This window comes from Acinetobacter sp. CIP 101934 (genome assembly GCF_000369585.1).
Taxonomy (GTDB): Bacteria; Pseudomonadota; Gammaproteobacteria; order Pseudomonadales; family Moraxellaceae; genus Acinetobacter; species Acinetobacter schindleri.
In genome coordinates this window covers 2,980,466-3,037,257 of the sequence record NZ_KB850094.1, presented here as the reverse complement: position 1 = coordinate 3,037,257, position 56,792 = coordinate 2,980,466, and the positions used below count along the sequence as shown (strand labels likewise).

47 protein-coding genes, 2 tRNA genes and 3 rRNA genes (1 of these 52 cut by a window edge) are annotated in these 56,792 nt (G+C 44.7%); 32 read left to right on the top strand and 20 right to left on the bottom strand.

Features of this window, described 5'->3' with window-relative positions; all coding sequences use genetic code 11:
* From F899_RS14780 to F899_RS14745, 8 genes are all read left to right on the top strand, one after another.
* Nucleotides 1–1,101, top strand: a 16S ribosomal RNA gene (locus tag F899_RS14780); the annotation flags it as partial.
* 61 nt (nucleotides 1,102–1,162) lie between these two features.
* Nucleotides 1,163–1,239: transfer RNA gene (locus F899_RS14775), tRNA-Ile, on the top strand.
* A gap of 68 nt (nucleotides 1,240–1,307) precedes the next feature.
* Nucleotides 1,308–1,383 (top strand) — tRNA-Ala (locus F899_RS14770).
* 380 nt (nucleotides 1,384–1,763) lie between these two features.
* A 23S ribosomal RNA gene (locus tag F899_RS14765) occupies nucleotides 1,764–4,657 on the top strand.
* A 182-nt stretch (nucleotides 4,658–4,839) separates the two neighbouring features.
* Nucleotides 4,840–4,954 (top strand): 5S ribosomal RNA (rrf, locus tag F899_RS14760).
* A 157-nt stretch (nucleotides 4,955–5,111) separates the two neighbouring features.
* Nucleotides 5,112–6,326: an MFS transporter gene (locus F899_RS14755; RefSeq protein WP_005223573.1), complete on the top strand. Its 1,215-nt coding sequence runs from the start codon at nucleotides 5,112–5,114 to the stop codon at nucleotides 6,324–6,326.
* 143 nt (nucleotides 6,327–6,469) lie between these two features.
* Entirely contained in the window at nucleotides 6,470–8,866 is a 2,397-nt protein-coding gene (locus F899_RS14750; protein ID WP_034434289.1) for a YgiQ family radical SAM protein, read from the top strand.
* A gap of 396 nt (nucleotides 8,867–9,262) precedes the next feature.
* Nucleotides 9,263–9,811 carry a DUF2726 domain-containing protein gene (locus F899_RS14745; protein WP_005223571.1) on the top strand — a complete coding sequence of 183 codons (549 nt, stop codon included), beginning with the start codon at nucleotides 9,263–9,265 and terminating at the stop codon, nucleotides 9,809–9,811.
* A gap of 71 nt (nucleotides 9,812–9,882) precedes the next feature.
* On the opposite strand, the gene F899_RS14740 is transcribed toward F899_RS14745, so the two are convergent.
* From F899_RS14740 to mdtD, 6 genes are all read right to left on the bottom strand, one after another.
* The gene (locus F899_RS14740) at nucleotides 9,883–10,239 is read right to left on the bottom strand and encodes a RidA family protein (protein WP_004896434.1); all 357 of its coding nucleotides are present in this window, start codon (nucleotides 10,237–10,239) and stop codon (nucleotides 9,883–9,885) included.
* A 4-nt stretch (nucleotides 10,240–10,243) separates the two neighbouring features.
* Entirely contained in the window at nucleotides 10,244–11,539 is a 1,296-nt protein-coding gene (gene shiA, locus F899_RS14735; RefSeq protein ID WP_005223570.1) for a shikimate transporter, read from the bottom strand.
* Nucleotides 11,540–11,760: 221 nt separating this feature from the next.
* Nucleotides 11,761–12,816 carry a DNA polymerase IV gene (gene dinB / locus F899_RS14730; RefSeq protein WP_005223569.1) on the bottom strand — a complete coding sequence of 352 codons (1,056 nt, stop codon included), beginning with the start codon at nucleotides 12,814–12,816 and terminating at the stop codon, nucleotides 11,761–11,763.
* An 18-nt stretch (nucleotides 12,817–12,834) separates the two neighbouring features.
* Nucleotides 12,835–13,851: an MBL fold metallo-hydrolase gene (locus tag F899_RS14725; protein ID WP_005223568.1), complete on the bottom strand. Its 1,017-nt coding sequence runs from the start codon at nucleotides 13,849–13,851 to the stop codon at nucleotides 12,835–12,837.
* Nucleotides 13,852–13,894: 43 nt separating this feature from the next.
* Complete coding sequence (locus tag F899_RS14720) at nucleotides 13,895–14,668, bottom strand: glycoside hydrolase family 25 protein (protein ID WP_005223566.1); 774 nt, start codon at nucleotides 14,666–14,668, stop codon at nucleotides 13,895–13,897.
* A 62-nt stretch (nucleotides 14,669–14,730) separates the two neighbouring features.
* Complete coding sequence (mdtD, locus tag F899_RS14715) at nucleotides 14,731–16,122, bottom strand: multidrug transporter subunit MdtD (RefSeq protein WP_005223564.1); 1,392 nt, start codon at nucleotides 16,120–16,122, stop codon at nucleotides 14,731–14,733.
* Between the two features lie 175 nt (nucleotides 16,123–16,297).
* Between mdtD and F899_RS14710 the strand changes: the two genes are divergently transcribed.
* Both F899_RS14710 and F899_RS14705 read left to right on the top strand, forming a co-directional pair.
* Nucleotides 16,298–16,729, top strand: coding sequence for a hypothetical protein (locus F899_RS14710; RefSeq protein WP_005223562.1), 432 nt, complete (start codon nucleotides 16,298–16,300; stop codon nucleotides 16,727–16,729).
* 153 nt (nucleotides 16,730–16,882) lie between these two features.
* Nucleotides 16,883–17,857 carry a hypothetical protein gene (locus tag F899_RS14705; protein WP_005223560.1) on the top strand — a complete coding sequence of 325 codons (975 nt, stop codon included), beginning with the start codon at nucleotides 16,883–16,885 and terminating at the stop codon, nucleotides 17,855–17,857.
* 57 nt (nucleotides 17,858–17,914) lie between these two features.
* On the opposite strand, the gene F899_RS14700 is transcribed toward F899_RS14705, so the two are convergent.
* Complete coding sequence (locus F899_RS14700; protein WP_005223559.1) at nucleotides 17,915–18,532, bottom strand: LOG family protein; 618 nt, start codon at nucleotides 18,530–18,532, stop codon at nucleotides 17,915–17,917.
* Nucleotides 18,533–18,852: 320 nt separating this feature from the next.
* Between F899_RS14700 and F899_RS14695 the strand changes: the two genes are divergently transcribed.
* From F899_RS14695 to F899_RS14670, 6 genes are all read left to right on the top strand, one after another.
* Nucleotides 18,853–20,433, top strand: coding sequence for a TerC family protein (locus F899_RS14695; RefSeq protein WP_004810201.1), 1,581 nt, complete (start codon nucleotides 18,853–18,855; stop codon nucleotides 20,431–20,433).
* A 74-nt stretch (nucleotides 20,434–20,507) separates the two neighbouring features.
* Nucleotides 20,508–20,984 (top strand): YchJ family protein, encoded by a 477-nt coding sequence (locus F899_RS14690; RefSeq protein ID WP_005223553.1) that lies wholly within the window; start codon nucleotides 20,508–20,510, stop codon nucleotides 20,982–20,984.
* Between the two features lie 61 nt (nucleotides 20,985–21,045).
* A complete protein-coding gene (locus tag F899_RS14685) occupies nucleotides 21,046–21,690 on the top strand; it encodes a trimeric intracellular cation channel family protein (protein ID WP_005223551.1) in 645 nt (214 codons plus the stop codon).
* A 125-nt stretch (nucleotides 21,691–21,815) separates the two neighbouring features.
* A complete protein-coding gene (locus F899_RS14680) occupies nucleotides 21,816–23,135 on the top strand; it encodes a niacin transporter NiaP (RefSeq protein WP_005223549.1) in 1,320 nt (439 codons plus the stop codon).
* Between the two features lie 165 nt (nucleotides 23,136–23,300).
* Nucleotides 23,301–25,520, top strand: coding sequence for a DNA topoisomerase IV subunit A (gene parC / locus F899_RS14675; protein WP_004810194.1), 2,220 nt, complete (start codon nucleotides 23,301–23,303; stop codon nucleotides 25,518–25,520).
* Between the two features lie 149 nt (nucleotides 25,521–25,669).
* A complete protein-coding gene (locus F899_RS14670) occupies nucleotides 25,670–27,346 on the top strand; it encodes an AMP-binding protein (protein ID WP_008305159.1) in 1,677 nt (558 codons plus the stop codon).
* A gap of 52 nt (nucleotides 27,347–27,398) precedes the next feature.
* Here F899_RS14670 and F899_RS14665 read toward each other — a convergent pair whose 3' ends face one another.
* Nucleotides 27,399–27,797, bottom strand: a complete 399-nt coding sequence (locus F899_RS14665; RefSeq protein ID WP_005223547.1) for a hypothetical protein — start codon at nucleotides 27,795–27,797, stop codon at nucleotides 27,399–27,401.
* A 99-nt stretch (nucleotides 27,798–27,896) separates the two neighbouring features.
* Here F899_RS14665 and F899_RS14660 point away from each other — a divergent pair, with 99 nt between their 5' ends.
* Together F899_RS14660 and ppa are read left to right on the top strand one after the other, a co-directional pair.
* Nucleotides 27,897–28,295 carry an MAPEG family protein gene (locus F899_RS14660; RefSeq protein ID WP_004810187.1) on the top strand — a complete coding sequence of 133 codons (399 nt, stop codon included), beginning with the start codon at nucleotides 27,897–27,899 and terminating at the stop codon, nucleotides 28,293–28,295.
* Between the two features lie 120 nt (nucleotides 28,296–28,415).
* Entirely contained in the window at nucleotides 28,416–28,952 is a 537-nt protein-coding gene (gene ppa, locus F899_RS14655; protein ID WP_005223545.1) for an inorganic diphosphatase, read from the top strand.
* A gap of 99 nt (nucleotides 28,953–29,051) precedes the next feature.
* Here the strand turns inward: ppa and F899_RS14650 are convergent, their stop codons facing one another.
* Nucleotides 29,052–30,377 carry an OprD family outer membrane porin gene (locus F899_RS14650; RefSeq protein WP_004810184.1) on the bottom strand — a complete coding sequence of 442 codons (1,326 nt, stop codon included), beginning with the start codon at nucleotides 30,375–30,377 and terminating at the stop codon, nucleotides 29,052–29,054.
* 506 nt (nucleotides 30,378–30,883) lie between these two features.
* Here F899_RS14650 and F899_RS14645 point away from each other — a divergent pair.
* Both F899_RS14645 and F899_RS14635 read left to right on the top strand, forming a co-directional pair.
* Nucleotides 30,884–31,228 (top strand): TorF family putative porin, encoded by a 345-nt coding sequence (locus tag F899_RS14645; RefSeq protein ID WP_005223543.1) that lies wholly within the window; start codon nucleotides 30,884–30,886, stop codon nucleotides 31,226–31,228.
* 792 nt (nucleotides 31,229–32,020) lie between these two features.
* Nucleotides 32,021–32,797 (top strand): TorF family putative porin, encoded by a 777-nt coding sequence (locus F899_RS14635; protein ID WP_005223541.1) that lies wholly within the window; start codon nucleotides 32,021–32,023, stop codon nucleotides 32,795–32,797.
* A gap of 58 nt (nucleotides 32,798–32,855) precedes the next feature.
* On the opposite strand, the gene F899_RS14630 is transcribed toward F899_RS14635, so the two are convergent.
* A complete protein-coding gene (locus tag F899_RS14630) occupies nucleotides 32,856–34,343 on the bottom strand; it encodes a YifB family Mg chelatase-like AAA ATPase (protein ID WP_005223537.1) in 1,488 nt (495 codons plus the stop codon).
* Nucleotides 34,344–34,407: 64 nt separating this feature from the next.
* Nucleotides 34,408–34,635, bottom strand: a complete 228-nt coding sequence (locus F899_RS14625) for an accessory factor UbiK family protein (RefSeq protein ID WP_004810171.1) — start codon at nucleotides 34,633–34,635, stop codon at nucleotides 34,408–34,410.
* Between the two features lie 276 nt (nucleotides 34,636–34,911).
* Here F899_RS14625 and glnK point away from each other — a divergent pair, with 276 nt between their 5' ends.
* The 7 genes from glnK to F899_RS14590 all read left to right on the top strand — a co-directional run bounded on the left by glnK (nucleotide 34,912) and on the right by F899_RS14590 (nucleotide 41,043).
* The gene (glnK, locus tag F899_RS14620) at nucleotides 34,912–35,250 is read left to right on the top strand and encodes a P-II family nitrogen regulator (protein WP_004281042.1); all 339 of its coding nucleotides are present in this window, start codon (nucleotides 34,912–34,914) and stop codon (nucleotides 35,248–35,250) included.
* A gap of 59 nt (nucleotides 35,251–35,309) precedes the next feature.
* Nucleotides 35,310–36,719 carry an ammonium transporter gene (locus F899_RS14615; protein ID WP_004810169.1) on the top strand — a complete coding sequence of 470 codons (1,410 nt, stop codon included), beginning with the start codon at nucleotides 35,310–35,312 and terminating at the stop codon, nucleotides 36,717–36,719.
* A gap of 139 nt (nucleotides 36,720–36,858) precedes the next feature.
* The gene (gene nrdR / locus F899_RS14610; RefSeq protein ID WP_004810168.1) at nucleotides 36,859–37,326 is read left to right on the top strand and encodes a transcriptional regulator NrdR; all 468 of its coding nucleotides are present in this window, start codon (nucleotides 36,859–36,861) and stop codon (nucleotides 37,324–37,326) included.
* 2 nt (nucleotides 37,327–37,328) lie between these two features.
* Nucleotides 37,329–38,417 carry a bifunctional diaminohydroxyphosphoribosylaminopyrimidine deaminase/5-amino-6-(5-phosphoribosylamino)uracil reductase RibD gene (ribD, locus tag F899_RS14605; RefSeq protein ID WP_005223534.1) on the top strand — a complete coding sequence of 363 codons (1,089 nt, stop codon included), beginning with the start codon at nucleotides 37,329–37,331 and terminating at the stop codon, nucleotides 38,415–38,417.
* On the top strand, nucleotides 38,414–39,706 hold the full coding sequence (locus tag F899_RS14600) for a DNA adenine methylase (protein WP_005223533.1): 1,293 nt from the start codon (nucleotides 38,414–38,416) through the stop codon (nucleotides 39,704–39,706). The genes ribD and F899_RS14600 overlap by 4 nt, the downstream gene beginning before the upstream one ends.
* A gap of 22 nt (nucleotides 39,707–39,728) precedes the next feature.
* Nucleotides 39,729–40,388, top strand: coding sequence for a riboflavin synthase (locus F899_RS14595; protein WP_005223531.1), 660 nt, complete (start codon nucleotides 39,729–39,731; stop codon nucleotides 40,386–40,388).
* A 109-nt stretch (nucleotides 40,389–40,497) separates the two neighbouring features.
* Nucleotides 40,498–41,043: a VTT domain-containing protein gene (locus tag F899_RS14590; RefSeq protein ID WP_004896401.1), complete on the top strand. Its 546-nt coding sequence runs from the start codon at nucleotides 40,498–40,500 to the stop codon at nucleotides 41,041–41,043.
* Nucleotides 41,044–41,102: 59 nt separating this feature from the next.
* Here F899_RS14590 and F899_RS14585 read toward each other — a convergent pair whose 3' ends face one another.
* The 3 genes from F899_RS14585 to F899_RS14575 are packed head-to-tail and all read right to left on the bottom strand — an operon-like array spanning nucleotide 41,103 to nucleotide 43,571.
* The gene (locus F899_RS14585) at nucleotides 41,103–41,693 is read right to left on the bottom strand and encodes a cell division protein BlhA (RefSeq protein ID WP_005223529.1); all 591 of its coding nucleotides are present in this window, start codon (nucleotides 41,691–41,693) and stop codon (nucleotides 41,103–41,105) included.
* Between the two features lie 29 nt (nucleotides 41,694–41,722).
* Nucleotides 41,723–42,130 (bottom strand): DNA polymerase III subunit chi, encoded by a 408-nt coding sequence (locus F899_RS14580; RefSeq protein ID WP_005223527.1) that lies wholly within the window; start codon nucleotides 42,128–42,130, stop codon nucleotides 41,723–41,725.
* Nucleotides 42,123–43,571 (bottom strand): leucyl aminopeptidase, encoded by a 1,449-nt coding sequence (locus tag F899_RS14575; protein ID WP_005223520.1) that lies wholly within the window; start codon nucleotides 43,569–43,571, stop codon nucleotides 42,123–42,125. The genes F899_RS14580 and F899_RS14575 overlap by 8 nt, the downstream gene beginning before the upstream one ends.
* Nucleotides 43,572–43,733: 162 nt before the next feature.
* Between F899_RS14575 and lptF the strand changes: the two genes are divergently transcribed.
* The 4 genes from lptF (at nucleotide 43,734) to F899_RS14555 (ending at nucleotide 48,775) form a co-directional block, all read left to right on the top strand.
* The gene (gene lptF / locus F899_RS14570) at nucleotides 43,734–44,834 is read left to right on the top strand and encodes an LPS export ABC transporter permease LptF (protein WP_005223518.1); all 1,101 of its coding nucleotides are present in this window, start codon (nucleotides 43,734–43,736) and stop codon (nucleotides 44,832–44,834) included.
* A gap of 2 nt (nucleotides 44,835–44,836) precedes the next feature.
* On the top strand, nucleotides 44,837–45,907 hold the full coding sequence (gene lptG / locus F899_RS14565) for an LPS export ABC transporter permease LptG (RefSeq protein WP_005223516.1): 1,071 nt from the start codon (nucleotides 44,837–44,839) through the stop codon (nucleotides 45,905–45,907).
* Nucleotides 45,908–46,031: 124 nt separating this feature from the next.
* Entirely contained in the window at nucleotides 46,032–47,582 is a 1,551-nt protein-coding gene (gene gpmI / locus F899_RS14560; RefSeq protein WP_034434140.1) for a 2,3-bisphosphoglycerate-independent phosphoglycerate mutase, read from the top strand.
* 20 nt (nucleotides 47,583–47,602) lie between these two features.
* Complete coding sequence (locus F899_RS14555) at nucleotides 47,603–48,775, top strand: S41 family peptidase (RefSeq protein ID WP_005223514.1); 1,173 nt, start codon at nucleotides 47,603–47,605, stop codon at nucleotides 48,773–48,775.
* Between the two features lie 26 nt (nucleotides 48,776–48,801).
* Here the strand turns inward: F899_RS14555 and F899_RS14550 are convergent, their stop codons facing one another.
* From F899_RS14550 to F899_RS14540, 3 genes are read right to left on the bottom strand one after another with little or no spacing between them, the layout of a single operon-like run.
* Entirely contained in the window at nucleotides 48,802–50,220 is a 1,419-nt protein-coding gene (locus F899_RS14550; protein WP_004810143.1) for a sigma-54-dependent transcriptional regulator, read from the bottom strand.
* A gap of 24 nt (nucleotides 50,221–50,244) precedes the next feature.
* Complete coding sequence (locus tag F899_RS14545; RefSeq protein ID WP_004896392.1) at nucleotides 50,245–51,810, bottom strand: two-component system sensor histidine kinase NtrB; 1,566 nt, start codon at nucleotides 51,808–51,810, stop codon at nucleotides 50,245–50,247.
* 49 nt (nucleotides 51,811–51,859) lie between these two features.
* Entirely contained in the window at nucleotides 51,860–52,495 is a 636-nt protein-coding gene (locus tag F899_RS14540; RefSeq protein WP_004810139.1) for a response regulator transcription factor GacA, read from the bottom strand.
* A gap of 223 nt (nucleotides 52,496–52,718) precedes the next feature.
* Here F899_RS14540 and F899_RS14535 point away from each other — a divergent pair, with 223 nt between their 5' ends.
* Nucleotides 52,719–53,774, top strand: a complete 1,056-nt coding sequence (locus F899_RS14535; protein ID WP_026056747.1) for a serine hydrolase — start codon at nucleotides 52,719–52,721, stop codon at nucleotides 53,772–53,774.
* Nucleotides 53,775–53,838: 64 nt separating this feature from the next.
* Here F899_RS14535 and thrC read toward each other — a convergent pair whose 3' ends face one another.
* The 3 genes from thrC to F899_RS14520 all read right to left on the bottom strand — a co-directional run.
* On the bottom strand, nucleotides 53,839–54,978 hold the full coding sequence (gene thrC, locus F899_RS14530; RefSeq protein ID WP_004896386.1) for a threonine synthase: 1,140 nt from the start codon (nucleotides 54,976–54,978) through the stop codon (nucleotides 53,839–53,841).
* Between the two features lie 56 nt (nucleotides 54,979–55,034).
* Nucleotides 55,035–56,339 carry a homoserine dehydrogenase gene (locus F899_RS14525; RefSeq protein ID WP_004810134.1) on the bottom strand — a complete coding sequence of 435 codons (1,305 nt, stop codon included), beginning with the start codon at nucleotides 56,337–56,339 and terminating at the stop codon, nucleotides 55,035–55,037.
* A 127-nt stretch (nucleotides 56,340–56,466) separates the two neighbouring features.
* Nucleotides 56,467–56,792: the end of a DsbC family protein gene (locus tag F899_RS14520; protein ID WP_004896384.1), read on the bottom strand. The gene runs 490 nt beyond the window's last position; the window shows 326 of its 816 coding nt (coding positions 491–816); its start codon lies beyond the right edge, outside the window; it ends in the stop codon at nucleotides 56,467–56,469.

Genomic DNA, 56,792 nt, shown 5'->3' with positions numbered 1-56,792 from the left:
GAGGAGGAGGCTCCTTTAGTTAATACCTAAAGTGAGTGGACGTTACTCGCAGAATAAGCACCGGCTAACTCTGTGCCAGCAGCCGCGGTAATACAGAGGGTGCGAGCGTTAATCGGATTTACTGGGCGTAAAGCGTGCGTAGGCGGCTTTTTAAGTCGGATGTGAAATCCCTGAGCTTAACTTAGGAATTGCATTCGATACTGGAAAGCTAGAGTATGGGAGAGGATGGTAGAATTCCAGGTGTAGCGGTGAAATGCGTAGAGATCTGGAGGAATACCGATGGCGAAGGCAGCCATCTGGCCTAATACTGACGCTGAGGTACGAAAGCATGGGGAGCAAACAGGATTAGATACCCTGGTAGTCCATGCCGTAAACGATGTCTACTAGCCGTTGGGGCCTTTGAGGCTTTAGTGGCGCAGCTAACGCGATAAGTAGACCGCCTGGGGAGTACGGTCGCAAGACTAAAACTCAAATGAATTGACGGGGGCCCGCACAAGCGGTGGAGCATGTGGTTTAATTCGATGCAACGCGAAGAACCTTACCTGGCCTTGACATACTAAGAACTTTCCAGAGATGGATTGGTGCCTTCGGGAACTTAGATACAGGTGCTGCATGGCTGTCGTCAGCTCGTGTCGTGAGATGTTGGGTTAAGTCCCGCAACGAGCGCAACCCTTTTCCTTATTTGCCAGCGGGTCATGCCGGGAACTTTAAGGATACTGCCAGTGACAAACTGGAGGAAGGCGGGGACGACGTCAAGTCATCATGGCCCTTACGGCCAGGGCTACACACGTGCTACAATGGTCGGTACAAAGGGTTGCTACCTCGCGAGAGGATGCTAATCTCAAAAAGCCGATCGTAGTCCGGATCGCAGTCTGCAACTCGACTGCGTGAAGTCGGAATCGCTAGTAATCGCGGATCAGAATGCCGCGGTGAATACGTTCCCGGGCCTTGTACACACCGCCCGTCACACCATGGGAGTTTGTTGCACCAGAAGTAGGTAGTCTAACCGCAAGGAGGACGCTTACCACGGTGTGGCAGATGACTGGGGTGAAGTCGTAACAAGGTAGCCGTAGGGGAACCTGCGGCTGGATCACCTCCTTAACGAAAGATTGACGATTGGTAAGAATCCACAACAAGTTGTTCTTCATGACGATGTATCTGAGGGTCTGTAGCTCAGTTGGTTAGAGCACACGCTTGATAAGCGTGGGGTCACAAGTTCAAGTCTTGTCAGACCCACCACTACTGACGAAGCAAGCAATTGCAGAGTAAAGCAGAAAATCAGAACATTGAATCCTATATGATAAGCTGGGGACTTAGCTTAGTTGGTAGAGCGCCTGCTTTGCACGCAGGAGGTCAGGAGTTCGACTCTCCTAGTCTCCACCACTCATTGCGATGCAATGAGTTAAACATTAAGCAAACGGTTTGATAGCTTATAGAGCTTAGTGATTAAGTTGCGTATAATGCGCGGCATTGTTATTAAGCTCTGTGATTTATCACAGTTGACTGTAGTCCGACGAGGATACAGTGAATCATTAACAGAATATATTTGAGTTGAAATAATTTGTTCAAACTCGTTTCAAGTAGGCAACTACAAGAAATGAGTTCTAGCGATTAAACTGAATCAAGCGTTTTGGTATATGAATCTAATTGAAGCTGTACGGTGCTTAAATGCACAAGACGCCAACTGTATGAGAGTGATGATTTATCATCATAATCTGTTGCTAACCTAACTTGTAAGGGTTAACGACTGTTTGGGGTTGTATAGTCAAGTAATTAAGTGCATGTGGTGGATGCCTTGGCAGTCAGAGGCGAAGAAAGACGTGATAGCCTGCGAAAAGCTCCGGGGAGGCGGCAAATATCCTGTGATCCGGAGATGTCTGAATGGGGAAACCCACCTGGTATAAGCCAGGTATCGTATGATGAATACATAGTCATGCGAGGCGAACGGAGGGAAGTGAAACATCTCAGTACCTCTAGGAAAAGAAATCAATTGAGATTCCCTCAGTAGCGGCGAGCGAACGGGGAACAGCCCATTAAGTCATATCAGTTTTAGTGGAATGCTCTGGGAAGTGCAACCATAGTGGGTGATAGTCCTGTACACGAAAGGGCTGATATGATGATGTCGAGTAGGGCGAGGCACGTGAAACCTTGTCTGAATATGGGGGGACCATCCTCCAAGGCTAAATACTCCTGACTGACCGATAGTGAACCAGTACCGTGAGGGAAAGGCGAAAAGAACCCCTGTGAGGGGAGTGAAATAGATCCTGAAACCGCATGCATACAAGCAGTGGGAGCCGACTTGTTCGGTGACTGCGTACCTTTTGTATAATGGGTCAGCGACTTATATTCAGTAGCAAGGTTAACCGTATAGGGGAGCCGTAGGGAAACCGAGTCTTAATAGGGCGTTTAGTTGCTGGGTATAGACCCGAAACCGGGTGATCTATCCATGAGCAGGTTGAAGGTTAGGTAACACTGACTGGAGGACCGAACCCACTGTCGTTGAAAAGCCAGGGGATGACTTGTGGATAGGGGTGAAAGGCTAATCAAACTCGGTGATAGCTGGTTCTCCCCGAAAGCTATTTAGGTAGCGCCTCGGACGAATACCATTGGGGGTAGAGCACTGTTTCGGCTAGGGGGTCATCCCGACTTACCAAACCGATGCAAACTCCGAATACCAATGAGTACTATCCGGGAGACAGACTGCGGGTGCTAACGTCCGTAGTCAAGAGGAAAACAATCCAGACCGCCAGCTAAGGCCCCTAAATTATAGTTAAGTGGGAAACGATGTGGGAAGGCATAGACAGCTAGGAGGTTGGCTTAGAAGCAGCCACCCTTTAAAGAAAGCGTAATAGCTCACTAGTCGAGTCGGCCTGCGCGGAAGATGTAACGGGGCTAAAACTATATGCCGAAGCTGCGGATTTGCAATTTATTGCAAGTGGTAGGGGAGCGTTCTGTAAGCCGATGAAGGTGGATTGAGAAGTCTGCTGGAGGTATCAGAAGTGCGAATGCTGACGTGAGTAACGACAAAGCGGGTGAAAAACCCGCTCGCTGAAAGACCAAGGGTTCCAGTCCAACGTTAATCGGGGCTGGGTGAGTCGACCCCTAAGGCGAGGCCGAGAGGCGTAGTCGATGGGAAATTGGTTAATATTCCAATACTTCTGTTTAATGCGATGAGAGGACGGAGAAGGTTAAGTCAGCCTGGCGTTGGTTGTCCAGGTGGAAGGTTGTAGGCATGTATCTTAGGCAAATCCGGGGTACTCTATGCTGAGAACTGATAGCAAGCTGTACTTGTACAGTGAAGTGGCTGATACCATACTTCCAGGAAAAGTCTCTAAGCTTCAGTTAAACAGGAATCGTACCCGAAACCGACACAGGTGGTCAGGTCGAGTAGACCAAAGCGCTTGAGAGAACTCTGCTGAAGGAACTAGGCAAAATGGTACCGTAACTTCGGGAGAAGGTACGCTGCCGGCGGTGATAGGACTTGCTCCTTGAGCTGTTGGCAGCCTCAGAAACCAGGCCCCTGCAACTGTTTATTAAAAACATAGCACTCTGCAAACACGAAAGTGGACGTATAGGGTGTGATGCCTGCCCGGTGCTGGAAGGTTAATTGATGTGGTTAGCGCAAGCGAAGCTATTGATCGAAGCCCCAGTAAACGGCGGCCGTAACTATAACGGTCCTAAGGTAGCGAAATTCCTTGTCGGGTAAGTTCCGACCTGCACGAATGGCATAATGATGGGGGCGCTGTCTCCAGCAGAGGCTCAGTGAAATCGAAATCGCCGTGAAGATGCGGTGTACCCGCGGCTAGACGGAAAGACCCCGTGAACCTTTACTGCAGCTTGACATTGAACTTTGATCTTACTTGTGTAGGATAGGTGGGAGGCTTTGAAGTGGCGACGCTAGTTGCCATGGAGCCGTCCTTGAAATACCACCCTGGTAATATTGAGGTTCTAACTCTGTCCCGTTATCCGGGACGAGGACCATGTCTGGTGGGTAGTTTGACTGGGGCGGTCTCCTCCTAAAGAGTAACGGAGGAGTACGAAGGTGCGCTCAGCGTGGTCGGAAATCACGCGTAGAGTATAAAGGCAAAAGCGCGCTTAACTGCGAGACCCACAAGTCGAGCAGGTACGAAAGTAGGTCTTAGTGATCCGGTGGTTCTGTATGGAAGGGCCATCGCTCAACGGATAAAAGGTACTCTGGGGATAACAGGCTGATACCGCCCAAGAGTTCATATCGACGGCGGTGTTTGGCACCTCGATGTCGGCTCATCTCATCCTGGGGCTGAAGCAGGTCCCAAGGGTATGGCTGTTCGCCATTTAAAGAGGTACGCGAGCTGGGTTTAGAACGTCGTGAGACAGTTCGGTCCCTATCTACCGTGGGCGCTGGAAATTTGAGAGGATCTGCTCCTAGTACGAGAGGACCAGAGTGGACGAACCTCTGGTGTACCGGTTGTGACGCCAGTCGCATCGCCGGGTAGCTATGTTCGGAAGGGATAACCGCTGAAAGCATCTAAGCGGGAAGCCTACCTCAAGATAAGATTTCCCTGTGACTTTATGTCACCTAAAGAGCCGTTGAAGACTACGACGTTGATAGGTTGGATGTGGAAGTGTAGCGATACATGAAGCTGACCAATACTAATTGCTCGTGAGGCTTGACTATACAACACCCAAACAGTTGTTGTATAAAAGCTCAATTGATTCGAAATCAAACGATCAAACTTGATTTAGTTAAAAAGCTAGATAGAATAAACAACCTAATTTAACTCAAGTATCTCTGTTAATAACTCATTTGACCAAGCATTGGCATCTAAATAAGACCAAACGCAAAGTCATACCAGTTGTGCTGGCGACCATAGCAAGAGTGAACCACCTGATCCCTTCCCGAACTCAGAAGTGAAACCTCTTAGCGCTGATGGTAGTGTGGGGTTTCCCATGTGAGAGTAAGTCATCGCCAGCTCATTATTCTAAACACCCCCTTCAATAGAAGGGGGTGTTTTTTTAGGCCTGGGAAAAAGAAAACTGTAGTAAATGATTAAAATAGAGCAGGATTTAGGCTAAAAACTCAGCTCTTAATAAAATAATAGGCATATACTAGCTGAGTCTCTGGAGCTTATATGTCCACAAATTCATCTTCAAGCCATATTGAATATGGTTCTTCTGCCTTTAAAGCGGTTTTGTTTTCCTTGTTTCTGGCTGGATTTGCAATTTTTTCATCATTGTATTGTGTACAGCCGATGATGCCGATTCTGGCAGACTATTTTCATATCTCTCCTACGCAAAGCAGTTTTCCACTTTCATTTTCTACCATTGCATTAGCTGTTGGCCTGATTTTTACTGGACTCATTTCTGACCGTTTTGGCCGTAAGCCGATTATGGTCTGGTCTTTATTTTCGGTTGCAGTATTGTTATTGCTGAGTGCTGTATTGCCAGTCTGGTCAGTGTTTCTGGCGACCCGGGTATTAATAGGCTTAACCGTAAGTGGCGTGGCCGCAGTGGCGATGACCTATATTGGGGAAGAAGTTGCCGCGAAAGATGTTGGTTTTGCCATGGGACTCTATATTTCTGGAACTGCGATTGGCGGTATGAGTGGCCGTTTGCTTGCAGGAGTATTGGTAGACTTTATTTCTTGGCAGTCAGCGACTTTAATCATTGGACTAATTAACCTCTGTATTGCGACAACCTTCTATTTCTTATTGCCTAAATCCAGGAATTTTCAAGCTTATCCTATTAAATTGAGCCGCTTCATTACTGCATTTCAGCATAATCTTAGTGATCCCAAGCTGCGAATCTTGTTCTTACAAGGTTTCATCCTGATGGGCTGTTTTGTTTCAGTCTTTAATTATCTCAGCTATCGCCTGATTCAGGCACCTTTTGAGCTGTCGCATGTCTGGATTGGGGTAATTTCGGTCACCTATCTGGCAGGAATCTATAGCTCACCTCGTGCGGCGGCATGGAGCCAGAAATTTGGACATTTCCAAGTATTGGTGGCCATGCTTGCCAGTATGTTGCTAGGACTAGTGTTGATGCTAGTCAATAGCTTGGTGCTGATCTTTATTGGTCTGCTCATTTTTACATTTGCATTTTTTGCTGCACATTCCACGGCCAGTAGTTGGGTGTCTGTGCAATCTTTACAGTATCGTGCTGTAGGATCATCACTTTATTTATTCTGCTACTATCTTGGATCCAGTGTGCTTGGCAGCTCGAGTGGTCTGGTCTGGGAAAATACCGGATGGCGCGGCCTCAGTTTATTCATCGGCATTATTTTGATAGTCGGTTTATTGGTAGCTCAACAGTTAAAACCTAAAATAAGCAGACTAGAAACAGAATAAGCATATATTCCTGATTAAAGTCCTAAAGTCTATATTGTATAAATTATAATCAAGCAACCTCAGTCGAATTCATGCTAAAATGCTCGGCTTTCATCTTTGATCTATTTTTTGATCTTCCATCTGCCAGCCGAGAATTGCTAGCCATGTCTACTGCTTATACCATGCAGACAGCGCCTACAGCGTTGTTTGATTACGACAAATATTGGGCGTCGTGTTTTGAACCTGCGCCATTTTTGCCGATGTCACGCGAGGAGATGGATCAACTCGGCTGGGACAGTTGTGACTTTATTTTAGTCTGTGGCGATGCCTATATTGATCATCCTTCATTCTGTTCAGGCATTATTGGCCGTACCCTAGAAGCACAAGGCTTCCGTGTGGGAATTATTGCACAGCCAGACTGGACCAATGTTGAAGCCTTCCGTGTATTAGGAAAACCCAATATTGCATGGGGTGTGACTGCGGGCAACATGGATTCGATGATCAACCGTTATACGGCAGATCGCAAGATTCGTTCAGATGATGCCTATTCACCAGATAATCAGCCAAACAAACGTCCAGACCGCGCTGCGACCGTGTATTGCCAACGTGTACGCGAAGCCTATCCAGATGTGCCTGTCCTGTTGGGTGGGATCGAAGCATCATTACGTCGTATTGCACATTATGATTACTGGTCAGATAAAGTGCGTCGTTCAGTATTGATGGACTCTAAAGCTGATTTATTGATGTACGGTAATGGTGAGCGTTCCATCACTGAAATCATGCATCGTCTGGCGCGTGGCGAAAAAATCCAAGACATTACCGATGTTCGTGGTACAGCATTTATTGTCAATAAACACAACCGCCCGTCGAAAGCCAAATTTGTTGAAATCGCATCGAATGATGTCGATGCGATTGGCCGTGTTGATCCAATTATTAACCCTTATGTCATGACTGAAGATATTGAAGGTTGTGAGATTGAACAAGGGAAGGACTCGAGCCAGTACCAGGGTTTCCAAAAAGAACATGTCGCTAATCCAATTGTCCGTGAAGGCGATAATTTGGACGAAAATACACAAATCGTGCAGTTACAACCGGCGTCGAAAGCGATTAAACATAAATTACCACCGCGTGAATTGGCGGTGATTCGTTTGCCTGCTTTTGAAGAAGTGGTGAATGATCCGGTGCTTTATGCACATGCTAACCGTATTTTGCATCTGGAAACCAATCCAGGGAATGCCCGTGCATTAGTACAAAAGCATGGTGAACGTGACGTATGGTTAAATCCACCGCCAATTCCGTTGACTACGGAAGAGATGGACTACGTGTTTGACCTGCCTTATGCACGTCTACCACATCCATCATACGGTAATGCACGTTTCCCAGCCTTTGACATGATCAAGTTCTCTGTGAACATCATGCGTGGCTGTTTCGGTGGTTGTACCTTCTGTTCGATTACGGAACATGAAGGTCGTATTATTCAGAACCGTTCTGAAGAATCGATTCTGCGTGAAGTGGAAAAAATTCGTGATACAGCACCAGGCTTTACTGGCATCATTTCGGACTTAGGTGGCCCAACAGCCAACATGTACCGTTTGGCCTGTAAGGATCCTGAGATCGAAAAGAACTGTCGTAAGCCTTCGTGTGTGTTCCCGGGAGTATGTCAAAACTTACATACCGACCATGCGCCATTGACACAGTTATACCGTAAAGCACGTGCATTACCAGGTATTAAAAAGATTCTGATCGGTTCAGGTTTACGTTATGACCTTGCGGTTTTAAACCCTGAATATGTCAAAGAATTGGTGACGCATCACGTGGGTGGTTACCTCAAGATTGCGCCAGAGCATACCGAAAAAGGTCCGCTCAATAAAATGATGAAGCCTGGCATTGGAACTTATGACCGATTCAAGCAAATGTTTGATCGTTATAGTAAGGAAGCAGGCAAGGAACAGTACTTGATTCCTTACTTCATTGCGGCGCATCCGGGTACAACCGATTATGACATGATGAACCTTGCAATTTGGTTGAAGAAGAATGGCTTCCGTGCTGATCAGGTACAGACCTTCTATCCATCACCAATGGCGACTGCAACCACCATGTATTACACTGGTAAAAACCCACTGGCGAAAGTGGCGCGTTACACTGAAAATGTCGACATTGTGAAAGGTGAGAAGCGTCGTCGTCTGCATAAAGCTTTCTTGCGTTACCATGATCCAAACAACTGGCCTTTACTGCGTGATGCCTTGCGCGAAATGGGCCGTCAGGACCTGATTGGTAATTCGAAACAGCATCTGATTCCGACCTATCAGCCTGCAGGTGTGGATGGCCAGTATCAGTCAGCACGTAAGAAGAACTCGACTGTTGCAGGCGATTCACAGAAACGTACCGGTCAGGCAGGCAATCGTGGACAAGGTCAAAGCCAAGGACAGAACAATCGCCCGAAGAAAGGGCAGATCTTGACCCAGCACACAGGTTTGCCACCACGCGAAACCGGTGATGCGAAAAAGCCTTTTGGCGGTTCTAAAGCTAAAGGCAAAGCCAAACCAAAAAGTCGTGCCTAAATCACTTAAAAAAGACACTTCGGTGTCTTTTTTATTTTTCTCTGATTTTTTATTAAAAGAAGTCAGATCTCAATTAAACAATAATTAAATTAAGATATTTATTAGAAAAAACTGTTTAAAAATTACACTTTATCGGAATTGTAAGACAAAAAGAGGAAAATGCTCTTGCTTAAATTTGAGTGGCTGATTTAGAGTGAGAGTGAGTAAGGAACACATTACATTTCCAGTACACGGAATTTTTTAATCTCCCGAAATGTAATGCCCTTATATAAGTTTTGATACCGGATGTTGCAGTATCTAAGCAAATTGGTTGTACCGTGATTTTCGGATGAAAATCGATCTATACTGACAACAATAAAACAAAAACGATTATAAGAATGCAAAAAGGACTAACGCATGGCCACCTATATCATAATTGGCAGTTTTCTGCTCTTGTGCACCATCCTGATGGCATATAAGAGAGTACGGAACAGCGGCAAACAGCAAGATAGTGTGTTGAAGCAGCGCGCCATTTTTAACCTGAATCAACAGTTGACTTACACCCGTCTAAAGGAAATTCTGCCAGAGAACATTATTTTGGCCCATGTCTCCTATGATGCGCTGTTGACCACCAAATTTTTTCGTACCCGTAACAAATATCGCAATCTGGTCGCGGACTTTGTGGTTCTAGATCAGGATCATCTGGTCGTTGCCATCGTGGCCGTGGACGATCCGATGATTTTGAAACGCCCACAACAATCCCAGTATCAGGATGCCTTGCTGACTATGGCAGGCTATCGGGTAATCCGTTATGAAGATATTCCGGAATATCATCACCTGCGTCGTGACTTCCTGAATGAACAGGGTGAGGAGGACAGTCTAGTCAATCCGAATAACCTGACTACACTAAAGAAGTTTCCACTTTACTCCGCTCTGGAGCGGCCTAAAGTAAAGACAGTGAGTTAATACAGCTGGCACAAATAAAAAAAGCATGCAGATCGCATGCTTTTTTTATTGGAAGATAAGTTCTATCGGCATTATTCCGGTTTTACTGCGACGACGGTCAGTTCGACCAATACCCGTGGATCATACAACTTGGCTTCTACACAGGTCCGCGGCAGGGCTTGAATATCAGCTACCCATGCATCCCACACTTCATTAAAAGCTGCATAGTCACGCTCAATATCTTTGAGATAAATGGTAACTGACATGATGTGGCTCTTATCTGTTCCCGCATCTGCGAGAAACTGATCAATAATGTCCAAAGTTTGCTGTGTCTGACCTTTAATATCCAGATCAAAATCACTGGCCAGTTGACCTGCCAGATGAACGAGATTGCCTGAAATCGCGATTTCAGAGAAGCGTTGAGACACATGCAAACGTTGAATAGTCATGAGTTTAATCCTGGGTTTTTGGCATCAGGGCGGCAACCAGTGCAGTCAGTAGACAGCCCACAGCAAGATAGATGGCTACATAATGCCATGAACCATCACCCCAAATCACTAAGGAAGCCGCAATCATTGGGGTAAAACCACCACCGATAATACTTGCCACCTGATAACCTACACCGGCGCCACTGTAACGATACTCGGTACCAAACAGTGAGGTAAAGATGGGTTGATGTACACTGACTACCATGTCATGCGCAATATTGGCCAGTAGAATTGAGCCAACAATAATCATCCAGGTATTTTGAGCATCCAGCGCCATAAAGAACGGGAAAGCCGACAAGGCACCGATTAAACCGCCCCAAATACACATGGTTTTATGGTTAATTTTGTCTGAGATCCAGGCAAAGAACGGAATACTGACACAACTAATCGCACCGACCATCAGGGTGATATTCAGGAAGAATTGCTTGTCCATGCCCAGATTATTGGTGGAATAATTCAGTGCAAAATTGGTCACCAGATACATGGTGAGCAGCTCGGTCATACGCAGGGCAATAATGTACAGGAATGCTTTAGGATGCTTGCTGATCGCCTGAAAAATTGGCAGTTTGGTTGGATGTTGCTTGGCTTTAACCACTTTTTCGACAAATTCTTGTGACTCCTCCTGATCACGCCGAATCCACATGGCAATGCCGATCAGCACAATACTGGCAATAAATGGAATACGCCATGCCCAGTCCGAAAATGCCTCTTCGCCTAGAGTCGCAATGATCAGTGATACAGCACCCGTAGCGAGAACTAAACCGACACCATAACCAACCTGAACACCACTACTATAAAAGGCCTTTTTGCCTTTTGGCGCATTTTCCACCGCCATCAGGGCAGCACCACCCCATTCGCCACCAACCGCAAAGCCTTGAATGGCACGCAGGGTGACTAACAGTACAGGCGCCCACCAGCCAATGGCTTCAAAATTCGGCAACAGGCCAATCCCGACAGTAGAAATCCCCATGAGGATGACAGTGAGTACCAGCATTTTTTTACGGCCGAGTTTGTCACCGAAGTGACCAAACACTACACCACCAAGTGGACGAAACAGAAAGCCAACACCAAAGGTTGCCAAGGCGGCTAATGTGCCCATATTGTTGCCAATACTGGGAAAAAATTGATCTTTAAAAATCAGGGCTGCGACAATGCCGTAAAGAAGAAAATCGTACCAGTCGACAACAGCACCAATAAAACTGGAAAGCGCTGCTTTACGTGCGCGTTGTTCTTGAAAAGAAATTGAATTTGCAGAAGACATGCAGGATAGGATTCCATGGGGACAACAGAGTTGCCCTGTAATATTCGGATTTGATCGTCACGCCAATCACAGGACAGCATGCTAAAAGTAAAGGTGATTTTCAGCATCTCAGCATATACATGGATAATGCATTGCGCGGATAGATTACTCTAAAAACATACAATGGTAAAAATAAAGTTGTTGGCTTTTTAAACTAATGACTACTTCTTGCTCAGTTTACTTTAAAGCAGGGATAGTTGTGCTTCTTGCTGGCGAGGTGACAGCTGATACACCCCGACACCAATCAGGCGAAATTGCAGGGCTGGATCCAGATGCATATCCTGCAGCAAGAACTGTAACGCCTGATGTAGCTCTAGCGGATTTTTAAGCACGGAACGGAAGCTGCGGCTATGTTGAATGATCTGGAAATTTTTTAGCCTGAGTTTCACGGTAATGCCACGTGCAGTCAGCTGTTTCTTTTCCAGACTGTTCCAGACCTGCTGAATCAGTTGATCCCAGTAAGGACTGCACTGGCTAAGTAGCAGGTCATCACCAAAGGTAGTTTCTTTGGAAATCTGCTGGCGTTCACGTTCGGTTTCGACCGGACGTTCATCGATGCCTTGTGCATAGAGATACAGCCGCTTGCCATATTTGCCAAAATGCTGAATCAGGACAGCTTCATCCATCTGTTGCAAATCACCCAGAGTTTCCAGATTGAGACTTTTCAATTTTTCCTGTGTAACCTTGCCGACCCCGGGGATTTTCTTAAGCGGTAAATCTTGGATAAAGGCCTTTACATGTGAAGGCTTGATCACACAAATACCATTCGGTTTATGCCAGTCTGAAGCAACTTTGGCCAGGAATTTATTTGGCGCCACACCTGCAGAAGCGGTAAGTCTAGTCAGCTGGAAAATGTCTTCACGGATACGCATCGCGACTTCTGTCGCACTGGGGATTTGCAGCAGATTATCAGTCACATCCAGATAGGCTTCATCCAGTGACAGCGGCTCAATGACAGGTGTATATTTTTGAAAAATCTGATGGATCTGTGAGGAAACCTCACGGTATTTCTGAAAATCAGGTTCAATCACAATCAGCTGCGAACAACGTTTCCGTGCCTGACTCATTGGCATGGCAGAATGCACACCAAATTCCCGGGCTGGATAGGAGGCAGCCGCAACCACAGCCCGTGGATGATGCGACGCGATCACCACAGGCAAATGTTTTAGTTCCGGACGTTCACGCAGTTCTACCGAGGCGTAGAAGGCGTCCATATCGATATGGATAATTTTACGCATATGCCATCTTAAAAGGCTTTAAGGCACTTGGGAAGATGCTGATTTCAAAAGATTATAGGGTTGACTATTACTCAGTAGCACAACCTGAATCTGTTGCGCTTCAGCCGCTTTGATCAGAATTCGCATACTCTCGGGAGCATTATCGGCAAAGCGTGGCAAAAATTGTAAGGGTTGATCTAGCGGCTGAAAGAAATCATCCCAGTGAATCGGAATGACAATCTTGGGTTTTACCATTGCCAGTGTTTGTTGCAGATAAGATTTTTGATAATCCTCAGGCTGTCGCGACAGCTGGGCTATGCCTAAAAATAAAATATCGGCCTGAACATTCTTGAACTGTCCCGGAATAAACCCTGTGCTGGCTTTAACCAGAATTCGTTGTCTGTCATGTTCAATCAGATAGTCAAAACTGCCGCCTTCTTTAAATTCGGAAAACTTGGCAGGCAGTTTCAGTGGTGCTGTAATTTCTTCACCGAGATCATCATTTACGGGCGTTGGAGGCGTATGTGCGGAAGCAAGTGGAGTGACTTTAAACTGTCCAGATTGGAACGATTGCCCTGATACAGTACGCCGTAGCTGGGATGCTTTTACCTCCAGATGACTGCGTGCAATATTCAGGGTGCTATTCGATCCGATGATCTGGGTTTGAGGTAGTAATGCAGCCAGTTCGGGAATATCCAGGGCATGATCATAATGGCTATGGGTCACTAAAATCGCCCGTGTCCGATCCAGCTCTTCCTCCTGAATAATCTTCTGAAGTAACTTAGGGTCGCTGGAAACCTTAGAACTGAGAACCTGCCAAAGACTGGGACGGCTAAAGAAGCCATCAATTAAAATCTGCTCCTCACCATTATCAAACAGCAGGGTAGACACCCCAAAGAAGCGGACATTTAAGCCTTCTGCGGATGTATTGGATCTGGCTTGCCACGCGTCAAAGTCACGCAGCTGACCTGAAGGTTGGCGTAAATAAGTGCTTATTCCCCCCAGTATGACTACCACTATCAGAATGGTAGTCACGATAATTTTTCCAAGCTTCACAGCTATTTATCCTTTTATTTTTGATTACATTGCAATTGTAGAATTATTTTGCCGATTTTTGTGCAGGTGCAGTCTTAATACCATTCTGTTTTAAAAAATTCAGCCAGTCCTTTTCCGAACCATAAAACACATTCAGGTCTACAGCCGTTGCAATACCTTTGATCTGACCCTGACTGGTATGCTGCCAGAAATGCCATTTCGGATTATCTTTGAGCTCAGGCAGACCCTTGTATTCACGTATCCAGAGAGGGACATCAGTAAATTGTCCTACCAGCACAATATTATAGAAAGCTTTAGAGGTATAGAACATCGGCTGCTTGCCGTAGTGCTGTTTGAGCAGGTCATGCATGACCTGGATTTCTTTGAGTAACTGTTCCTTGGAATAGGTATTGATACAGTTACTGTCATATTCAAGATCGATTACCGGAGGTAAGGCATCCGCTTTATTCGGTACGGTTTCGATAAAATTCTGCGCTTGAATCTTACCCTCCCGACAGAGGCGATAAAAATGATAGGCACCGACCAGCAAACCCTGTTCGCGAGCCTTAAACCAGTTTTCCTGAAATTTGCTGTCCTTAAAGTCACCGCCTTCGGTTGATTTTAAATAAACAAAGCGGTATTTATCTTTGGGAATCTGCTGCCAGTTAATCTCTTTTTGATGATGCGAAACATCAAAACCATGAATGTCATATTCGGAAGCGTTGGCAGGTAGCGGTTTCAGCAATAGCCACCAGATTGCACAGACCACAGCAAGCAGCAGAATGACACTCATGATTGCTGCCCAAAGAGGTGGATAATGCTTGGCTGGCTTTTTCATCACGTTCTTCAAAATTTGACTCTATCTAGCTTATACCGATTTGTCTTGTATCGGGATGATGATCATACTGGCGTATTCTTAGGAATATGCCAGAAAATATAGGCGGCAATAATATTCAAACAGCCCAGACAGATCAGGGCGAGATGGAATGCATTATCCAGCTGCTCAGCTCCAAAGTAGGCACTAAACATATTTACCAGCGTACCTGCCAGTGCAACCCCGATACTCATCGATAGCATCATGATCATGGACAGAAAACTGTTGCCACTGCTGGCATCCTGCTGACTTAAGTCTTTTAGGGTTAAAGTATTCATGGAAACAAACTGCAGTGAGTTCAGGATACCAAAAATAAAAAAATGAATCGCACGTAGCCAGATCGGTGTATCCGCCGTAGTCAGGGCAAAGCTGGCAATACATAGCCCCACCAGCAAAGTATTTACCAGTAATACCTGGCGATAGCCAAAGTGCTGAATGATCTTGCGAATAATGGGTTTGGAAGCCAACGAGCCTAATACAGTTGGAATCATCAGCAAACCGGTAATAAAGGGTTCAAAACCAAACGCGATCTGCAACATTAGTGGTAACAGGAAAGGAATGGAGTTACCACCAAGACGGGCAAAGAAATTGCCCAGAATCCCAATAGAATAAATCCGGTTTTTAAACAGCTTGCTGCGGAACAGGGCATTGCTATGGGTATGTGAATGATAGGCATAGATCAGCGAAAACAGGAACCCAGCTGCAACTAAGCTGAGACTCCACCACAATGGATATTGCGGATTGGCGAAGTTCTCAATACCCAGACACAGCCCGACCATCGCCACCACCAGTATAACAAAACCAGCATAGTCAAATTTCGCCACATCCGGTTCAGTAACATTCGGCATGGCTTTGAAGGTAATCAGGGTGCCAAGCAGACCGATGGGCAGGTTAATCAGAAATACCCATTGCCAGGACAGGTATTCGACCATCCAGCCACCTAGCGTCGGACCAATCAGGGGACCAATCAGGCCGGCCAGACTCATCAGGCTCATTGCAGCCAGAAACTGGGTGCGTGGAATGATCTTCAACATTGCCAGACGTCCGACTGGTAACAGCAAAGCACCACCAATACCTTGCAAAACCCGATAGAGCAGGAGTTCATTCAGGCTGTTTGAGACAGCACAACCTATTGATGCAAGCGTAAAAATAATGATGGCGCTAAAATAGGTATTACGTACACCAAAACGATCTGCCAGCCAGCCACTCAAGGGAATACAGACTGCAACCGAAAGTACATAAGCCACCACCACACTATGCATCCGCAACGGATCTTCCTGCAGGCTAAGCGCAATTGCAGGCAGGGCAGTATTGATAATCGTGGTGTCCAGACCTTGCATGAAAAAGCCGATCGATACCAATAAGACCAGCAGTCTAAATTCGGGTTGCAGCGCTTGATGGGTGGGCGTGGCATTCATAGGAGAGTTAATCGATCCAAACAATAATAGGTGCAGATTTGGGAATTTAGTATAACTCTGCTGAATTTATGTTTGATTTTTATTTACCTAGTAGCGTAAAAATACTTAAAATCCAAAAGGTTGTTTTACTTTACAGTAAATCAACTTAAATACCATAACAACCTTTGAGGGTATGATGAAAAAATATTTAGCTGCAGCGTCACTTGCATTTTTAGCAATGAATAGCTATGCCGGAACTTCGGCAGGTATTGCAGGTATGATGATTACCAATGATACGGTTCAAAATAATAATTTTACCTATCCACGCAATATTCATACGGTCTACTTTGGCAATGATCCGACTGAAAGTGGGGTGTTTTTAGCCTATGTAGCATATAAAAAAATCGGGAAACATAGCGTGACTTTAGAGATTGTCGATAAAAATGGCAAAGTCATTGATAACTGTAAATTTGACGAAACACATGTGACCAAACTGCCGTGGACACATTCAATTACCTGTAGTTGGGGCGGTCGACAGCCTTCAGATGGTCTGACATTCAATTTATATAACACCTTCCAAACCAAGAAAGAAAAAATTGGTGAGCTCTTCTTGGCTGAAAAGAAATAAGTCCAGTATTGGCTTCAGAAGACCTCTATCACGATAGAGGTTTTTTTTCGCTACAAAAAATATATGACAACAGTGTCATGAAACTGCAATAAAACCGTCATAATCTTGGCTACATCTTACAGTAATGCTGATCTCCCTCAGCAGGTATGTTTTATGTCTATCGAAATCTTGATGGTTATCGGCTTCTGTCTAGCAGCCTACTCCATTGTCGGCAATGATGTGCCTCAGACATTGGGAACCTTTATCTCATCAAATTCACATCGACCTTGGTGGCTGCTGTGGATTTATATCAGCGTCATCCTTGCTGTGGTTTTGGTCTATGGCTGGTATGCATCAGGGGTAGGAGATGCCTCTTATGGCCGTCTCGAAACAATTCCATTCCCTGAGGGTGGGATTACCTGGCTGTATATTGTACCGCCAATTCTACTCTTGTTATTAACCAAATATGGTATTCCAGTCAGTACTACATTCTTGGTGCTCACCATTTTCTCTCCAGCGAGCTTAGGTTCGATGATGGTGAAATCGATGATGGGCTATGCTGTAGCGTTCATCTCAGCTTTGGTGATTTACCGTTTTGTTGCCAACAAAATGACGGTGTACTTTAACCAAACCAAAGACCAAGAGCATTCGACCAGATGGATGATCTTACAATGGTTATCAACCGGTTTCTTATGGAGCCAATGGTTGATCCAGGATTTAGCCAACATCTTTGTGTATGTGCCACGTCAGGTTCCATTTGAATTCCTGATGTTTGCGATTGCGGTATTCGTGGTCTTGCTGGGTGTGATTCTGTACCAACGTGGTGGTGCAATCCAGAAGATCGTCGATACCAAAACCGATGTAACTGATGTTCGTGCAGCAACCATTGTTGACTTTATCTATGCCATTATCTTGTTGATCTTCAAAGAGTGGAGCAACATCCCAATGAGTACCACATGGGTGTTCTTGGGTCTATTGGCTGGTCGTGAGTTTGCCATCTCGATGATCGTCAATGGTGTGAGCAAACACCGTACTTCACGAAATGTCAGCAAAGATGCAATGAAGTTGATGTTTGGTCTGGCCATGTCTGTGATTTTGGCGACGACACTACCTTGGTTCTATAACCTGGTGACTAACTTGGCTTCTTAAGAGTTAAAAAAATAAAAAAGCGAGCTTCGGCTCGCTTTTTTATTTTTAGATCAGCATTTAAATTGCAAACTGTTTTGGACTATCCAGATTTTTCAGGGCATTAAAGATATGTGCAGAATGTTCACAGACAATTAGTTTGGCACGATGCTGGGGCGGCAAAAAGCCTTCATTCACGGCATGATCCAGCTGGGCAATGAGTGGATCATAAAAGTTATTCACGTTGTATAGCATCATTGGTTTCTGGTGCTGGTTCAACTGTCCCCAAGTCGCAATTTCCAGAATTTCCTCAAAGGTACCTAGTCCACCTGGCAGAGCAACGAAGGCACAGGCACGTTCTGCCATTAACGCTTTGCGTTCATGCATGGACCGCACAATATGCAGTTCAGTCAGCTTGCTATGCGCGATTTCATAATCCAGCATAAACTCGGGAATCACACCTACAGCTTCACCGCCATGTTCAATCATGGCATCAGCGACCTGACCCATCAGGCCGATGCTGGCACCGCCGTAGACCAGACCAAAACCTTGCTGTGCCAAACTCTTTACAAGCTGAATAGCTTTTTCCTGATAAATAGGATTATTGCCAGCACGTGAACCACAATATAGGGCAACGAGCGGGCGGGTAGTACGGGGAGATTTGTTTTTATGTTCAGTCATTTTAATTACGCTAGTCATGTCTCTCTTTCACCTTATCATTTTTTAATTTTGTTACTACAACATATATTAAAAATATGACAATTCTATGCATCATTCTTGCCAATCTTAAAGTCAAGAGTCGGGAAGCTTAAACCAAAGCATGAAAACTGGTGAATTTCATTTTGAACTTGCTATACTGAAAATCTGTCTTACTACAATAGAAATCACATGGGTAGTCGAAGTTGGCGCTTTAACCAGATAAAACGTCACCATATCAAGTGTTTAAATAAAATTGGACATAGTTCCGCGCTACGCAGCAGCATTGCATGTCTTTCCACTGATCTACAGGAGAGAATGCAATGATTTTCGAATGGATGTCAGATCCTTCTGCCTGGATTGGCCTGCTAACTCTGATTGTGCTGGAAATTGTTCTGGGTATCGATAACCTGGTCTTTATTGCAATTCTTGCTGAAAAGCTGCCGCCAGAACAACGTAATACCGCCCGAATTGTAGGTTTGACCCTGGCCTTGGTCATGCGTCTGATCCTGCTGGCTTCTATTGCCTGGGTGGTCACGCTGACTGAACCGTTCTTCTATATTTTTGATCATCCATTTTCCGGACGTGACCTGATTCTGCTGTTTGGTGGGGTATTCCTGTTATTTAAGGGCACCATGGAATTACATGAGCGCCTTGAAGCCAAGCCAGTGGTCAAAGAAGAAAATCCGGTGCATGCCGTGTTCTGGATGGTGATCGTTCAGATCGTGGTGCTGGATGCCGTGTTCTCACTCGACAGTGTGATTACTGCTGTCGGTATGGTCAAAGATCTGTCAGTAATGATGATTGCGGTGATTATCGCTGTCGGTATCATGCTGTGGGCTTCCAAGGCCTTAATGGATTTTGTAAATCGTCATCCTACTGTAGTCATCCTTTGTCTCGGCTTCCTGATGATGATCGGTTTCTCGCTGGTGGTTGAAGGTTTCGGCTTCCATATTCCAAAAGGCTACCTGTACGCAGCGATTGGTTTCTCGGTCATTGTCGAATTTATTAACCAGACCATGAAACGCAATCAGGAAAAAATGGTGACAACTACAGATCTGCGTTATCGCACTGCTTCAGCTGTGATGCGTATGCTCGGTGGTAAACCTGCTCAGGATAATGCTGCTTCTGAGCCGGTAGATGTACTGGCAACGCGTGCCTTTGCTGACGAAGTGTTTAATGATGATGAAAATGGCGTTTATCACAGTGTGATGGTGCAGGGCGTACTCGGCCTGTCTGAACGTCCGGTGAAGTCGGTGATGACCCCACGTCCTGAACTGGAATGGATTGATCTGGATGAAGATGAAGCTATCATTAAGGCCCATCTGTTGCAGATGAGTCATTCACGTCTGATCGTGGCACGTGGTGAGCTGGACAATATTGCTGGTGTAGTACTGACCCATAAAGTGCTAAACGAATATATCGAAACGGGTGTACTTGATTTCGAAAAACATCTACGTGAACCGGTGATTGTGCATGAAAATGCTCAGGTACTGATGGTGATGGACCAGTTGCGTCAGGCGCCGCTACAAATGGCGATTGTCCTGAACGAGTATGGTTCGATCGAAGGGATTGCAACACCGATTGATGTGCTTGAAGCCATTGCCGGTGAATTCCCGGATGAAGATGAAATGGAAACTGCAGCTGAAAGTCTGCATGACGGTAGTCTGTTGCTGGAAGGTTCAACCGATATTCGCCATGTATCCTTGCTGATTGGCCGTGATCTGGTGGATGAATCAGAAGAATATTCGACGCTGTCGGGCTATATTTTATTCCACCTTGGCCGTCTGCCTGAAAATGGTGAGAAGTTCGAAGCCGATGGTCATATCTTTGAAGTCGTGACAATGGATGGTCATAAGATCGAAAAAGTCCATATTATTCCGCAAGAGCAAAACAAGAATTGAGTTCTGCCTCAGGCATGCGCTGAATTTTGCTAAAATAGCCCGCATCGTCGGGCTATTTTTTTGGGAATTCATTTTTGGAACTTACCCTCTCAGAAGCATGTCCATGTGGACTGGGCATTTATGAAACCTGTTGTCAGCCACTGCATCAAGGCGAGCGAACTGCACAGACAGCCGAACAGTTGATGCGTTCACGTTATAGTGCCTTTGCCAAACAGGAAATTGACTATATCCAGCAAACGACCGCATTGGGACAGCAAAGGTTTTTAGATATGCCAGCAATTGCCGAGTGGAGCAGGACCAATCAATGGCTGAAACTGGAAATCGTACAAGCCAATGAAAAACTGGATAAATGTCATGCACTGGTCGAGTTCAAGGCACATTTTCATGATGGCACACAGGCACAAATTCATCATGAAGCGTCCCATTTCGTCAAAGTAGAAGGCTGCTGGTATTTTCTCGATCCGACCACAGATCAACAATTTACAATGAAGCAAGCCTGCATTTGCGGTTCAGGGAAAAAATTTAAGCTATGTTGTGCGCAATTTTTGTAACTTTCACATAGATTTGCCTTAGAATAGCCGCCATCTCAAAGCCTCAGGTGGAAGCAGGGCGATGTTGTTGACCGTAATCTATATTATTGCCATTACCGCAGAAGCGATGACCGGTGCTTTATCCGCTGGACGGCGCAGCATGGACTGGTTTGGGGTCCTGATCATTGCCTGTGTCACGGCACTGGGAGGTGGCTCGGTTCGCGATGTGCTGCTCGGACATTATCCACTAACCTGGGTCAAGCATCCTGAATATCTGGTGCTGACCTGCTGTGCGGCTTTTGTCACCATTCTGATCGCCAAATGGATGCGTCATTTACGTAACATCTTCCTGGTGCTGGATGCTTTGGGCCTGATTGGTTTCACCATCATCGGTTGCCAGATCGCATTAGAAATGGGACATGGTTTTGTGGTCAGTGCCGTAGCTGGTGTCCTGACGGGTGTCTCCGGCGGTATTCTGCGTGACATTCTGTGTAATGATGTGCCGCTGGTGTTCCGTCGTGAACTGTATGCCAGTATTTCATTCGTTGCGGTAATCTTCTACTGGCTGTGTAGCCACGCAGGTCTGTCGCTTGAGCTAACCATCATTTCTACCTTGATCTTCGGTTTTACCCTGCGCCTGATCGCCATTTACTTTGGCCTGGAAATGCCGAAATTTATCTATAAAGATGATGATGAACAATCCGCATCATCTAAGGATGAATCATAAAACACGATTTTCAGATGAGCGAGGCAAAATAGCCTCGTTTCTGCATTCAATCGTAGTATAAAAATAGGATGAATGCTTCTGCTTTCCGTGCAGTTTCTCCCGAATCACATATCAGAGATTTACTTATGGACCTAGTTTCCCGGATTCAGCGCTTACCTGTAGGCAGATTTCACTATATGTTGCTGGTCGTGATTGGTTTAGGCTGGATGTTCGATGCCATGGACACCGGACTGATTTCCTTCATTCTGGCTAAAATGGCAGAAGACTGGCAGATGACCCCTGACCAGAAAAGCTGGGTAGTTTCAATCGGTTTTATCGGGATGGCAATTGGGGCAATCTGTTCTGGCGGTCTGGCAGACCGTTATGGCCGCAAAACTATATTCGCTTTAACACTGGTGATCTATAGCCTGGCAACCGCGGCTTGTGCCTTTGCACCGAACCTGACCTGGCTACTGGTCTTCCGCTTTATTGTCGGCCTGGGGTTGGGTGGCCAGTTACCGGTTGCGGTAACGCTGGTCAGTGAATATATTCCGGCGCAGGTGCGTGGCCGTTTTATTGTTTTACTGGAAAGTTTCTGGGGATTGGGCTGGCTCTGTGCAGCCTTGATTTCTTATTTTGTGATTCCGGAATTTGACTGGCATACTGCCTTTTTAATCGGTGGTATTCCTGCACTGTATGCAATTGTGATCTGGAAGTTCGTTCCGGAATCGATTCCCTTCCTGATCAACCGTGGCCGTATCGATGAAGCGCATGCCTTGGTGAAAAAGATTGAAGCCAAATGTGGGGTAGAGGTACTGGAAATCTTCCAGGTTCAACCTGTGGCGGAAAAACAGACGATTTCTTTTGCTCAGCTCTGGTCAGGTATATTTGCCCGCCGTACCTTAATGCTGTGGTTGATCTGGTTCGGCATTATCTTCTCTTACTATGGTATTTTCACCTGGTTGCCAAGTCTGCTAGTGAAGGAAGGCTATACTATTGTCCAGTCTTTTGAATATGTACTGATCATGATTCTGGCGCAGTTGCCAGGCTATCTGGTTGCAGCATGGCTGGTCGAAAAACTTGGACGTAAGGCAACACTGGCCGGCTTTATTGGCATGTGTGCTGTATCTGCCTATTTCTTTGGTCAGTCCGGCAGTGTCACCGAAATCGTGATCTGGGGCTGTCTGATGTCCTTCTTTAATCTCGGTGCTTGGGGTGTGCTCTATACCTATACGCCAGAACAGTACCCAACCAATATCCGTGCCTTTGGTTCGGGCTGGGCAGGGGCAATCGGCCGGATTGGTGGTATTGTTGCGCCATTTGCAGTGACCCATCTGATGGTCATGCCGAGCGGCTTCAGCTATGTCTTTACCATGTTTACCGTGGTTCTGATTGCTGTAGCTGTGGTGATCTTGGTACTGGGTGAAGAAACCAAAGGTCGGACTTTAGAATCCTTGAGTCAATAAAGGTGGTGATTTTTTAGTTGCTTAGGGTGTTTAAAGTGGATATTTTTACGCCATAAGACACGATTTGTCGCACTGTGTACTGTACTGCCCTTGTGCAGTCAGGCAGTGCGACTTAGCATAAGAAACATTGATACAAAAACGAAATTTTTAGGATTATAGGTTGTTATGACAAGCCTTGCGCATCATGCGACAGAAAACCGTTCCGTAGCAGAATTTACCGAACAGGCCTACCTCAACTACGCCATGTACGTCATCATGGACCGTGCACTGCCACACATCAGTGACGGTCTGAAACCGGTACAGCGCCGTATTGTTTATGCCATGAGTGAGCTGGGGCTCAAGTGGACCAGCAAACCAAAGAAATCTGCACGTACTGTGGGTGATGTACTGGGCAAATACCATCCACATGGCGACTCAGCCTGCTATGAAGCGATGGTGCTGATGGCACAGCCGTTCAGTTACCGTTATCCGTTTATTGAGGGGCAGGGCAACTGGGGTTCACCAGATGATCCAAAGTCTTTCGCGGCGATGCGATATACCGAAGCCAAACTGTCACAATATAGTGAATTACTGCTTTCCGAGTTGGGTCAAGGCACCTGTGACTGGCAGGACAACTTCGACGGTTCGATGAAAGAGCCAGTCAATCTGCCGGCACGCGTACCGAACATCTTATTGAACGGTACCACGGGTATTGCTGTAGGTATGGCAACCGATATTCCACCACATAACCTGCGTGAAGTGGTCAAAGGTACAATTGCACTGATTCGCAATCCGAACCTGACCGATGTCAAAGTAGCTGAATATATTCCGGGACCGGACTTACCAACCAAAGCAGAAATTATTACTCCACCGGCTGAATTGCTGAAAATGCAAACGACAGGTCGTGGTAGTTACCGTATGCGTGCCGTATATACGGTTGAAAAAAACGAGATCGTGATTACTGAATTGCCCTATCAGGTGTCTGGTTCCAAAATCATTACCCAGATTGCAGACCAGATGCAGGCGAAGAAACTGCCTTTAGTCACAGATGTGCGTGATGAATCCGATCATGAAAATCCGACCCGTCTGGTCATTGTGTTGCGTTCAAATCGTATCGATGCTGAATCGGTAATGAGTCATCTGTTCGCAACCACCGATCTTGAATCCAGCTATCGCGTCAATATGAATATGATTGGTGCGGATGGTCGCCCGCAGGTGAAATCGATCCGTCGTATTTTGCTGGAATGGATTGAAATCCGTAAGACCACTGTGACCCGTCGTCTGCAATTCCATCTGAATAAAATCGAGAAACGCTTACATATTTTGGGTGGCTTGATCATTGCCTACCTGAATATTGATGAAGTGATTCAGATCATCCGTGAAGAAGATCAGCCTAAACCGGTGCTGATGCAACGGTTCGGTATTGATGAAATTCAGGCAGAAGCCATTTTAGAACTCAAGTTGCGTCATTTGGCCAAGCTTGAAGAAATGGAAATGCGCCGTGAGCAGGAAGAGTTAGAAGCCAAGGCAGCTGAAATCCGTGAGCAACTGGCCAATCCAGAATCTTTAAAGAATTTGATCATCAATGAACTTAAAGATGATGCCAAGAAATTTGGTGATGATCGCCGTTCTCCAATCGTAGAGCGTGCCGAAGCTGCGGCAATTGATGAAACTGAAATGCTGCCTGCTGATCCGGTGACCGTGGTCTTATCTGAAGCTGGCTGGATCCGCTGTGCCAAAGGCCATGAAGTGGATGCCGAAAACCTGAACTTCCGTGCAGGGGATCAGTACTTGAGTCATGCCCAAGGCAAATCTAATCAGCGTGTTTATGTACTGGATGATACGGGGCGCAGTTATGCCTTGGCCATCAACAGTCTGCCGTCTGCGCGAGGATTAGGTGAACCACTGAGTTCAAAACTTTCTCCTGCAAGTGGCGTCGGCTTTAAACAGGTTCTGGTTGCCGAAGATGAGGCAGAAATCCTCGCAATCAGCAGCAAAGGTTATGGTTTCAAGACCCAAGCCAAGCAGCTGGATACCAATGCCAAGGCGGGCAAGGCATTCCTGACTGTGCCGGAAGGTGCGCAGGCAATGAATCTGCAGCCACTTGAAGACAAAACTCATCTGGCATTGCTCAGCTCTGCAGGTCGTCTATTAATTGTTGATTTGACTGAATTACCTGTGTTGAATAGAGGCAAAGGTAATAAATTGATACAACTTGAAGATAAAGATCAGATTTTGTCCATGACAGCCTTGAGTTTAGATGAAATAATTCAAGTGCTTGCAGGACAACAGCAAATAAAATTAAAAGGGGATGATCTGCAAAAGTACATCGGCAAACGCGGTTCGAAAGGACAGCTTTTACCACGCGGATATCAAAAAGCAAATAAACTGTTGATTCAAAGATAAGACTAGCATCCATCAATCGAAATACGTTATATATGAACAACGATTCGACAAGATGGATGCATTATTGCGCATAAACAAGTTAAAAAATTAGCGCAATATTGAAAAAAACAGTTGAGATTCTAAGGATTATGATTGGAGAGAATGGCATTATGGAAAAGATTTGGTTCGCTGAATACGAGAAAACAGGGATTCCACGCACTGTAGAACTGCCACCAGAAAACACTTCATTAGTTGATATTTTTGAGCGTAATTTCCAGAAGTTTGGCTCACGTGATGCCTTTATCTTTATGGATAAAGTAATGACGTTTAACGAGCTGGAAGAAGCTAGTCGTAAATTTGCAACATATTTACAGAGCTTGGGGCTTGCAAAAGGTACACGCGTGGCAGTGATGATGCCAAACGTGTTGCAATATCCGGTCGTGGCATTGGGCGTATTCCGTGCTGGTCTGGTATTGGTCAATGTAAATCCACTTTATACTTCACGTGAACTTGAACATCAGTTAAATGACTCTGGTACAGAAGTACTGGTGATCATTGAAAACTTCGCTTCTGTATATCAAGCAATTATTGGCAAAACACCAGTGAAGCACGTCGTTGTTGCTTCTGTAGGTGATATGCTGGGTGCACTTAAAGGTACGCTAGTTAATTTTGTGCTACGTTCTGTACGTAAACAGATTCCAGCATGGGATATTCCAGGTCACATCAAGTTCAATGCTGCGCTGAACAAAGTCAGCCCAACGAACTATAAACGTCCTGAACTGACTTTAAGTGATACTGCTGTACTGCAATATACTGGTGGTACGACAGGTGTTTCTAAAGGTGCTGAACTGACACATCGCAACCTGGTTGCAAACATGCTGCAATGTGATGGTATTTTCCAGAGCAAATTCGGTGCACAAGACGGCCAGCCAGATGACCGTATTTTCTGTGCTCTACCGTTGTACCATATCTTTGCATTCATGGTGTGTGCACTGTACGGTATGTATAAAGGTCAAGCCAACGTTCTGATTCCAAATCCGCGTGATCTGCCTGCGGTAATTAAAGAATTACGTAAATACCAGCCAACGTTCTTCCCTGCAGTGAATACTTTATTCAATGCATTGATCAATAATGAAGACTTCAAACAGCTAGATCACAGTCGTCTGAAAATGGCGATGGGTGGTGGTATGGCGGTGCTGCCTTCTACTGCAGAAGCATGGAAGAAAGTTACAGGCACTAACATTATCGAAGGTTATGGTTTATCAGAAACTTCTCCGGTTGCAACTGCAAACCCGCCTGCATCTGAAGAATTTAGCGGCACCATTGGTATTCCATTGCCGTTGACTGAAGTTGCAATTTTAGATGACGATGGCAATGAAGTACCATTGGGCGAGCAGGGCGAGATTTCAATCCGTGGTCCTCAGGTGATGAAGGGTTACTGGAATCGCCAGGATGAAACTGACAAAGTCATGATTAATGGTTACTTCCGTACCGGTGATATCGGTGTGATGAACGATCGTGGTTATGTGAAGATTGTAGATCGTAAAAAAGACATGATTCTGGTATCTGGTTTCAACGTTTATCCTTCAGAGATTGAAGAAATCGTTGCGAAACATCCAAAAGTGCTGGAAGTGGCTGCTATTGGTGTACCAGATGAGAAATCAGGTGAAGTGCCTAAACTGTTCGTGGTGAAAAAAGATCCATCTTTAACAACTGAAGAAGTTCTGGCATTCGCAAAAGAAAATCTGACAGGTTACAAGCGTCCGCGTTATGTAGAATTCCTGGATGAATTGCCAAAATCTAACGTAGGTAAAATCCTGCGTAAAGATCTACGCAAAACAGCTTAGAAGCTGTGAGAAAAAAAGCGCCTTTGATAGGCGCTTTTTTTATGGAATCTTTTTAAAGTGGGGCAGATTTATTCTTTTCCATCCACCAGCGGTCGAAGTAGCGACGACCAACGCCTACAATCCCGACGAAGATAAACAGGCTAATGAAGTGACGGTTGAAGCCAGGGCGGTAGAACTCGCCATAGCTGAGCACATTATCAATCAGGCAATATACTAAAATAATCGTTAGCCAATGCCACAGGGTATAGCGCTTGATGCCCACTGCATAAAAGGCAATCCATAACATCACAAAGGTGAACAGAGCCGACCAGATATTCATATTGGCAGCGATGACACTGAGTAAAAATGCCACGATCGGCAATACAATTTTCAGGACGCGATCCACTTGCAGCTGATGTTGACGCTGGCGTTCCAGGACATCCAACATTTCTTTTTGATCGGGACTGACCATCGTGAATCCTTATGTGGTTGCTAAAACACCCTATTTAACAAAATTTATTCACGAAATGCCATGCTATGATACAGATAAAATTTTCATGAGAAAAATCAGATGCAAAGCATTAGTGGGATCATTTATCTCATTTTAGCGGCTTGTCTGCTACCTTATGTGTTTACCATGATTGCTAAAAAAGCTGGAGGCTTTAAGGCCAAAGATAACCAGAATCCGCGTGATTTTTTAGAACAGTCTACCGGTGTTGCAAAACGTGCTCATGCTGTTCAGCAGAACAGTTTTGAAAGCTTGCCGCTGTTTATTGCAGCTGTCCTGATGGCTGAATATCTGGTCATGCCGCAAAGTCTGATTATGACTTTTGGTATTGGTTATCTGATTTTCCGGGTGCTGTACGGTATTTGCTATCTGGCAAACTGGGCGACATTGCGTTCCATCATGTGGTTGCTTTCCATGTTATGTCCGATTGCGTTATTGCTACTGATCATCAAATTAATTTAGGTCAGTCCAGTCATCAAGCGCCTGATTGATTGTTCGATATTTTTAAACCGAAAAAAATCTGCAAAAACCGTTATAATTGTCGCGGTTTTTAAAAGATTTAACTTGTTAAAGAGTGATGCTATGAGCTACAGCAATATCCCAGCGGGTAAAGATGCACCAAATGACATCTATGTAATTATTGAAATTCCTGCAAACGCAGCACCAATCAAATACGAAATCGACAAAGATTCTGATGCGCTATTTGTAGACCGTTTCATGGGTACAGCAATGTTCTACCCAGCAAACTATGGTTATGTTCCAAACACTTTATCTCTAGATGGTGACCCTCTAGACGTATTGGTTGTGACACCACACCCAGTAGAGCCGGGTTCTGTTATTCGCTGCCGTCCTGTGGGCAAACTGAACATGGAAGATGACGGTGGTGTTGATGCGAAACTGGTTGCAGTTCCACACGACAAATTGACACCGATCTATAAAGATGTTCAGGAATATACTGATCTTCCTCCATTATTGATCAGCCAGATCGAACACTTCTTCCAGCACTACAAAGACTTGGAACCAGGTAAATGGGTTAGGTTAAGTGGTTGGGAAGGTGCAGATGTTGCGAAACAAGAAGTACTAGACTCAATTGCTGCTTATGCAGAAGCAAACAAATAATTGCTTTGCTTTTCCATTTAAGTCTTTAAACTTTTAAAGCTTAAATAAAAAAACCTGCACAATGTGCAGGTTTTTTTGATTTAAAGCATCGTCAGGACATTAGAATAATTTCACCGGGATGTCTAACCAGATACGCCATTCATTTGTTGAGCTGATAGCATTACTTACATAGTTGCCAGAAGCATTATTGTAAGTATCACTTGCGCGCAAGTATGAGTGACGTAAGCGTAAGTTTGCATCTTTGAATGCACCAGATTGAACCGTATATTTCACTTGGTTAAAGAATTCATGTTCTTCAGCTTGGTCGATAATTTGTGCTGGATTATTTATTTCGGCTACATCAATATCCCAACCATAAACGAATGCTGTTGTCCAGTTTAGACCTGGAAGACCATGGTTTTTAAAATTATAGTTGTACTGTAAGCCAACAGATTTTTCATCGTTACCCTTAAAGTCGGATAAGTATGAGTTTGGTACATAAATGCTTTGTAGACCATCTGCGTTGTAAGCATAGTCGTAACCTATGTTGCCCGCATTATCTTGGTATGCAAGCATCAAATTGTGTGCATCTCTGTTATAGCTTGCAGATACACCCCAAATTGAGTTAGTCAATTCTTCAGTTGCACTGCGTGGATCAGTGGTTGCTGCTCCAACTTTCCATTTAGTATTGTAACCCATTGCCTCTAAAGTTACGGTCGCACCATTTGCTGTAGGAAAGCTGTAATTTACATTCCCATAGTGACGATCTAATTTATCTTTAACGTCTACCCCATAATAAGAGGCATTAACTTGGTCGTTAAACTTGTATTTCGCGCCCCAGAAAATAGCACTGTCCAAATTTTGTTGGTCTGAGCTGATATCATTAGACCATTGATTTTTAGTGAATTTACCACCGATTAACGTCAAGTCTTTAATTTCGTTACTTTCAATATAAAGACCAGTGTAGTACTCAGGGGTTAAACGAGCAGTATTACTTGCAATTACTGGAATTTCAGATACTTGCGTACCATATTTAGCCGTTGTGTTTGATACGCGTGCTTTGACATAAGCACCTCCACGTGCCCAATGATCATAGGCATCTTTAGTTCCATCGGCATTATCTTGACTATGCGTTGGGATCATTTGGTTACCAGTATGCCCATTTTTACCGAGTTTAAATGAAGCATCACCAATGATACCTGCACCAAAACCAACAATACCTTTGGTAAAGCCAGAATCTAGATTAATTATTGCTGTTTGAGCTGCAGAGCTTGTATCATCAACACCATTTTTTTTATCACGGCTTAAGTAACCCGTACGGAATAGAACTGTGCCTTCAGCATCTTCTACAAAGCCTTTTGCTTCACTTTGTTCGCTTGCATAAGCTGTAGAGATCAGAGCAGCTTGTACCAACACTGCTAATGTAAGTTTCTTTGCGTTTAACATGGGGAGAGAGCCTCATATATGTTTTTTTGTACTGCATCTGCTTAAAGCACACGCAGAAATTAACCAAATTGTATAATTAATCTGATAAAAAATATCGTTTTTATGACATTCTTTAAACTAAAGTTGAGTTTTTTTAACCTATTATTCACAATCACGCTATAGTTTTTAATATTATTTTTTTCCATAAGGTAAAATTAATATTGAAAACAATGAGATAAAAGTAAAGTTTCTATAATGTAATATTTTTAATAGTGAAGAGTGTGTTTCAGAGCTCATATTGATTTTTTTTAATTTGATGTTATGTAAGCTTAAAACTGATTAAAAAATTCTATAAGTTGTTTTTCTATTCTAACAACACTTTAAATTCTTCCTTTATGCTGCAATTCACTATTTAGAATAGTTCACAGTCATCCATTTTCACTTTTGAATCTTTTGATAAAAATTTATTATTCACGTTTTTCACATTCTTAACACCCTGTTTAACCAAACGTGGTAAATGAGGGCGTATGTCTCAACTGCCGAAACTCGATTTGCTTGTGCTGCTTGTTAGCATGACTTCAGATGCTTTTGCTGACGATACCCAAAATCTATCTAGGGGTGAACTTAGCGCAACTATGGGTGTCGTGAACAAATATATTTATCGTGGTGGTGAGGAAAGTGATGATCCATCGGTACAGTTTGGACTGGAATATACATATAACAGCGGGATATTCCTGGGCTATTGGGGCTCAACCTTAAATTATGATTCTTCTGATGCAAATCAGGATCATGGTTTTGAACATGACTTTTATATTAGTTATGGCCGAGCGCTGAATGAGAACTGGAGCTACAAGTCTCAGATCGTATCTTAGTACTATCAAAATGATGGGACAGTTTATAGCGAAGGTGGCCCAGATCAGCGTCGTACTACTGGCTTTGAGATACTGAATGACGTGTTTTATAACGACCTGAGCTTAGGTTTAGATGTCATGCTGACAGATGTTAACTATGCAAATGCAGAAGATGTTTATCTCAGTGCAGCTTATATCTATCCATAGCTGCAAAACTTTAACCTGAATACGTCAGTAGGTGCTTCCCTGTATAACGCTAGCCGTGATGATCAACTGATTCAGACCACAGAAAGCTTTAGTTTTAATGAAGCACGGATTGGACTAAGTAAAACAGTCGCAAAACGAATTGATTTAAGCCTAGACTATGTCTATGGCGGCAAAGGTCGTGATGACATAGATTTCGATAATCATATTGTGGTAAGTGCAAACTTTAATTTCTAGATTTTGCTGAAATAGTGATTGCAAGGTATGTCATATTGATTAAATATTATGCACCTTTTTTATGCATAAAAATTTATCTATATAAAATATAGCTTCAAAAAGTAGCAAGTTGTAAGCGAATATTTAGACATACAGTGGAATAGCGCAAGTACTTTATTTTTCAGTTTTTTCTTGATTTTATCGTTTAACCTAAAACAATTTAAATTTTAATTTTTAATATATATGATTAAAATCAAATATTTATATAAACAAAAAAACTTTTATAGCTAATTTGGATTTTCCTTTTTATGGGTTGGCATAGCTATTGCAAAGCCTAGGTTGAGTTTAAAAACACAACTAAAAACGTCTGCGGACGGTTGGGGGAATCTAACAATGAAATTCACTTTAAAAGCTTTAGCAGTTGCAGCAGTAGCTTCAGCATCCAGTTTTACTTTTGCAGATGAGCCTACATCTCCGCACTCAGTATCTGGCAATATCGGTGTGTTATCGAGCTATAACTTGCGTGGTATTACAAATACACCTGAAAATAAAGATGCCACAATTAATGGCGGTTTAGACTATAACCATGCTTCAGGTTTTTATGCAGGCTGGTGGGGATCAACCCTAAGATATGTGAATACAGATGAATTTTTAAATACTGACGGTGTTCCTGTAATTGTTGAAACAGGTGAAGTCACTAATGCTTTCGAAAATGATTTCTATGCAGGCTATAGCGGTTCAATCAATGATGACTGGGGTTATACAGCAGGTTTAACGTACTATTATTACTATGATATTGGTAATTCTGGATCAAACGGTTTTGAAACCATGTTGGGTTTGACCTATAAAGATTTAGGTATCACTGCGCAAACATTACTTGAAGATCTTGATTGGGGTAATGCAGGTGATACTTATCTAAAAGCATCTTATAGCTATGCTTTACCTAAAGATTTTAGTTTAGATACAGCACTTGGTTTATATCTATATGATAAGAATGGACCAATTGAAGCTGCTGATACATTTAGTTTCCGCCACTTTGATATCGGTTTAAGCAAGCCACTTGCTGATACTGGCTTGACTGCAAGTATGAACTATATTTTCGGTGGTTATGACCGTAATGATGTGAAACAAAAAAATAAAGTTGTCTTGGGTCTAGGTTACAGCTTCTAATTGTTTAATAAAAAAAGGCGACCTGAGTCGCCTTTTTTTATTTTTATTATCCAATCGTTTAGCTTTGCTGACCTCGATAAGATAAAGCTTCCGATAAATGCTGAGGCTGAATTTCTGAATTCTCAGCTAAATCAGCTATGCTTCGTGCTACTCGTAATACCCGGTGATAAGCACGGGCTGACAGATTTAGCTTCTGCTGGGCAAGTTCAAACATTTTACTGGTCTGAGCATTTAGTGGCGCAAATTGCTCTAATTCTTTTGGGTTTAATGCCATATTCAGCTTTTTCTGTCTTTGTATTTGCAGTTCGTAGGCAGTTATCACACGTTCCCTAACAGTTGCAGAATCTTCTACCGGTTGTGTAGATTGTAATTCATGAGCTTGCAGAGGAGGCACATCGATATGCAGGTCAATCCGATCCAGTAATGGCCCAGAAATCCGGTTCTGATAACGCTTGATCATTTCTGGAGAACACTGGCAGCGAATATCCTGATTAAAAGCATAACCACAAGGGCAGGGATTCATCGCTGCAACCAGCTGAAAGTTGGCTGGGAAAGTAATTTGTCGAGAGGCACGCGAAATTACAATTTCCTTAGATTCCAAAGGTTGACGTAATACTTCAAGGACTTTCCTGTCAAATTCCGGCAGTTCGTCGAGAAATAATACACCTAGATGTGCCAGCGTAATTTCACCTGGTTTAGGATGCGATCCTCCACCGACCAGGGCAACTGCAGACGCGGTATGATGTGGCGCGCGGAAAGGACGTTGTCCAAAAGTATGACTATTATTGGCAATAGAATAAATACTGGCGACTTCAAGATTTTCTTCAGTATTGAGAGGCGGCAAGATACTGGATAGCCGCGAAGCCAGTAAAGTTTTACCGGTTCCAGGAGGTCCTCTAAATAATAAAGAATGTCCACCTGCAGCAGCAATTTCCAAAGCCCGTCTTGGGCGCAGCTGACCTTTGACATCGGCTAAATCAAAGCGAGAATCTGAGTGATTCACCTGTGGTCGGGCCTGCATCTGGACTAAAGGTGCGAGTTTATTTAAATGATCACAAACTTCTTTTAGATGAGCAGCGGCAAATACCCGAAAATCAGGTAACTGACAGGCTTCCTGAGCATTTTCCTTAGGTAGAACCAGTTCATGCTGCGATTGTTGACAGGCAATCGCAATACTAAGCGTACCAGTGATGGGACGGAGTTGACCATCTAAAGCAAGTTCACCGATGAATTCCATACCATCAGCACAGTTTTCGGGTAATTGCCCCGATGCCATCAGAATCCCTAAAGCAATCGGTAGATCTAAGCGTGAACCGTCTTTGGGCAGGTCAGCAGGAGCCAGGTTAATAGTTAAACGTTTGGTCGGAAACTGGTAGCCACTATTTAAAATAGCAGAACGAACCCGATCCTTACTTTCCCGAACCGCCGCTTCGGGCAGTCCAACAATAGTTAAGGAAGGCATGCCCTGACTGACATGAACTTCCACTTCTATTAAAGGGGCATGCAGTCCCAGCAATCCCCGGGTATGAATTTTAGCAAAAGACATTTATTGTTCCATTTTGGTGCGTTATTATTGTTCGTTATTTGTCTTTTATGCACTTCACTGGTGCTTATTTTTTGTTCGATATCTTTTCTTCAAGTGATTCAACTTGTTTGAGCAACTCATTTAAACGCTGATTGGCCTGATTTAAGGCTGTACGCTGACGTTCAATTTCCTCTTTTGAAACCAGATCCATTTTACTTACTGCTTCGTTTAATAAAGCCCGAAGATTATGTTCCAGATCTTTTTTTGGTTCTTCGATCTGCTGCAAGATTGCTTGTAATAAAGTTTCAATCATTGTGTGGTCCATTGAGATGGAAATAAGCGCACAGTTTAACACCGCAGGAATCAAGACTATAGTATTTCAGACAAAATATGGGATTAATCGATAATTATTATCATAAAAGACCACATAAAAATGACTAAAATTTGAAGATTCAAAAGATTTATAAGTATAAAATAATGTTCAGGGAAACCGCATGTCGAGCTTTCTAATTTCCCCCGACCTTAGAAATCTTGGCATGAAATTTGAACATAAAACCTTACTGGTGAAATAAGCCGAAGGAAAACAAACATGAAGCTCGTAACTGCAATTGTAAAACCTTTCAAATTAGACGATGTGCGTGAAGCATTGTCTGAAATTGGCGTTCAAGGCATCACTGTGACTGAAGTCAAAGGCTTCGGTCGTCAAAAAGGCCATACTGAACTTTATCGTGGCGCTGAATACGTTGTTGATTTCTTACCAAAAGTCAAAATTGAAATCGCGATCAGCGACGAAATGGTTGACGCGGTAATCGAGTCAATTACGCGTGTAGCAAGCACAGGCAAAATTGGTGACGGAAAAATTTTCGTAACAAATCTGGAACAGGTCATCCGTATTCGTACAGGTGAAACAGGTGCAGACGCTGTTTAATTTGGCACAAAGTTTGCTGAGTAGCGAATAACTCACAAAAACTTGGTTGGGGGATACGAATGAAAAAAATACTACTCGCGTTGGGTCTGTCCAGCGCACTTTTGGGCGGTTCTGTTGCCTGGGCTGAAGAAGCCGCATCAGCAGCCGTTCCTACCGAGGAAGTTGCTTTAGTTGATGCAACTGCAACTCCAGATATTACAGAAGTTACTGCTGTGGAAGCAGTAGAAACAGCGCCGGTTGAAGAAGCGGCAGCTGCAGAAGAAGAAGCCACACTCGATACAGGTGACTCTGCCTGGATTTTAACGTCAACAGCCCTAGTTCTACTCATGACCATTCCAGGTTTAGCCCTGTTCTATGGTGGTATGGTACGTAAGAAAAACGTACTGAGTACTATGGCACATAGCTTTGTAGCAGCTGCAGTAGTCAGCATTGTCTGGGTCGTGATTGGTTATACTCTGGCATTCGGTGAAGGGAATGCCTTTATCGGTAGCCTAGATAAATTTATGCTGTCCGGTATTACGACTGAAGCGCTGTCAGGCACCATTCCTGAAATCCTGTTTGTCATTTTCCAAATGACTTTTGCGATTATTACGGTTGCCATCATTAGCGGTTCTATTGCTGAACGTATGAAGTTTGGTGCTTTCATCGCATTCATCACACTTTGGGTGATTCTGGTTTATGCGCCAATTACTCACTGGGTATGGGGCGGCGGCTGGTTAGGCAGTGACGGTGCACTGGACTTCGCTGGTGGTACAGTCGTACACATTAACTCAGGTGTTGCAGGTCTGGTTGCAGCCTACATGCTGGGTTCGCGTATGGGGCTAGGACGCGAATCTATGGCACCACACAATCTGACACTTACTGTAGTCGGTGCAAGCTTACTATGGGTGGGCTGGTTCGGTTTCAACGGTGGTTCAGCATTGGGTGCAAACGGTTCAGCAGGTTATGCACTCGTGGTTACACAAGTGGCAGCAGCAGCAGCAACGATCTCTTGGTTAATTACTGAAAAAATTGCACGTGGTAAAGCATCTGTATTAGGTGGTGCATCGGGTGCGGTTGCAGGTCTAGTGGTGATTACTCCAGCAGCTGGTTTCGTGACTGTAGGTGGTGCCTTAGCGATGGGTCTCATCGGTGGTGTAGTATGTTTCTGGGGTATTACTGCACTGAAACGTATGCTTAAGGCTGATGACTCTCTAGATGCTTTTGGTCTGCATGGTGTAGGTGGTATTGTCGGTGCGATTCTGACTGCATTCTTTGCCAGCGAATTTATCATGGGTGACGGTGCACCAACCAATGTAATGCATCAATTATGGGTACAAATTGAAGGGGTACTGGCAACAATCGCTTACTCTGCAATCTTGACCTTTATTATCCTGAAAGTGATCGATCTGATCATTGGTATCCGTGTTTCTTCTGATGATGAACGCATGGGTCTGGACTTGAGCCAACACGGCGAACGTGTCGAATAATCTGCTAAAACAATAATCAATATATTGTGTGAAACAGCCCGTCAGGGCTGTTTTTTTTCTATATATTGCGTAAAACTCTACAAAGTTCAGAATTTTTGCTACACTCGGAAATCATCAGGATTTGTTCAATTAAACCGCTATGCATTGCCCATTTTGCAATACACCAGACAGTAAAGTGATCGATTCACGCCTGGCCGCTGAAGGTTGCCAGATTCGCCGTCGTCGTGAATGTGTCAGTTGTAATGAACGCTTTACCACCTTTGAAAGTTATGAAGTGGTGATGCCGCGGGTCATCAAATCCGATGGCAAGAATGAACCCTTTGATGAAGCTAAATTACGCCGCTCACTGATGCATGCCTTACAGAAACGTCCAGTGACACAAGAACAGATTGAAACGGTGCTTAGCGATATCCAATTGCAGATTCGCCGTCTCGGTGAACGTGATGTCAAGTCACGCACTATTGGTGAAATCGTGATGCAGTCTCTATTTGCCTTAGATCATGTGGCTTATGTGCGTTTTGCTTCGGTGTATCAGGACTTTCAGGATGTTGAAGCCTTTCGTCGTCAGATCGAACAGATGCAGCAACGCGGCGAATTACAAGAATAAGCATGATTGAAATAACTCAAGATCAAATCTGGATGCGACGTGCCATCGAACTGGCACGTCAGGGCCAGTATTCCACCAAACCGAATCCAAACGTTGGCTGTGTCATAGTTAAAGATGGCGTAGTAGTGGGCGAAGGTTTTCATCCCAAAGCGGGTCAGCCACATGCTGAAGTCTTTGCAATGCGTGAGGCCGGTGAGCAGGCTTATGGTGCAACCGCTTATGTAACTTTGGAACCCTGTGCGCATTATGGCCGTACACCTCCATGTGCCAAAGGTCTGGTTGAAGCTGGCGTAGCTAAAGTTGTCGTGGCTTGTCCTGATCCAAATCTACTGGTCGCCGGAAAAGGTGTACAGATCTTGAAAGATGCTGGTATCAACGTTGAAGTGGGCATCTGTGAAGATGAAGCACATCCACTCAATTATGGTTTTCTGAAAGCCATGGCGACTGGGATGCCTTATGTGCGTGTGAAAATTGCATCAAGTCTGGATGGTCGTACCGCGATGGCTTCGGGTGAATCGAAATGGATTACCGGTATAGAGGCTCGGCAAGATGTCCAGCACTGGCGTGCGATTTCTGGTGGGGTAATTACCGGGATTGAAACAGTATTGGCCGATGATTGCCAGCTCAATGTCCGTAGCCTGAAAGGCGTTGATGACATCAGCAGGATTGTTCAGCCAAAACGGATTATTCTGGATCGCCAAGGTCGTTTGCCACTTACTGCCAAGATTTTGGAACAACCAGAAACTGTGATGGTGATGGGACCTTATCGTCAGGAACTGGCCGATCTCGGTGTGATCCAGCTTGAGATTCAACCTTTAAAAGAATTATTACAGTACCTGGTTCAGCAGCATCAGATTTATGACGTGCTGGTTGAGGCAGGAGCGACTTTATCTAGCGCATTTTTACAGGAAAAACTGGTGGATGAACTCATCAGTTATGTTGCACCGACTCTATTGGGGCAAACTGCGCGTAGTATGTTTAATGCAGAATTCAGCCAAATGGCAGAACAACTTCGATACAAATTGCAGGACGTGACCCGTTTGGGTGATGACGTGCGCTTCAGGTTAATTCCTTCTCAAGAGACACTATGAATCCAGAGTCTACGGTTTACCACAAACGTCGCCATGCGGCACGTACCACAGATGAATATCTTTTCCATCAGCTGGTTCCTTATCTGGGGAACAAACGCCGTTTACTACACTTAATTCTGGAAGCACTTGAGAGCACGGGAACCCTAAAACGTGAAGATGGCCGTGCGCCGATTTTTGCCGATTTTTTTGCAGGTTCGGGGGTGGTTTCACGTCTGGCCCGTCAGAATGGCTATCGGGTGATTGCCAATGACTGGGAACCCTATAGTCATGCACTCAATCATGCAGTTTTAGCTTGTACCGAAGCACCTGCCTTTAAAGAGCTCGGTGGCTATCAAAAAGCGATTGATTATCTGAATCGTTTACCAGAAGTCAAAGGCTGGGTGACACATAACCTGTGTCCACGCAATGATGAAATTTATGATCCGACCCGTGACCGTTTATTCTTCAAACGCCGTAATGGCATGCGTATTGATGCGATACGCCAGCAGATTGCCACCTGGCAAGCCCAAGGCGCAATTGATGATGTCGAGATGAGTGCTTTATTGGCACCACTGCTATATTCAGCCAGCTTTGTCAGCAATACCTCGGGCGTATTTAAAAGTTTCCACCATGGCTGGGGGGGCAAAACCCAGACCGCGCTGGAACGCATCGAATCGCTGCTTTGGTTAACGCCAAGCCGTTTCTGTGAGGATAACAAGCATAAAGGTCCTGCAGCTGAAATGTGGTGTGTCGATGCCCAGCATCTGGCGAATCAGATGAGTGGCTTTGAAGTGGATGTTGCTTATCTCGATCCACCATATAACCAGCATGCCTATAGCAGTAACTATCATGTGTTGAATGCTTTAACCCTCTGGGATCAGGTTGATCTACCGACACCCGATACCAAAGGCTTTAAGAGCGGGATTGACCGTGCTTGGCGTAAAGAGCGTCCAAGTCAGTACAACTCGTCCAAGCATGCCAAGGAAGCCTATGAAACCTTGTTGGCAACCATCAACGCACGTTTTATTCTGACCAGTTATTCAACCGATGGTAATATCAGTGCGACAGATCTGTTGCAGGCCAATCTGAAACGTGGCCGTGTGACCTTGCTAACTCAAGATGTGCCACGTTACCGTGTCAGCAAGCAGCGCCAGTCTGAACGTGCTCGTGTACTGGAATTTATTGTGATTACCGATACACATGCCAAGTCTGGGCCACCGATCCGTCAATTGTTGGGTCAGTTACACCATTATGCAGAACTGGGTGGTGTCGATACGACCAGTGTGAGTACGCAGCTAGCTCTCTGGTAAAAGCATAAAAAAGGAATAGAAAATGTTTACAGGTATTATTGAAAGCTTCGGTAAGGTCGAAAGCCTGCAAAATGTCGGCGGTGATGTACGCTTACGTATTCAGACTGATCTGGATATGACCGATGTCCATCTGGGCGATTCAATTGCCACCAATGGCATTTGCCTGACTGTAATTGACTGGGGCGATAACTGGTATGCTGCAGACGTGTCTCGAGAAAGTTTAAATCGAACCACACTTGGTAACTGGAAAGCGGGTCAACCTGTAAATGTTGAAAAAGCCATGCTGCCAACCACACGCTTTGGCGGGCATATTGTTTCTGGTCATGTCGATGCGGTGGGCGAAATCACGGTAGTGCGTTCCGATGCCCGTTCCATCTATTTTGAAGTGACAGCACCTGCTGAAATTGCCAAGTATCTGGCAGAGAAAGGTTCAGTGACAGTAGATGGTATCAGCCTGACCATTAACCATCTGCGTGGCAATATTCTCAGTTTAAACCTGATTCCACATACCGCTGAACGAACCAATATTGGCACCTGGAAAGTCGGGACCAAAGTCAATCTGGAAGTCGATGTGCTGGCACGTTATATCGAGCGTTTGTTGCTGGGTGACAAGGCGGCTGAAACCACACCACAGTCAAAAATCAGTATGGATTTTTTAGCTGAAAATGGCTTTTTAAAATAACCAAACAGCCTAAAGACTCAATAGCCTAATTGAAAAATTAGACTGTTTTTTTATTTTTCGGGATAATCCTGACTTCACTTTAAGATTTTAACCCCAGCGGACAGGTCGAATGCTCGATTTCTTACTAAACCTGGAACAGTCTTTGCCGATATTGCTTGAGCAATATGGGGTATGGATCTATGCCATTTTATTCCTGGTGATTTTTGCAGAAACGGGATCTGTATTTTGCTTTTTCCTGCCGGGAGATAGCCTGTTAATTGCAGTTGGTGCGCTCTGTTCTAGTAGCGATTTGATTACGCTGCATTCTATGGGATTACTGCTATTCACTGCGGCAGTGCTGGGCTATACCGTCAATTATTACACTGGCAAAGTGTTAGGCTTAAAATATTTCAATCAACATTCGCGTTTCTTTAAACCCGAATATTTGACCAAGACCAATCATTATTTTATGAAGCATGGCGGCAAAACCATCTTGATTGCACGTTTCATTCCTTTTGTACGTTCTTTTGCTCCTTTTGCTGCCGGTTCGGGTCATATGAGTTTTATGACTTTTACGCTTTATAATCTGGCTGGAGGCGTATTGTGGATTGTAAGCTTACTGGGCATAGGTTATATGGCAGGTAATGCCGCCTTTATGCTGGCAGATTTTTTCTAGATATAAAGAAATAGAAAAGCCCACCTTTGTGGGCTTTTCTAGACTTATTTCTAAGTGAATTAACGCTTTTGCAGAATGTAATCAATTTCTTCACGGGCTGCAGCACGTAAGCGGTTACGCAGCTGTACCAAAGTTTCCTCGATCGCAGTTTCGGCTTCAAGTTCCAGACGTAATCGGGTACTTTCCAGTTCTGACAGAATCTCAGTATCATCAATTTTGATTTGGGCGGAATTTAAAATCCGATTTTGCTCAAAACGTGCCGCATAATTCAGGACTTCAGCATTCAGGCTGTCCCGTAATAATTCTAGGGTACGACTCTGCTCTGCATATTTACGTTCTTCATCCAGCTTCATCTGCTCGATATACGCCTGCTCCTGAGCACGCTTATCTGCCAGCGCTTTTTCAAGGGCCTGCTGTTTACGAATCCGTGCTTCTTCAATCAGTTCCGCTTTACGTTGTGCATAAGCTTCCTCAATTTTACGCTCGGATTCTTTTTGCATTTGCTGGTCATGTGCCAACCATTCCTGCAATGACGTCTCTGGCTGAAGTACGTCGCAGATACGCGCGAGGTCATCAATAAAGGTCTGACGCACAGCTTCAGGCACATTTAACCAGCGCTGTTTGAAATCTGGACCAACATTTAATGCCACGGGCATCTCCTTATGAGGTTTAAGTAAGGCTACAGTTTATAAGTTTTCGGCTCAATACCCAGTCGACGGTATTGCTTAAACTTTTCACGGCCGAGTTGCTTGGCCGTTTCGTTGTTTTCAATAATCTCAATAATGTGACTAAATTTAGCGTAAGGTTCAAGTGCTTCAGGATTAAAATTAAAGATAATCCAGTCTTGTTGCTCAGGCAAGCTTGCAGAGATACAGACACTGGCCTGTGGCTGGTCAATACCATGCGGGATGAAAGCGGTAGGATCAAACGTCCACAGATGTTCATCCAGCTGTTGCTGCAAGTCAGCATCGCCACAGAGTAACCAGATCCGTTCCGGCTGACGCAGAATCTTGCGGCATAAACGGCAGGTACTTTCGACCTGCCGTTCAGGGCTTTTTTCAAATAAATAAAAGCTGACTTTAGCCATTCTTTTGAACACGGTTCGCCAGGAATTGCATTAATAATGGCACTGGACGACCTGTTGCACCTTTATTGGTGCCTGAATTCCAGGCTGTACCTGCGATATCCAGGTGTGCCCAGCGATAGTCACGGGTAAAACGCTGCAGGAAGCAGGCTGCAGTCACAGAGCCGGCTTTAGGACCACCAATGTTGGCAATATCTGCAAATGGAGAATCCAGCTGCTCCTGATAGTCATCCAATACTGGCATACGCCATACCCGGTCAAATGAAGTTTGACCAGCAGCTTCGAGTTCAGCGGCCAGTTCATCATCCGGCGTGAACATGCCAGTCAGGACTGAACCTAGTGCAACCACACAGGCCCCGGTCAAAGTTGCAATATCAATCACGAGAGTAGGGTTAAAGCGTTTTACGTAAGTTAAAGTATCGCAGAGTACCAGACGACCTTCTGCATCAGTATTCAGAATTTCAACCGTTTGACCGCTCATCGTGGTGACAATATCGCCTGGACGGGTTGCTTTGCCAGATGGCATGTTTTCAGCAGCGGCAATGGTACCCACAACATGAATATCTAAACCAGATTCGCATAATGCACGCATGGTACCCAGCACTGAAGCTGCACCACACATGTCGTATTTCATTTCGTCCATGCCAGCACCTGGTTTCAGGGAAATACCGCCGGTATCAAAGGTAATCCCTTTACCGACTAAAACGACGGGTGCTTCACTACGTTCTGCATGATATTCGATGGTAATGATACGTCCTGGACGGTCTGAACCTTTGCTCACTGCCAGGAAAGAGTGCATTCCCAGATCAGCCATTTGCTGTTCATCCAGTACATTCACTTTAAGCAGTTCTGGATATTCAGCTGCTAAAGCCAGTGCCTGTTCCGCCAGGTATTCCGGGAAACAAATATTGCCTGGACGGTTACCTAAATCACGTGCTAAGTTTTGGCCGGTTTGCACTGCCTGAAGCAATTGCAGCTGTTCTGCAGTTACTGGACTATCGGTCGCAATCAGGTTGATTTGCTCAAGTACAAATTCATTTTTCTTGGATTTGAATTCATCAAAAGCGTACGCAGCCTGGGTCAGCAATAGTGCAAAAATGTTATGAAATTGGACTGGCAGGGCAGAAATGTCTACGCTGATCTGCTGGAATTTTTTCTGTGCTGCTTTTACGATAGTTTGCGCAACTTTCGCCAGTTTGCCCGGCTGTAGTTCAGCAGTCTTGCCCAAGCCAACCAGACAGGCGTTGGTACTTGCTGGAACATTACCAACTAATGCCAGGGTTTCATTTAGACCTGCTTTATATTGTGTCGCTATGGTGATTTCTTCGAACTTGTTAATCTGATAAGTCGCAGCTGACTGCTGAAGTTGCTCAGAATCTACAAGAATTAACAGATATTGGCTGGATGCATTCTCTTGGAATGACGTATTAATTGTCAGTTTCATATGCGTTTATTTAAGCCTTATAAAATTTGCAACCATTAAACCATTGAAACAATTTCCTGAACAGGGTTTCAATGTTCAACTCAAGTATCGGTTTTATATTTTTAAGCTTAACATTCGGGTAAACTATGACAAGTTTTTACCCTGTATTCTGGAAGATTTAATTTGATTATTCGGCGTTATCTGGTCAAGCAAGTTGTATCAACATCCTTGGTTGTGATTGCCTTATTGACCTTGATCATGATGGGTGGTCGACTGATCAAGTACTTCGGTGTGGCAGCACAAGGACGTCTGGATGCAGGCATTCTGTTCAGTATTATTGGTTATCGTTTGCCTGAATTCCTGACCCTGATTTTACCTTTAGGTTTCTTTATTGGTCTGATGCTGGTATTTGGCCGGCTCTATGTCGATCATGAAATGGCAGTCATGAACGGTAGCGGGGTCAGTCGCAATCAGCTGGCACGATTACTCATTCCGATGACCTTGGTATTTCTAGTCGTTCAGGCATTTTTAATGCTCTGGGCGGCACCGTGGGGTATTCGTCAGTTTGAAGCATTGACCAATGAGCAGGCAGTACGGACGGGTTTCGATCTGGTACGGCCGAAGGAATTCATCTCCTCGGGACCCTATACCATTTATGCAGGTGATTTGTCGGAAGACCGTAAAAACCTGAAAGATATCTTTTTCTATCAACGTGCAGAACGTGAAGGCAAACCAGATGTCATGATTCTGGCGCAAGAAGCGACCCGTGTAGAAGTGGCAGGGGACACCGCCAATGTGGTGGATCTGGTCAATGGTCGCCGTTATGAAATTTTTGCCGGCATGCCGAAATATACCCAAGCGGAATTCGAGACTTATCGTCTGCGTCTGGAAAATGATAAAGAAGCCAAGTTTGAAAGTGCTGAAGTTGAAGCCTTGCCGACTTCGAAACTCTGGGAAAACCGCGATGATCCTGTGGTCGCCAGTGAGCTCGGTTGGCGAGTATTTGTACCATTTGCGATTATTGCGGCGCTGATGCTGGCCAATGCCTTGTCTGAAGTGAGTCCACGTCAGGGGCGTTATCTTAAACTCTTTCCAGCACTCTTGATCTTTGCCAGCCTGATTGTGGCTTTAATGGCAGTAAAAACGCGCGTCAGTAAAGAGGAAATGGGGATTTGGGCTTATCCAATGGTCCTGATTTTCTATGGTATTGCTGCAGCTCTATTTGCACGTAAGCAAAAGCTGGCGCCGAAAATCAAGAAACAGATTCAACGAGCGAGGTCTTAATCATGCTGGCACGTCGTATCGTTGCAAAACATGTGACCGGAACCACTGCACTTGCTATGCTCGGTGCAACAGCCGTATTGGCCGGTCTACAGGTATTATTTACTTACTTGGGTGAACTGGGTTCATTAAAAGAAGGCTACGGTGCCTGGCAGGCACTGAAATATGTGCTATGGGGCGCGCCAAATTATCTGTATGAAATCCTACCAATCTCTGCACTGATTGGTGCTGTTCTCGGCTTAGGTACACTCGCTTCTAACAGTGAGTTGATTGTGATGCGTTCGGTTGGGGTCAGCCTGTGGCGGATTGTCGGCTGGGTAATTCGTTCGGCATTACTCCTGGTGATTTTATCTTTTGCTTTAAGTGAATGGGTAATTCCGTATACCAATGAGCAGGCCAAAGCAGTGAAGAGTTACAACAAGCCTGTAAAAATTGGTGAGGTTAAAGGCTACTGGACCCGTGAAGGTCAGCGTTTTATCTATATTGACTATGCTAATGCCAAAGGTGAGCTAAAAAACGTACAGATGCTGGACTTTGATGAAGATTATCGTCTGCGCGGGACGCTAAAAGCCGAGCAGGGTGATTTTATCAAGGATGGTGCGTGGACTCTACAGAATACGCAGGAAATGAATATTCTGCAGAATGGTAATGCCACGCTGATAACACATTCCGAACAGCCGCTGGCCTTAGCGCTGCAACCGAAGTATGTGCATATGGTGACCATTGACCCAGAGGATCTATCGCCTAGTCAACTGGTCAGTTTCATGAGCTATATGCATGAATATAGCCAGGTACCAAAGACCTATGAACTGGCTTTCTGGCAGAAAGTCGGCTCGCCATTTGCCCTGATTGCACTGGTGGTGATTGCCTGTTCCTTTATTTTTGGACCGCTGCGTCAACAATCTATGGGCTTTCGCTTGGTGATTGCATTATTTGCAGGTTTAGGCTTCTTCTATCTGCAGGACTTCTTGGGTTATGCGAGTTTGGTCTATGCGCCGTCGCCCGCATGGTATGTATTTATTCCAATTATCATCATGTTTGCAATTGGTGGTTATCTACTGCATCGGGCACGCTAAGCCACAAGAAAATAGCAGAAATCAATCGCAGTGAGAGGCTTAAACCATGGTGTGGTCATGGCCTCTCACTGCAAAATTAGTTAAAATAGAACGATTAATTCGTAAACGAACAAGAGTATTCATTATGACGGATGCAACTGCTGGCAAAATCCCTCACGTATTGGTAATTATGGATGGTGTGGGTCATCGCGAAGCGGTCGAAGACAATGCGTTTTTAGCGGCTAAACGACCTCATTTAACTGCTATGCAGGAAAAGCATCCGCATGGTTTGATCTCTGGTTCTGGTGAAGATGTCGGTCTGCCTGATGGTCAGATGGGTAATTCTGAAGTCGGCCATATGAACCTGGGTGCTGGCCGTGTGTTATATCAGGACTTTACCCGTATTACCAAAGACATCCGTACCGGTGCGTTCTTTGAGCATGAAGTACTGATTGATGCGGTAGAAAAAGCCAAAGCATCAAATGGTGCCGTACACATTATGGGCCTGTTATCTGAAGGTGGTGTGCACTCACATGAAGACCATATCGTCGCGATGGCAGAGCTGGCATTAAAACGTGGTGCCAAAGTCTATCTACATGCTTTCCTGGATGGCCGTGATACGCCGCCGAAAAGTGCACAACCATCATTAGAAAAATTAGACGCTGTTTTTGCTCAATATCCAGGTCAAGGCCGTATTGCCACCATGATTGGCCGTTACTTTGCCATGGACCGTGACAACCGTTGGGATCGCGTGGAACAGGCGTATCGTTTGCTGACTGAAGGTGAAGCAGTTCGTACGGCAGCCACTGCAGTAGAAGGCCTGGAACAGGCATATGCAGCAGATGAATCCGATGAATTCGTGAAAGCGACCCGTATCGGTGATATAGCTGCGATTCAGGATGGCGACAGCGTAGTCTTCATGAATTTCCGTGCGGATCGTGCGCGTGAATTAACCCGTGCTTTTGTTGAGAAAGATTTTACTGGTTTTGAACGCAAAGTTGTGCCACATCTGGCGAAATATGTGATGTTGACCCGTTATCAGGCAACAATCGATGCGCCTGTAGCATATATGCCAGAAGCGCTGGTGAACTCGATTGGCGAATATTTATCAGACCTGGGCAAAACCCAATTACGTATCGCAGAAACTGAGAAATATGCACACGTGACTTTCTTCTTCAGCGGTGGTCGTGAAGATGAATATCCAGGTGAAAAACGTATCCTGATTCCATCTCCAAATGTAGCAACTTATGATCTCAAACCGGAAATGAGTGCATACGAAGTGACCGATGAACTGGTCGCAGCGATCAACTCAGGTGAGTTTGACCTGTTGGTAGTGAACTATGCCAATGGCGATATGGTCGGTCATACCGGCGTATTTGATGCAGCAGTCAAAGCAGTGGAAGCAGTAGACACTTGTTTAGGTCGTGTTTATGAAGCCGTGATGGCGCAAAAAGGCCATATGATTATTACTGCAGACCATGGTAATGTTGAGCAGATGCAGGACTATCAAAGTGGTCAGGTACATACCCAACATACGACTGAACTGGTTCCGTTTATTTATGTGGGTCCAACTTCGGCAACGATTGCAGAAGGCGGTGTACTGGCGGATGTGGCGCCAACATTGTTAAGTCTGATGCAACTTCCAGTGCCGGCAGAAATGCAGGGCCGTAACTTAATTGAGCTGAACGCTTCATAAAAATATCAATAGGATAAAGAATGGCAAAATCACAGCAGAAGTCAGTTGTACTCGCAAGCTTACTGATGTGTTTGAGCCATTCGGCATGGAGTGCTGGTTCCCAGGGTCCGGTACTCGATGATATGGTCATGGACCAGCAAACCTATAGCGAAATTCCGGTTTCTTCGATTCAGGAATTCGTGCAGATTTATGGCATTGTCAAAGATAATTATATTCAAGATAAAAATGACGATGCATTATTCCAACAGGCAATTCGTGGTCTGGTCGGTGGTTTAGACCGCTATTCCCGTTATCTTTCTCCAGAAGACTTCAAACAGCTCCGTCAATATACCGAAGGCGATCTAGCCAGTATCGATTTTGACCTGCAGTTTAATCCGCAATTGAAGCAGTGGATGGTGCAGGGACTTAGTCCGGATGCCGACTCTGCCAAGCAGGGATTGCGTAATGGCGTGACTGTTTACAAGATTGATGATCAGATCTTAAATACGCTGAAGCGCGATCAGGTTCGGGATTTGCTCAGTGGCGCGATAGGCTCTACTTTAAGCATTCAGCTTTCTGCGCAAAGTACGCCGGTGACGCTGGTTCGTAATATCAAAGTAGATACCGAGATTAAATCGACCCTGCATAATAATCAGGTGCTGGTCTTGCAGGTCAAGGTCTTCCAGCAGGACACAGCCAACGAAATTAAACGAATTATTGACAGCTATTCCAGTCAACGTTTAAAAGCCGTGTTATTTGATCTACGTAATAATCCAGGTGGCCTGCTTTCGGCAGCGGTAGAGTCTGCGGATCTATTCCTGAATCAGGGCATTATTGTCTCAACCAAAAGCCGGGCAGAAGGGGATCAGCAGTTTCAGGCTTTACCAGGATTTGAATTTCAGAATCTGAAAATTGGAATCTTGATTAATAACCGTTCAGCCTCTGCAGCCGAAGTCTTTACCGCTGCCTTGAAAGAGCATAACCGTGCCTGGGTGGTCGGTGAAAAAAGCTATGGTAAAGGTGTGGTGCAGAAACTGTTTCCTCTTAGCAATGGGGCGGCGTTACAGATGACGGTATCGCAATATTTCAGTCCCAGTGGTCAGCGTATTGAGGGTCTTGGTGTGCAGCCTCACCTCAGTTATCCGCTTGGCGTTGAGATGAGGGAAGAAAGTTATCTGGATCACATCACTGAATTATTGCTTTTACAAAAATAATGAAGGGGGCATAGCCCCCTCATCAATCATTCTTCTTCATCGGTATCGAGCCCAAATTTCTTCAGACGATAACGCAGCGAGCGGAAAGACATGCCCAACTTTTTTGCGGCAAGCGTACGGTTCCAGTGAGTCAGATTCAATGCATTTAGCAAAATTTCTTTCTCGATTTTCTCCATATACAGTTCAAGACCTTCTTCAGGCAGTTTTTTCGGTACGATAAAAGTGTCAGTAGTGTTACTCGATTCGGATGCTATATTCGATGTGATTTCGGAGGTCACAAAACTCTGGCGTAAAGGTGCAGTTTGCAAATGCTGGATATCAATTGTGTCTTCATCGCTGAGGGTAATAGCTCGCTCGATGATATTGCGCAATTCTCGGACATTTCCTGGATAGTATTGAGTCAGTAACTGCTCTTTGCTATGTTCAGTCAGGCGTTTCACAGGGATTTGCCATTCCTGACAGATCTTCTGAATAAAGTGTTCAGCCAGCAGCAGAATGTCATTACCACGCTCACGTAATGGTGGCAACACCAGATCCATCACATGAATGCGGAAGAATAAATCCTGACGGAATTTACCTTGCTGTACCTGTGCTTCTAGGTCCTGATGACTGGCGCTGATGACACGAAAATCCACATCAATTTCAATATCTGAACCTAAAGGGCGAATCCGTTTTTCCTGTACTGCACGTAGCAGTTTGACCTGCATACTGAGTGGAAGTTCTGCAATTTCATCCAGAAATAAACTGCCGCCATGTGCAGACTGGATCAGGCCCTGTTTGTCCTGCATGGCGCCAGTAAAGCTGCCTTTCTTGTGCCCGAATAGCTCACTTTCCATCAGTTCAGCTGGAATTGCGCCACAGTTAATGGCAATAAAGGGTCCTTCACTCCGGTTACTGAGGCGATGAACCAGATTTGCTACAACTTCTTTACCTGTACCAGATTCACCGGTAATAAATACCGGGGCTTGAGAGCGGGCAATTTTATGCAAAGTCGTACGTAATTGCTGAATCGGCTTGGACTGGCCAATCAGCATTTTATATTCTAGGGTATCTTGCTGATTGGATTGGTAATCTACTGGCTTATTTAGTGCCTTTTGCAGTAACTGCTCCAGATGTTTCTGATTGATCGGCTTACTGACAAAGTCAAAGGCACCTGCCTTGAGTGCAGCAATGGCAATATCCATATTGCCATAGGCAGTTAACACAGCAACCGGTAGGGAAGGATGATGCTCACTGATAAATTCTAGTAGCTGCAAGCCATTACCATCAGGCAGATTCAAGTCCGTAAGGCAGGCATCATACTGATGATCTGCCAGGCGTTTTTTAGCATCCTCCAGACGATGGGCGATATGCGTGCGAATTCCCATACGCATGAGCGACATCTGCATGAGCGTACAGAGATCTTCTTCATCATCGACCAATAGTACCAGTGGTTGTTGTTCCACACTCTTTCCCCTTAAATTCAAAAATTAAACAGTGATGCGCTGGCAGCTAATCCGGAAGCAGGCACCCTGTTCTTGTTGTATATAATTCAGCTGGGCCTGATTGGCCTCACAGAAACTGTGGGATAAATATAGCCCTAGTCCTGTACCATTAATTGAAGTGCTGAAAAATGGTTTAAACAGCAGACTCTGATCGGCAGGCGCCACACCCTGACCAAAATCCCGTACATCAATCCAGACTTTATGTTCATAAGGATGAACTTTTAATTCTACATAGCCTACGGCTGGATCGTTATGCCGCACGGCATTACGCAATAAATTGACCAATACTTGACGTAGCTGGGCTTCATCAAACTGGATATCCAGTCGCATATCAATATTCAGCTTAATCTGATCAGCAATATCAGCCAAATCCTCATGGATACATTGTGGAATAAATTCATTCAGCTGAATAGATACTGGATGAGTCTCTTTATTCTTCACCATATTCAGCGTGTCTTCAATAATCCGGTTGATTCGTGTTGCCTGCTTGCTGATCATGCCATGCAACACCTGCTGCTGGTCCTGTTCACAACCAGGTAACAGATCATTGGCTTGAACAATCGCTGCAAGCGGATTACGAATCTCATGAGCAATACTGGCAGAAAGTTGCCCGAGTGCCGCCAGTTTTAATTGCTGGACTTGTTGATTAAGTTTTCGCGCATCTTGCAGCACTAGCAACATTAAAGTTTGATGCGGTACAATCAGTTTTTGTACTTGAACATGAATATTGAAACGGCTTTGCTGGGATTCAAACTGAAAGCGTTCGCCATTTTCCAGATCTTCAAAGCGGATCAACTCAAACAGATCTGGTTGTGACTGGTACAATGGAAACGTGTCATGTGCATACATTTGCTGGATGCCAAGCAAGTGGCAGGCAGCAGGATTACTCAGCACCACATGACAGTTTTCATCGAGAACCAGATAACCAGTCTCAATCTGTTCCAGAATATAACGGTTAATATTTTGTAGACGATAAAGTTCCATGGACTGGGAAAAATTGACATTTTCCAAGATCTGGAAACGTCGGACTGCAATTTGCCCGATGCCATAGACCACAAAAAACATGAAAGCCAATATGGCGCTATTGCCGATATTACCCAGAGAGGAAAGGGTAAACAGGCTGGTGATGAAATGCTGGTAAATCACACTGATGACCGCAATCAAGGTAATCACCAGCGCTTTTTGTGCATTCAGTAAAATGGAAGCGGCAAAGATAGTAATCACGAATAGCATACTGAGCTGTAGATTGGTGCCATTCGTGGCCAAGGTCAGCAGGCTGAGTGCACAGACATCGACAATAAAAATACCGGTCAGCTGTTGCTGAACAAATTTCTTAAAATACTTCAGAACAAAAAGCTGGATCAAGGCGATAGCAATGAAGCTACTCAGTACATAATGATACAGCTTGGGATATTCTAAATCGCTAGTGTGCTCAGGATAAGTGAGCACGAAAATCAGCAGTAAACCAGTACTGATGATCAGGCGGTATGCCGCATACCAAGTGCCCAGCAGATATTGATTAAGCTCTGAATAAGAAGATCGCTGCGACATAGAACCTTTTTTGTTTTTTTAAGTTTTCTTAAATAGAGGGCATAAAATATTAAGGTTTAATCAGACCATAGCGCATTGCTAGATGGGTCAGTTTCACATCGCTGTCGATATTAAGTTTTTCAAAAATACGATAACGATAGGTATTTACAGTCTTAACACTAACAAAAAGTTTATCCGCAATTTCCTGGGCACTAATGCAGTTGACGACCATCATGGCAACCTGCATTTCGCGTTCGGACAGGGAATCAAATGGGGATTGCTGTGTGTCAGATAAATAAGAGCTCGCTAATTGCTCGGCAATATCTGCACTAAAGTATTTGCCGCCCTGCATGACTTTATTAATAGCACGTACCATCTCGGTAACAGGTGCACCTTTGGTGATATAGCCTTTAGCACCTGCTTTGAGTAACAGCGATGGATAAGGTTCTTCGGCAAGACCACTGACAGCGATAACTTTAGTATCAGGGGCTGTTTGTAACAGTCGACGCGTAGTTTCAACACCACCAATACCCGGCATATTCACATCCAGGAGCACTACATTCGGATGATGCTGACGCACCAGAGTAATTGCTTCTTCACCAGATTCAGCTTGTCCAATGACCTGAACATCAGTGTGGTCTTCAAGCATTCTACAGATGCCAGTACGCACCAATTCATGGTCATCTACAACTAAAACTGTGATCACGTATACTCTCCCTCAGATGAAAAAAAATCATTTTTTTTGTTACACAACGCAAAATAAGCTTGCAATGAAACTACAAAATTAGCAATCCTACAGACATGTCATATTGAACTGTATCACGCAGTGTAGAGATCAATAATTGTTCTGCATTGTGGTAAATGTAATGTAAGCCATATTAGAGGTAATACGCAAATCAATCTTACCTCGTAAGTTGGGTGAAGGAATAGTGAAGAAAACACATAAGTCTTTGATGCATGTACTGGGTCTGTCGCTGGCAGTCAGCATGAGTACGACGACGAGTTTTGCTGAAATTATCATGAATTCGTCAGCAGCGGCCCCTCAGTCTAGCCTGAGCTGGTCTTCTGAACAGGCCAACCAGTTCTTGAGTGATGGATCGGATGCCGATGATGAGCCTTCTCCGCTTGGCTCTACGACAGTCACCACGACCATCCGTAGTCAGAATGGTCAAGCAGTACAAGAACCTGCCAAAACTGTACAGATTCTGGATACCAAGACCTATGGCACGCAGCCATCTGTCAATGCGCGTTCAGCGCTGGTAATGGACGCGCAGACCGGTGAAGTGCTGTATAGCAAGAACAGTAATACAGCAGTGCCGATTGCATCGATTACCAAGCTGATGACAGCAGTGGTGATCTCTGATGCACGTTTAAACATGAATGAAAAAATCACACTACAACAGGGTGATTTTTCATGTTCAGGTTGTAAGAGTTCAAGCTCGACGTTACGTGTCGGAGACACGATGAATCGTGCTGAAGCTTTATTGTTTGCACTGATGAAATCTGAAAACCCGGCTGCAGCAGCGTTGGCACGTACCTATCCAGGTGGTCGTAGTGCTTTTATTTCTGCCATGAATAGTAAAGCCAAAGCATTGGGTATGAATTCAAGTAAATTTCTGGAATCTACCGGATTGCATCCGGGCAATAAGTCATCTGCAAGAGACTTGGGGATTCTGGTAAACACCGCTTCGCAATACGGCTTGATCCGACAGTTCTCAACCACAGCAAGTTATGACTTTAACTTGGGTTACCGTGTGTTGAAATCGAATAACACCAATGCGCTGGTACGTAATGGTGGCTGGAACATTAATATTTCTAAAACCGGTTTCATCAATGAAGCTGGACGTTGTGTAGTGATGCATACCACCTTAAATAACCGTCCAGTAGTCGTAGTGTTGCTTGGAGCAGATTCATCTGCTGCACGTACCAATGATGCAACACGTCTCATGACTTGGGTGTCTAGTTTGCCGAAACAGCGTGTTTAAGCTTTTATAAAATATTTAAGTCATAAAAAAGCCCTGCAGATGCAGGGCTTTTTGATTCTGTCTCTTACATATTAGACAGAATAGAATCGCGTACTTGATCCAATGTTGCATCGATCGATAGCATTACTGCATCAGAACATTGTTTGATTGCAGTATCGGGATCTTTCAGACCGTTACCTGTCACAGTACAAACAATTACTGAGCCTTCAGCAATCTTGCCAGCTTTAATGTCACGAATTGCACCGCCGATAGACGCTGCAGAAGCAGGTTCTACGAATACACCTTCGTACATGGAAAGTAGACGTTGTGCTTCAAGAATTTCAGCATCAGTCAGTTCGTCGAACCAACCTTGAGAATCACGAACCACAGCTTTGGCATGGTTCCAGCTTTGTGGATTACCAATACGGATTGCAGTTGCCACAGTTTCAGGGTTTTCTACTGGCGCACCACGTAGGAACGGTGCAGCACCAGCCGCCTGGTAACCGACCATTGTCGGAAGGCCTTCAGGTTTAGGACCAGTGAACGCATCAGTTGCAGGGTCATAAACCACTTGCTCAAACTCATCAGCAGGTTGGTTGGCAACGGCTTCGGTATAACCCATCCAGTGTGCAGTGATGTTACCTGCATTACCGACAGGTAGGCAGTGGTAGTCAGGCGCACGGCCCAGCTCATCTACGATTTCGTAAGCAATGGTTTTTTGACCTTGCAAACGGTATGGATTGATTGAGTTCACGATCGTCACCGGAGCTTTATCCGCGATTTCTTTCACCAGACGCATACCGTCATCGAAGTTACCGCGGATTTGCATGGTGATTGCGCCATACATCATCGCTTGTGCCATTTTACCCATGGCAATTTTGCCTTCAGGAATTAACACAAATGCTTTCATGCCTGCACGTGCAGCATAGGCAGCCGCAGCAGCAGAGGTGTTACCTGTAGAGGCACAGATAATGGCTTTTGAGCCTTCTTCAGCGGCTTTGGTCACCGCCATGGTCATACCACGGTCTTTAAATGAACCAGTCGGGTTTAAGCCCTCGTACTTCACATAAATTTCAACATTTTTGCCAATAATGCGCGGAATATTCGCAAGCTTAATCAGTGGTGTATTACCTTCGCCTAGAGAAACAGCAGGGGTAGTTGCAGACACTGGTAAACGGTCGCGATAGCGGTCAACTAAACCAGTATAACGATTGGCATTCGACATGATGATGTTCCAATTGTGTGTAGAGCTTGGTGAGGAGCGTAAACCCCTCAACCCGATTAATTATCAAGCGATTCTAAACGAATTCGCACAATTTCGCCATGAATGACAGGAAGAGCTTGAATTTGCTTTAACGCTTCATCCATTTTCGCTTCCTTAACTGGATCAGTCAGGATCACGATAGGAATAAGGTCTTTTAAGCGAGACTGCTGCATGATGGCATCGATACTAATGCCGTTACGGCTCAGAATAGAGGTCACTTCTGCAAGAACGCCGGTTTGATCTTCAGCGTTAATACGGATGTAGTAGCCTGTGGTCATTTCTTCACGAGGAAGAATTGGCAAGTCGCTTAAGCTTTCAAAAGCCAGTTGTGGAATGGTACCTGCGCCATCTTCAGTGTAAGAGATGTCACGCACGATATCTACCACGTCAGCAACTACAGCAGATGCTGTAGGACCAGCACCAGCGCCGGCACCATAGTACAGTGTAGGACCAACGGCATTGGCTTGTACCAAGACTGCATTTTTCACGCCATTTACATTGGCAATCAGTTGCTCCTCAGGAATCAGGGTCGGGTGAACACGAAGTTCAATCCCTGTTTCTGTACGACGAGCAATACCAAGGTGTTTAATACGGAAACCTAAGTCTTCAGCATATTTTACATCTTGTGCCGTGATTTTGCTGATGCCTTCGGTAAAGACTTTGTCAAATTGAAGCGGAATACCAAATGCAATCGATGCAAGTAGCGTTAGTTTATGTGCGGCATCGATACCTTCAACGTCAAAAGTTGGATCTGCTTCAGCATAACCCAGTTCTTGTGCTTCTTTCAGTACATCTTCAAAGGCACGGCCTTTGTCACGCATTTCAGTCAGGATGAAGTTACCTGTACCGTTAATGATGCCCGCCAGCCAATCAATTTTGTTGGCAGCCAAGCCTTCACGCATGACTTTAATAATCGGGATACCACCTGCCACCGCTGCCTCGTAAGCAATTTGCACAGCGTTGTCATCAGCAAGTTTGAACAGTTCATTACCGTGTTCAGCGAGCAAAGCCTTGTTCGCAGTCACAACCTGTTTGCCATGCAGGATGGCTTCTTTAATGACTTCATAGGCAGGATGAATACCACCCATCACTTCAACCACAACATCAACATCTGGCTGACGTACGATCTCTAGCAGGTCAGCACTTTGCTTGATGCTGTCATCAAGTTCCAGGTCAGGACGCGGACGACGGGTACCCACATAAGTAATTTGAATTTCACGACCGGTGCGACGTTTAATCTCAGCAGCATTTTGTTTTAATAGTTTAAGGGCACCACCACCCACAGTACCAAGACCGAGGATTGCCAGACGAACTGGTTTCACGTCACACTCCAAATATAAACAGTTTTTTACGAGAGCCTAAATCATAGCTAAAAAAACGCGCTGACTCTAGGGTGATCTCAGAATATCTTTATGTATAACATAAAGTAAAATAACTTATTAAAATGAGTTATTTAAGACGGTCCAAAAGTTCAGCGGTCGACATGTATCCGCCCAGGTAAACACCCTCTGAACTATAGACACCCGGGGTACCGTTCACACCGATATTCAGACCCATTTGATATTGATCTTTCACAGGATTTTGACAGGTTGCTGGTGTAATTGATCCACCGGCAATAGCGGTATCAAAGGCAGCACGACGGTCGGCACTACACCAGATTGCTTCCATGGCTGGCATATGCTGCTCACCACGTGGCCATGCGATATAACGTACCTCAATGCCTTTATTGTTCATCTCATCCATCTGTTCGTGGAATTTATGGCAGTACGGGCAGC

Excerpts from the sequence above, each read along its gene's own strand:
- F899_RS14755 (WP_005223573.1), top strand. The coding sequence starts at position 5,112 with ATGTCCACAAATTCATCTTCAAGCCATATTGAATATGGTTCTTCTGCC.
- F899_RS14750 (WP_034434289.1), top strand. The coding sequence starts at position 6,470 with ATGTCTACTGCTTATACCATGCAGACAGCGCCTACAGCGTTGTTTGAT.
- F899_RS14745 (WP_005223571.1), top strand. The coding sequence starts at position 9,263 with ATGGCCACCTATATCATAATTGGCAGTTTTCTGCTCTTGTGCACCATC.
- F899_RS14740 (WP_004896434.1), bottom strand. The coding sequence starts at position 10,239 with ATGACTATTCAACGTTTGCATGTGTCTCAACGCTTCTCTGAAATCGCG.
- shiA (WP_005223570.1), bottom strand. The coding sequence starts at position 11,539 with ATGTCTTCTGCAAATTCAATTTCTTTTCAAGAACAACGCGCACGTAAA.
- dinB (WP_005223569.1), bottom strand. The coding sequence starts at position 12,816 with ATGCGTAAAATTATCCATATCGATATGGACGCCTTCTACGCCTCGGTA.
- F899_RS14720 (WP_005223566.1), bottom strand. The coding sequence starts at position 14,668 with ATGAAAAAGCCAGCCAAGCATTATCCACCTCTTTGGGCAGCAATCATG.
- mdtD (WP_005223564.1), bottom strand. The coding sequence starts at position 16,122 with ATGAATGCCACGCCCACCCATCAAGCGCTGCAACCCGAATTTAGACTG.
- F899_RS14710 (WP_005223562.1), top strand. The coding sequence starts at position 16,298 with ATGAAAAAATATTTAGCTGCAGCGTCACTTGCATTTTTAGCAATGAAT.
- F899_RS14705 (WP_005223560.1), top strand. The coding sequence starts at position 16,883 with ATGTCTATCGAAATCTTGATGGTTATCGGCTTCTGTCTAGCAGCCTAC.
- F899_RS14700 (WP_005223559.1), bottom strand. The coding sequence starts at position 18,532 with ATGACTAGCGTAATTAAAATGACTGAACATAAAAACAAATCTCCCCGT.
- F899_RS14695 (WP_004810201.1), top strand. The coding sequence starts at position 18,853 with ATGATTTTCGAATGGATGTCAGATCCTTCTGCCTGGATTGGCCTGCTA.
- F899_RS14685 (WP_005223551.1), top strand. The coding sequence starts at position 21,046 with ATGTTGTTGACCGTAATCTATATTATTGCCATTACCGCAGAAGCGATG.
- F899_RS14680 (WP_005223549.1), top strand. The coding sequence starts at position 21,816 with ATGGACCTAGTTTCCCGGATTCAGCGCTTACCTGTAGGCAGATTTCAC.
- parC (WP_004810194.1), top strand. The coding sequence starts at position 23,301 with ATGACAAGCCTTGCGCATCATGCGACAGAAAACCGTTCCGTAGCAGAA.
- F899_RS14670 (WP_008305159.1), top strand. The coding sequence starts at position 25,670 with ATGGAAAAGATTTGGTTCGCTGAATACGAGAAAACAGGGATTCCACGC.
- F899_RS14665 (WP_005223547.1), bottom strand. The coding sequence starts at position 27,797 with ATGGTCAGTCCCGATCAAAAAGAAATGTTGGATGTCCTGGAACGCCAG.
- F899_RS14660 (WP_004810187.1), top strand. The coding sequence starts at position 27,897 with ATGCAAAGCATTAGTGGGATCATTTATCTCATTTTAGCGGCTTGTCTG.
- ppa (WP_005223545.1), top strand. The coding sequence starts at position 28,416 with ATGAGCTACAGCAATATCCCAGCGGGTAAAGATGCACCAAATGACATC.
- F899_RS14650 (WP_004810184.1), bottom strand. The coding sequence starts at position 30,377 with ATGTTAAACGCAAAGAAACTTACATTAGCAGTGTTGGTACAAGCTGCT.
- F899_RS14645 (WP_005223543.1), top strand. The coding sequence starts at position 30,884 with ATGTCTCAACTGCCGAAACTCGATTTGCTTGTGCTGCTTGTTAGCATG.
- F899_RS14635 (WP_005223541.1), top strand. The coding sequence starts at position 32,021 with ATGAAATTCACTTTAAAAGCTTTAGCAGTTGCAGCAGTAGCTTCAGCA.
- F899_RS14630 (WP_005223537.1), bottom strand. The coding sequence starts at position 34,343 with ATGTCTTTTGCTAAAATTCATACCCGGGGATTGCTGGGACTGCATGCC.
- F899_RS14625 (WP_004810171.1), bottom strand. The coding sequence starts at position 34,635 with ATGATTGAAACTTTATTACAAGCAATCTTGCAGCAGATCGAAGAACCA.
- glnK (WP_004281042.1), top strand. The coding sequence starts at position 34,912 with ATGAAGCTCGTAACTGCAATTGTAAAACCTTTCAAATTAGACGATGTG.
- F899_RS14615 (WP_004810169.1), top strand. The coding sequence starts at position 35,310 with ATGAAAAAAATACTACTCGCGTTGGGTCTGTCCAGCGCACTTTTGGGC.
- nrdR (WP_004810168.1), top strand. The coding sequence starts at position 36,859 with ATGCATTGCCCATTTTGCAATACACCAGACAGTAAAGTGATCGATTCA.
- ribD (WP_005223534.1), top strand. The coding sequence starts at position 37,329 with ATGATTGAAATAACTCAAGATCAAATCTGGATGCGACGTGCCATCGAA.
- F899_RS14600 (WP_005223533.1), top strand. The coding sequence starts at position 38,414 with ATGAATCCAGAGTCTACGGTTTACCACAAACGTCGCCATGCGGCACGT.
- F899_RS14595 (WP_005223531.1), top strand. The coding sequence starts at position 39,729 with ATGTTTACAGGTATTATTGAAAGCTTCGGTAAGGTCGAAAGCCTGCAA.
- F899_RS14590 (WP_004896401.1), top strand. The coding sequence starts at position 40,498 with ATGCTCGATTTCTTACTAAACCTGGAACAGTCTTTGCCGATATTGCTT.
- F899_RS14580 (WP_005223527.1), bottom strand. The coding sequence starts at position 42,130 with ATGGCTAAAGTCAGCTTTTATTTATTTGAAAAAAGCCCTGAACGGCAG.
- F899_RS14575 (WP_005223520.1), bottom strand. The coding sequence starts at position 43,571 with ATGAAACTGACAATTAATACGTCATTCCAAGAGAATGCATCCAGCCAA.
- lptG (WP_005223516.1), top strand. The coding sequence starts at position 44,837 with ATGCTGGCACGTCGTATCGTTGCAAAACATGTGACCGGAACCACTGCA.
- gpmI (WP_034434140.1), top strand. The coding sequence starts at position 46,032 with ATGACGGATGCAACTGCTGGCAAAATCCCTCACGTATTGGTAATTATG.
- F899_RS14555 (WP_005223514.1), top strand. The coding sequence starts at position 47,603 with ATGGCAAAATCACAGCAGAAGTCAGTTGTACTCGCAAGCTTACTGATG.
- F899_RS14545 (WP_004896392.1), bottom strand. The coding sequence starts at position 51,810 with ATGTCGCAGCGATCTTCTTATTCAGAGCTTAATCAATATCTGCTGGGC.
- thrC (WP_004896386.1), bottom strand. The coding sequence starts at position 54,978 with ATGTCGAATGCCAATCGTTATACTGGTTTAGTTGACCGCTATCGCGAC.